This window comes from Microbacterium koreense (assembly GCF_042677105.1).
Taxonomy (GTDB): Bacteria; Actinomycetota; Actinomycetes; order Actinomycetales; family Microbacteriaceae; genus Microbacterium; species Microbacterium koreense.
Genome location: NZ_JBHTIM010000001.1, coordinates 1481803 through 1538964, shown reverse-complemented (window position 1 = coordinate 1538964; position 57162 = coordinate 1481803). Strand labels below are relative to the sequence as shown.

At 68.6% G+C, this 57162-nt stretch carries 53 protein-coding genes and 2 tRNA genes (2 of these 55 cut by a window edge); 14 read left to right on the top strand and 41 right to left on the bottom strand.

Annotation, left to right across the window (positions count from 1 at the left end; genetic code table 11):
- The 12 genes from ACFQZV_RS07070 to ACFQZV_RS07015 all read right to left on the bottom strand — a co-directional run.
- Window positions 1-666, bottom strand: partial view of a D-arabinono-1,4-lactone oxidase gene (locus ACFQZV_RS07070; protein ID WP_378750303.1) — the 5' portion only. Its footprint begins 645 nt before the window's first position; only the first 666 of its 1311 coding nucleotides appear in the window; the start codon lies at window positions 664-666; the stop codon falls past the left edge of the window.
- A complete protein-coding gene (locus ACFQZV_RS07065; RefSeq protein ID WP_378750305.1) occupies window positions 663-1892 on the bottom strand; it encodes an alanine racemase in 1230 nt (409 codons plus the stop codon). The genes ACFQZV_RS07070 and ACFQZV_RS07065 overlap by 4 nt, the downstream gene beginning before the upstream one ends.
- Before the next feature lie 267 nt (window positions 1893-2159).
- A tRNA-Leu gene (locus ACFQZV_RS07060) sits at window positions 2160-2233 on the bottom strand.
- A gap of 48 nt (window positions 2234-2281) precedes the next feature.
- Window positions 2282-3682 (bottom strand): NAD(P)/FAD-dependent oxidoreductase, encoded by a 1401-nt coding sequence (locus ACFQZV_RS07055; protein ID WP_378750426.1) that lies wholly within the window; start codon window positions 3680-3682, stop codon window positions 2282-2284.
- A gap of 34 nt (window positions 3683-3716) precedes the next feature.
- Complete coding sequence (locus ACFQZV_RS07050) at window positions 3717-5000, bottom strand: S8 family serine peptidase (RefSeq protein ID WP_378750307.1); 1284 nt, start codon at window positions 4998-5000, stop codon at window positions 3717-3719.
- Window positions 4997-5515, bottom strand: coding sequence for a DUF501 domain-containing protein (locus ACFQZV_RS07045; RefSeq protein WP_378750309.1), 519 nt, complete (start codon window positions 5513-5515; stop codon window positions 4997-4999). The genes ACFQZV_RS07050 and ACFQZV_RS07045 overlap by 4 nt, the downstream gene beginning before the upstream one ends.
- 59 nt (window positions 5516-5574) lie before the next feature.
- Window positions 5575-6096: an FtsB family cell division protein gene (locus ACFQZV_RS07040; RefSeq protein WP_378750311.1), complete on the bottom strand. Its 522-nt coding sequence runs from the start codon at window positions 6094-6096 to the stop codon at window positions 5575-5577.
- Window positions 6097-6128: 32 nt separating this feature from the next.
- Window positions 6129-7409 carry a phosphopyruvate hydratase gene (gene eno, locus ACFQZV_RS07035; protein ID WP_378750313.1) on the bottom strand — a complete coding sequence of 427 codons (1281 nt, stop codon included), beginning with the start codon at window positions 7407-7409 and terminating at the stop codon, window positions 6129-6131.
- A gap of 90 nt (window positions 7410-7499) precedes the next feature.
- Window positions 7500-8168: an O-methyltransferase gene (locus tag ACFQZV_RS07030; RefSeq protein WP_378750315.1), complete on the bottom strand. Its 669-nt coding sequence runs from the start codon at window positions 8166-8168 to the stop codon at window positions 7500-7502.
- A 31-nt stretch (window positions 8169-8199) separates the two neighbouring features.
- Window positions 8200-9213 carry a DUF1648 domain-containing protein gene (locus tag ACFQZV_RS07025; RefSeq protein WP_378750317.1) on the bottom strand — a complete coding sequence of 338 codons (1014 nt, stop codon included), beginning with the start codon at window positions 9211-9213 and terminating at the stop codon, window positions 8200-8202.
- Window positions 9210-9557, bottom strand: coding sequence for a GntR family transcriptional regulator (locus ACFQZV_RS07020; protein ID WP_378750319.1), 348 nt, complete (start codon window positions 9555-9557; stop codon window positions 9210-9212). Before ACFQZV_RS07020 ends, ACFQZV_RS07025 begins: the two co-directional genes overlap by 4 nt.
- 24 nt (window positions 9558-9581) lie before the next feature.
- Window positions 9582-10547 (bottom strand): CPBP family intramembrane glutamic endopeptidase, encoded by a 966-nt coding sequence (locus ACFQZV_RS07015; RefSeq protein WP_378750321.1) that lies wholly within the window; start codon window positions 10545-10547, stop codon window positions 9582-9584.
- A gap of 125 nt (window positions 10548-10672) precedes the next feature.
- On the opposite strand from ACFQZV_RS07015, the gene ACFQZV_RS07010 reads away from it, so the two are divergent.
- On the top strand, window positions 10673-11149 hold the full coding sequence (locus ACFQZV_RS07010) for a DUF4442 domain-containing protein (RefSeq protein WP_378750323.1): 477 nt from the start codon (window positions 10673-10675) through the stop codon (window positions 11147-11149).
- 6 nt (window positions 11150-11155) lie between these two features.
- On the opposite strand, the gene ACFQZV_RS07005 is transcribed toward ACFQZV_RS07010, so the two are convergent.
- From ACFQZV_RS07005 to hisS, 6 genes are read right to left on the bottom strand one after another with little or no spacing between them, the layout of a single operon-like run.
- A complete protein-coding gene (locus tag ACFQZV_RS07005; RefSeq protein ID WP_378750325.1) occupies window positions 11156-11323 on the bottom strand; it encodes a methionine/alanine import family NSS transporter small subunit in 168 nt (55 codons plus the stop codon).
- Window positions 11320-12915 carry a sodium-dependent transporter gene (locus ACFQZV_RS07000; protein ID WP_378750327.1) on the bottom strand — a complete coding sequence of 532 codons (1596 nt, stop codon included), beginning with the start codon at window positions 12913-12915 and terminating at the stop codon, window positions 11320-11322. Before ACFQZV_RS07000 ends, ACFQZV_RS07005 begins: the two co-directional genes overlap by 4 nt.
- Window positions 12916-12973: 58 nt before the next feature.
- A complete protein-coding gene (locus ACFQZV_RS06995) occupies window positions 12974-13786 on the bottom strand; it encodes an SGNH/GDSL hydrolase family protein (RefSeq protein WP_378750329.1) in 813 nt (270 codons plus the stop codon).
- A 29-nt stretch (window positions 13787-13815) separates the two neighbouring features.
- On the bottom strand, window positions 13816-14349 hold the full coding sequence (locus tag ACFQZV_RS06990; protein ID WP_378750331.1) for a hypothetical protein: 534 nt from the start codon (window positions 14347-14349) through the stop codon (window positions 13816-13818).
- A complete protein-coding gene (locus ACFQZV_RS06985; protein WP_378750333.1) occupies window positions 14346-14600 on the bottom strand; it encodes a hypothetical protein in 255 nt (84 codons plus the stop codon). The genes ACFQZV_RS06990 and ACFQZV_RS06985 overlap by 4 nt, the downstream gene beginning before the upstream one ends.
- Before the next feature lie 52 nt (window positions 14601-14652).
- The gene (gene hisS / locus ACFQZV_RS06980) at window positions 14653-15909 is read right to left on the bottom strand and encodes a histidine--tRNA ligase (RefSeq protein WP_378750428.1); all 1257 of its coding nucleotides are present in this window, start codon (window positions 15907-15909) and stop codon (window positions 14653-14655) included.
- Window positions 15910-16207: 298 nt separating this feature from the next.
- Between hisS and ACFQZV_RS06975 the strand changes: the two genes are divergently transcribed.
- Complete coding sequence (locus ACFQZV_RS06975) at window positions 16208-17719, top strand: MFS transporter (RefSeq protein ID WP_378750335.1); 1512 nt, start codon at window positions 16208-16210, stop codon at window positions 17717-17719.
- A gap of 154 nt (window positions 17720-17873) precedes the next feature.
- Here the strand turns inward: ACFQZV_RS06975 and ACFQZV_RS06970 are convergent, their stop codons facing one another.
- Together ACFQZV_RS06970 and ACFQZV_RS06965 are read right to left on the bottom strand one after the other, a co-directional pair.
- Window positions 17874-18467, bottom strand: coding sequence for a MazG nucleotide pyrophosphohydrolase domain-containing protein (locus ACFQZV_RS06970; protein ID WP_378750430.1), 594 nt, complete (start codon window positions 18465-18467; stop codon window positions 17874-17876).
- 62 nt (window positions 18468-18529) lie between these two features.
- Window positions 18530-19726 (bottom strand): Na+/H+ antiporter NhaA, encoded by a 1197-nt coding sequence (locus ACFQZV_RS06965; protein ID WP_378750337.1) that lies wholly within the window; start codon window positions 19724-19726, stop codon window positions 18530-18532.
- A 254-nt stretch (window positions 19727-19980) separates the two neighbouring features.
- On the opposite strand from ACFQZV_RS06965, the gene ACFQZV_RS06960 reads away from it, so the two are divergent.
- The gene (locus tag ACFQZV_RS06960) at window positions 19981-22641 is read left to right on the top strand and encodes a phosphoenolpyruvate carboxylase (RefSeq protein WP_378750339.1); all 2661 of its coding nucleotides are present in this window, start codon (window positions 19981-19983) and stop codon (window positions 22639-22641) included.
- Between the two features lie 65 nt (window positions 22642-22706).
- Window positions 22707-24065, top strand: a complete 1359-nt coding sequence (gene gdhA, locus ACFQZV_RS06955) for an NADP-specific glutamate dehydrogenase (RefSeq protein WP_378750341.1) — start codon at window positions 22707-22709, stop codon at window positions 24063-24065.
- A 21-nt stretch (window positions 24066-24086) separates the two neighbouring features.
- On the opposite strand, the gene ACFQZV_RS06950 is transcribed toward gdhA, so the two are convergent.
- Together ACFQZV_RS06950 and mfd are read right to left on the bottom strand one after the other, a co-directional pair.
- Window positions 24087-24689, bottom strand: coding sequence for a gamma carbonic anhydrase family protein (locus ACFQZV_RS06950; protein WP_378750343.1), 603 nt, complete (start codon window positions 24687-24689; stop codon window positions 24087-24089).
- 44 nt (window positions 24690-24733) lie between these two features.
- Window positions 24734-28387 (bottom strand): transcription-repair coupling factor, encoded by a 3654-nt coding sequence (mfd, locus tag ACFQZV_RS06945; protein WP_378750345.1) that lies wholly within the window; start codon window positions 28385-28387, stop codon window positions 24734-24736.
- Between the two features lie 66 nt (window positions 28388-28453).
- Here mfd and ACFQZV_RS06940 point away from each other — a divergent pair, with 66 nt between their 5' ends.
- Window positions 28454-29056, top strand: a complete 603-nt coding sequence (locus ACFQZV_RS06940; protein WP_378750347.1) for a hypothetical protein — start codon at window positions 28454-28456, stop codon at window positions 29054-29056.
- 72 nt (window positions 29057-29128) lie between these two features.
- On the opposite strand, the gene pth is transcribed toward ACFQZV_RS06940, so the two are convergent.
- A complete protein-coding gene (pth, locus tag ACFQZV_RS06935; RefSeq protein ID WP_378750349.1) occupies window positions 29129-29713 on the bottom strand; it encodes an aminoacyl-tRNA hydrolase in 585 nt (194 codons plus the stop codon).
- Window positions 29714-29803: 90 nt separating this feature from the next.
- Window positions 29804-30433: a 50S ribosomal protein L25/general stress protein Ctc gene (locus ACFQZV_RS06930; protein ID WP_378750351.1), complete on the bottom strand. Its 630-nt coding sequence runs from the start codon at window positions 30431-30433 to the stop codon at window positions 29804-29806.
- A gap of 195 nt (window positions 30434-30628) precedes the next feature.
- On the opposite strand from ACFQZV_RS06930, the gene ACFQZV_RS06925 reads away from it, so the two are divergent.
- Window positions 30629-30757 carry a hypothetical protein gene (locus tag ACFQZV_RS06925; RefSeq protein WP_378750353.1) on the top strand — a complete coding sequence of 43 codons (129 nt, stop codon included), beginning with the start codon at window positions 30629-30631 and terminating at the stop codon, window positions 30755-30757.
- A 215-nt stretch (window positions 30758-30972) separates the two neighbouring features.
- Complete coding sequence (gene gndA / locus ACFQZV_RS06920) at window positions 30973-32403, top strand: NADP-dependent phosphogluconate dehydrogenase (RefSeq protein ID WP_378750432.1); 1431 nt, start codon at window positions 30973-30975, stop codon at window positions 32401-32403.
- A gap of 13 nt (window positions 32404-32416) precedes the next feature.
- Here the strand turns inward: gndA and ACFQZV_RS06915 are convergent, their stop codons facing one another.
- The 3 genes from ACFQZV_RS06915 to ACFQZV_RS06905 all read right to left on the bottom strand — a co-directional run bounded on the left by ACFQZV_RS06915 (window position 32417) and on the right by ACFQZV_RS06905 (window position 35774).
- Window positions 32417-33142 (bottom strand): ABC transporter ATP-binding protein, encoded by a 726-nt coding sequence (locus tag ACFQZV_RS06915; RefSeq protein WP_378750355.1) that lies wholly within the window; start codon window positions 33140-33142, stop codon window positions 32417-32419.
- Window positions 33143-33178: 36 nt separating this feature from the next.
- A complete protein-coding gene (locus tag ACFQZV_RS06910) occupies window positions 33179-34648 on the bottom strand; it encodes an ABC transporter permease (RefSeq protein WP_378750357.1) in 1470 nt (489 codons plus the stop codon).
- 109 nt (window positions 34649-34757) lie between these two features.
- Window positions 34758-35774: a magnesium and cobalt transport protein CorA gene (locus tag ACFQZV_RS06905; protein WP_378750359.1), complete on the bottom strand. Its 1017-nt coding sequence runs from the start codon at window positions 35772-35774 to the stop codon at window positions 34758-34760.
- Window positions 35775-35849: 75 nt separating this feature from the next.
- Between ACFQZV_RS06905 and ACFQZV_RS06900 the strand changes: the two genes are divergently transcribed.
- Together ACFQZV_RS06900 and ACFQZV_RS06895 are read left to right on the top strand one after the other, a co-directional pair.
- The gene (locus ACFQZV_RS06900) at window positions 35850-36578 is read left to right on the top strand and encodes a response regulator transcription factor (protein ID WP_378750361.1); all 729 of its coding nucleotides are present in this window, start codon (window positions 35850-35852) and stop codon (window positions 36576-36578) included.
- The gene (locus ACFQZV_RS06895) at window positions 36575-38062 is read left to right on the top strand and encodes a sensor histidine kinase (RefSeq protein ID WP_378750363.1); all 1488 of its coding nucleotides are present in this window, start codon (window positions 36575-36577) and stop codon (window positions 38060-38062) included. Before ACFQZV_RS06900 ends, ACFQZV_RS06895 begins: the two co-directional genes overlap by 4 nt.
- On the opposite strand, the gene ACFQZV_RS06890 is transcribed toward ACFQZV_RS06895, so the two are convergent.
- The 6 genes from ACFQZV_RS06890 to ACFQZV_RS06865 all read right to left on the bottom strand — a co-directional run bounded on the left by ACFQZV_RS06890 (window position 38049) and on the right by ACFQZV_RS06865 (window position 43442).
- A complete protein-coding gene (locus ACFQZV_RS06890; protein WP_378750365.1) occupies window positions 38049-39617 on the bottom strand; it encodes an FAD-dependent oxidoreductase in 1569 nt (522 codons plus the stop codon). The genes ACFQZV_RS06895 and ACFQZV_RS06890 overlap by 14 nt on opposite strands.
- Window positions 39614-40492 carry an FAD:protein FMN transferase gene (locus tag ACFQZV_RS06885; protein WP_378750367.1) on the bottom strand — a complete coding sequence of 293 codons (879 nt, stop codon included), beginning with the start codon at window positions 40490-40492 and terminating at the stop codon, window positions 39614-39616. The genes ACFQZV_RS06890 and ACFQZV_RS06885 overlap by 4 nt, the downstream gene beginning before the upstream one ends.
- A 3-nt stretch (window positions 40493-40495) precedes the next feature.
- Window positions 40496-40894: an FMN-binding protein gene (locus tag ACFQZV_RS06880; protein WP_378750369.1), complete on the bottom strand. Its 399-nt coding sequence runs from the start codon at window positions 40892-40894 to the stop codon at window positions 40496-40498.
- A complete protein-coding gene (locus ACFQZV_RS06875) occupies window positions 40894-41928 on the bottom strand; it encodes a ribose-phosphate diphosphokinase (protein WP_378750371.1) in 1035 nt (344 codons plus the stop codon). The genes ACFQZV_RS06880 and ACFQZV_RS06875 overlap by 1 nt, the downstream gene beginning before the upstream one ends.
- Entirely contained in the window at window positions 41903-43369 is a 1467-nt protein-coding gene (gene glmU, locus ACFQZV_RS06870) for a bifunctional UDP-N-acetylglucosamine diphosphorylase/glucosamine-1-phosphate N-acetyltransferase GlmU (RefSeq protein WP_378750373.1), read from the bottom strand. Before glmU ends, ACFQZV_RS06875 begins: the two co-directional genes overlap by 26 nt.
- A gap of 1 nt (window position 43370) precedes the next feature.
- A tRNA-Gln gene (locus ACFQZV_RS06865) sits at window positions 43371-43442 on the bottom strand.
- Between the two features lie 61 nt (window positions 43443-43503).
- Here ACFQZV_RS06865 and ACFQZV_RS06860 point away from each other — a divergent pair.
- Both ACFQZV_RS06860 and ACFQZV_RS06855 read left to right on the top strand, forming a co-directional pair.
- Window positions 43504-44001 (top strand): MarR family winged helix-turn-helix transcriptional regulator, encoded by a 498-nt coding sequence (locus ACFQZV_RS06860; RefSeq protein ID WP_378750375.1) that lies wholly within the window; start codon window positions 43504-43506, stop codon window positions 43999-44001.
- 116 nt (window positions 44002-44117) lie between these two features.
- Window positions 44118-45545: an HNH endonuclease signature motif containing protein gene (locus ACFQZV_RS06855; RefSeq protein WP_378750377.1), complete on the top strand. Its 1428-nt coding sequence runs from the start codon at window positions 44118-44120 to the stop codon at window positions 45543-45545.
- A 128-nt stretch (window positions 45546-45673) separates the two neighbouring features.
- Here the strand turns inward: ACFQZV_RS06855 and ACFQZV_RS06850 are convergent, their stop codons facing one another.
- The 5 genes from ACFQZV_RS06850 to rsmA are packed head-to-tail and all read right to left on the bottom strand — an operon-like array spanning window position 45674 to window position 51205.
- Window positions 45674-46210: a GNAT family N-acetyltransferase gene (locus ACFQZV_RS06850; RefSeq protein ID WP_378750379.1), complete on the bottom strand. Its 537-nt coding sequence runs from the start codon at window positions 46208-46210 to the stop codon at window positions 45674-45676.
- A 59-nt stretch (window positions 46211-46269) separates the two neighbouring features.
- On the bottom strand, window positions 46270-48063 hold the full coding sequence (locus ACFQZV_RS06845; protein ID WP_378750381.1) for an ABC-F family ATP-binding cassette domain-containing protein: 1794 nt from the start codon (window positions 48061-48063) through the stop codon (window positions 46270-46272).
- 6 nt (window positions 48064-48069) lie between these two features.
- Window positions 48070-49395 (bottom strand): GNAT family N-acetyltransferase, encoded by a 1326-nt coding sequence (locus ACFQZV_RS06840; RefSeq protein WP_378750383.1) that lies wholly within the window; start codon window positions 49393-49395, stop codon window positions 48070-48072.
- 29 nt (window positions 49396-49424) lie between these two features.
- Entirely contained in the window at window positions 49425-50354 is a 930-nt protein-coding gene (locus ACFQZV_RS06835) for a 4-(cytidine 5'-diphospho)-2-C-methyl-D-erythritol kinase (protein WP_378750385.1), read from the bottom strand.
- Window positions 50351-51205: a 16S rRNA (adenine(1518)-N(6)/adenine(1519)-N(6))-dimethyltransferase RsmA gene (rsmA, locus tag ACFQZV_RS06830; protein WP_378750387.1), complete on the bottom strand. Its 855-nt coding sequence runs from the start codon at window positions 51203-51205 to the stop codon at window positions 50351-50353. The genes ACFQZV_RS06835 and rsmA overlap by 4 nt, the downstream gene beginning before the upstream one ends.
- A 127-nt stretch (window positions 51206-51332) precedes the next feature.
- Here rsmA and ACFQZV_RS06825 point away from each other — a divergent pair, with 127 nt between their 5' ends.
- Window positions 51333-52781 carry a sugar porter family MFS transporter gene (locus ACFQZV_RS06825; RefSeq protein WP_378750389.1) on the top strand — a complete coding sequence of 483 codons (1449 nt, stop codon included), beginning with the start codon at window positions 51333-51335 and terminating at the stop codon, window positions 52779-52781.
- Entirely contained in the window at window positions 52778-52900 is a 123-nt protein-coding gene (locus ACFQZV_RS06820) for a hypothetical protein (protein WP_378750391.1), read from the top strand. The genes ACFQZV_RS06825 and ACFQZV_RS06820 overlap by 4 nt, the downstream gene beginning before the upstream one ends.
- A 3-nt stretch (window positions 52901-52903) precedes the next feature.
- On the opposite strand, the gene ACFQZV_RS06815 is transcribed toward ACFQZV_RS06820, so the two are convergent.
- Genes ACFQZV_RS06815 through rsmI form a run of 3 tightly spaced genes read right to left on the bottom strand, consistent with a single transcriptional unit; the run spans window position 52904 to window position 56231 of the window.
- Window positions 52904-53791: a TatD family hydrolase gene (locus tag ACFQZV_RS06815; RefSeq protein WP_378750393.1), complete on the bottom strand. Its 888-nt coding sequence runs from the start codon at window positions 53789-53791 to the stop codon at window positions 52904-52906.
- Window position 53792: 1 nt separating this feature from the next.
- Complete coding sequence (gene metG / locus ACFQZV_RS06810; RefSeq protein WP_378750395.1) at window positions 53793-55358, bottom strand: methionine--tRNA ligase; 1566 nt, start codon at window positions 55356-55358, stop codon at window positions 53793-53795.
- Window positions 55359-55415: 57 nt separating this feature from the next.
- Window positions 55416-56231, bottom strand: a complete 816-nt coding sequence (gene rsmI / locus ACFQZV_RS06805) for a 16S rRNA (cytidine(1402)-2'-O)-methyltransferase (protein WP_378750397.1) — start codon at window positions 56229-56231, stop codon at window positions 55416-55418.
- Window positions 56232-56254: 23 nt separating this feature from the next.
- Here rsmI and ACFQZV_RS06800 point away from each other — a divergent pair, with 23 nt between their 5' ends.
- Window positions 56255-57162: the 5' portion of a dolichyl-phosphate-mannose--protein mannosyltransferase gene (locus tag ACFQZV_RS06800; protein WP_378750399.1), read on the top strand. 649 nt of this gene lie beyond the right edge of the window; 908 of the gene's 1557 nt are visible here — the first part of the coding sequence; it begins with the start codon at window positions 56255-56257; its stop codon lies off the right edge, out of view.

Genomic DNA, 57162 nt, shown 5'->3' with positions numbered 1-57162 from the left:
GTCGGTGTGCGGAAACCAGTAGAACTCGAAATGATCGGCCTCGACGCGCGCATCGAGTGTCGCGAGCACGTCGTCGAGGGGCTCGCGACGCTCATCGGCGTGCAGGAGGAAGGACGGAACGCATTGCAGAGTGACCTCGACGAGCACCCCGAGCGCGCCGAGACTCAACGCCACAGCCGGGAGCAGGTCGGCGTTCTGCTCGTCGTCGATGGTGAGCAGCTCGCCGTCTGCGGTCACCAGGCGCACGCCGACGACCTGGGTGGCCAACCCACCGAACTGCGCGCCCGTGCCGTGTGTTCCCGTCGAGAGGGCACCGGCGATCGTTTGCCGGTCGATGTCGCCCAGGTTCTGCATGGCGAGGCCGTAGGGTGCGAGAAGGCGCGGAACCTGATGCAGCCTGGTTCCGGCGGCGAAACTGACGCGGCCGCGGTCGCGTTCGACGCGGACGACGCCCGACAGATCAGAGAGGTCGAGCAGTGCGCCGGGCGCAGCGGCGATCGCCGTGAAGCTGTGCCCCGCACCCACGGCCTTGACGGGCAGGCCCACGCTCCGCGCCGCGTCGACGGCGCGCTGAACGGCGGCCACCGAGCGGGGATACTCGACACGGAGCGGCTTGATGGATTCCGAACGGCCCCAGTTCTGCCACGTTCCTCCGGGCCTTGTCATAGAAAGGTCTTCCCTTCGCCTCGATAGGTGCGCGCGACTCCGACGACCTCGGCGCCGTCGACCAGGTGGTATGCGTGCACCCTCTCGGCCAGCTCGCCGCTCTTGGAGTGCCGGAACCACACACGATCTCCCACCGCCAGGGAGCGCGCCGCGTCACCCATGAGGGGTGTCTGCACTTCACCCGCACCCTCTCTCGGCAGCATCGTCAGACCCTCCGGCCAGACGACGCGAGGCTGTCGTGACGCCACAGGCGGCCCCGAGGCGATCCACCCTCCGCCGAGCACCGTGGCGATGTCGGGTTGCGGCTTGCGCACGACCTCCAGCGCGAACGCCGCCGCCGGCGCCGGATCGAACGCCCGGTATCCGTCGAACAGATGGCCGGCGAGCAGGCCGCTGCCGGCGGTGAGCTCGGTCACGGCCTGGTCGGATGCGGTGAACTCGAGCGAACCGGTCCCGCCCCCGTTCACGAACTCGAGGGGCGCGATGTCGCGCAAGGCCGCGACGATGGCGGCGCGCCGATCGAGAAGTTCCGCCGAAGAACGCCGTTGCATCCAGCGGACGACCCCGTCGCCCGATCCGGTCGCGTCGCCCTGGCCCGCGATCTGGGCTTCGTACATCATGAGCCCCACGAGGTCGAAGCCCGCGCGCTCGGTGATTCTCCGCGCGAGCCGGGCCACCTCACCCGGAAGGTGGAGGGGCGACCGGTGCACACCGATGTGGCCGAGGCCCGGTGCACGCCACGAAGCATCGGCGTCGATGGCCACACGCAGACGGGTGCGGCTCGCGGGCGGGGCGACCTCATCGACGACATCGAGCTGGGCGATGTCGTCGACCATCAGCGTGACGCGCGCCGCGGCCCGCTCGTCGGCGGCGAGCATGGCGAGCGCGGCGCGGTCTACCGTCGGATAGCCCAGCACGATGTCGTCGTGCGTCTCGGCGAGCCACAGGGCTTCGCGGAGCGTGAAGGCCAGTATTCCCCGGTAGCCCGGCAGTGCGAGGGTCGCGTCGAGGATGTCGCGTACGCGCACGGATTTGCTCGCGACGCGAATGGGGACTCCCGCTGCCCGCACCAGCATGTCGAGGGCGTTGTGTCGGAGCGCACCCAGATGGATGGCGGCTACGGGCCCCGATTCGCCGGCCACTGCGTCCGTCAACGCCGGCCAGTACTCGGCGGGGTGGAGCCAGGGCTCCCCCGTCGTCCGCGCCGCCAACAGGTCGGGGGTCATCGCTGTCGCTCGCGGTGCGGGGGCATGCGTTCCACCCTATGGGCACGATAGGTCTTGCGCAGGGCGGCCGTCAGGAGTTCGCTGTCGACATGACGCATGTGGTGCACTACACGGCCGCCGGCACCACACGGCCGGCGTGCGGCACGGACCAAGCCGACACCTCGACGACCATCGTGGACGAGGTGACGTGTGGCGCGTGCCGCCACGTCATCATGACGGTGCGGCGTCCGACGCCCCACGGCCGCACGAATCGGTGAGCGCCAATCGTACCCCCGGAGGGACTCGAACCCTCACTGAAGCGATTTTAAGTCGCCTGCCTCTGCCGATTGGGCTACGGGGGCGCGCCGGTGCGCACCCTCGACGTTACCGCCCGGTCGATCCGCGCAGGTTCAGCGTGCCGCGTCGGCCTTCGCGGCGTCGGCCTTCGTCGCACCTCGCGGCTCTGCCGGGGGCGTCACCGCAGGCTGGGGCGGACGCGGACGAGCCGCGAACTCCTCGAACACATAGCGCGGGTTCTGTACAGTCTCGAGGTTGACGAGGTCGCGACCGAGCCAGAAGTTGTTCCACCAACCCCAAATCACGCGCCACTTGCGCTCCCATGACGGCATCGCCAGACCGTGGTATCCGCGGTGAGCGAGCCAGGCGAGCGGTCCGGTGAGAGCGAACTTGCCCGACTGGAAGACTCCGACCCACAGACCGAGACCGGCGACGGCTCCGAGGTTCTTGTGGAAGTACTCCTTGGGCACCTCACCGCGCAGAACCGCGACGAGGTTCTTGGCGAGGAGCTTGGCCTGACGCACCGCGTGCTGCGCGTTCGGGACGCAGTAGCCCCCGACTCCACCGCCGGAGAGATCCGGCACAGCCGACACGTCGCCGGCAGCCCAGGCGCCCTCGACGATCTCGTCTTCAGTGCCGACGCGCAGATCGGCGCGCGTGCGGATCCGGCCGCGCTCTTCGACCGGGAGGTCGCCACCGCGCACAACCGTCGGGTTCGCCATGACACCCGCGGTCCAGATGATGAGATCGCTGGGAATCGTCTCGCCGGTCGACAGCTCGATGTTGCCGTCGACGGCACCAGTCACCTGGGTGTCGAGGTGCACCGCCGCGCCGCGCTTGGCAAGGTTTCGCAACACCCACTCGCTCGTCTTCAGCGAAACCTCGGGCATGATGCGCCCCATCGCCTCGACGAGGTGAAAATGCGTGTCCTCGAACGTGATCTGCGGGTACCGCTCGACCAGCGACGATGCAAGGGAGCGCAGTTCGGCGAAGACCTCGATGCCGGCGAATCCACCGCCGACGACGACGACGGTCAGGAGACGGTCGCGCTCCGGACCGGGAGGAAGCGTCGACGCCTTGTCGAAGTTCGACATGAGGCGGTCGCGGATCGCCACGGCTTCTTCAATGGTCTTCAGGCCGATCGCGTTGTCGGCGATACCCGGGATCGGGAACGTACGCGAGACGGCACCGGCGGTGACGACGATCTGGTCGTACTCCATCTCGTAGGGTTCACCGGCGATCGGGGTGATCGTGGCGACCTTGTTCGCGTGGTTGATGCCGGTGACCTTCGCGGCGACGATCGAGGTCTTGTCGAGGTGCCGCCGAAGAGCGACGACCGAGTGGCGGGCTTCGATCGACCCGGCTGCGACCTCGGGGAGGAACGGCTGGTAGGTCATGTAGGGAAGCGGATCGACGATCGTCACATCGGCTTCACCCTTGCGCAGGTGCTTCTCAAGCTTCCATGCGGTGTAGAAACCCGCGTATCCGCCACCGACGATGAGGATTCTGGGCACGGTGTTTGTCACGGCGGGGAGTACTCCTCCTGTGTCAGCGGCTCGGCGTACGGGACGCCAATCGGATGCGTCGGACAGCTGCGGTGACGCCGAGCGCCCCCAGTATAGCGGTGCCGGTCAGCACGACCAGCGGTACGGTTCCGTAGAGCAGCGTCTCTTCCGACGGTAGCAAGGGGGAAGCCTCGGGTGGCAACTCCGCCGCCGGAGGGAGCGGATCGACCACGACGGGCGCCGCGGTGACCGACGGCGCCGGTGCCGCATCGGCGCGGCGGAAGAGGCGGATCCACTCCTCCAGGTCGCCCATGGGGTTCGCGGTCACCGTGGGAACGGACTCACTGACCGCGGCTGCGGCATCCACCAATCCGTACCCGTAGAGCGGGTCGGGCGACGCCGTCGCCTGTGGCGCCGGGCGTGTCGTGCGGATGATGCGGTTGATCACGTTGTTCGCGTCGAGATCGGGATGCGCGGACCGCACGAGAGCGGCGATCCCGGCGACGATCGGGGCCGCGCCGCTGGTGCCGTCCCAGGTGACGAGCCGGCCGTCGGCGGAGACGCCGAGAAGGTCCTCGCTCGGAGCGGACACTCCGATCGTGATGCCTTGCGTCGACGCACCGAGGCTTGCACGTCCCGAGGGGTCGACGCCGCCGACGGTCAGCACGCCCGGGATCGTGGCGGGAGCGCCCACGCGCGTCGTGCCGTTGCCGCGGTTTCCGGCGGCGACCACGACGACCACGTCATTGTCGAAGGCATACGAGAACGCGGAGTCCCAGCTCGGGTCCCAGTCGGGAACGTTGGTCGTCAGCGAGAGGTTGATGACGTCGGCGCCGTTGTCGACGGCCCAGACGACGGCGTCGGCGATCTGATCCGTGAACGGCACCGACGCGGCCGATCCGAATCCGACGGACACCGACAGCAACTCCGCCTCGGGCGCGACCCCGATCATGCCCGTGTCGGCGCCCGTACCGCGGGCACCGGCGAGCGATCCGACCCAGCTGCCGTGGTTCGAATCCAGTGCTCCCACCGGCGCACGCCCATCGGGTGCGCCCATTCCCGAGACGTCCGTCCCCCCGACGACCGCTCCGGTGAACTCGGCGGGACCGCGCCCGATACCCGTGTCGATGATCGCGATCCGCACACCGGCGCCGCGGGTAGTCTCCCACGCCTCGGTGATGCCGTAGTCGTCGAGCCAGTACTGCGCCTCGCGCACCGGATCGGGCTCGGGTGTTGCCGAGGTCGGTGCCGTGGCGCCCAGCGCGGGGGTCCATGCCATCGCCGACGCGAGAGCGAGCGAGGCAGCGACCGCGAGCGGACGTCTCATCCGGTCTCTCCGGGCGGTGCGCACACGCACCGCTGCGGGTGCCACGAGGACATCTCCAGCGCGCGGTCGCCGAAGGGATTCACCCCGGGTCCTGCGGCGAGGGTGTGGGCGAGGACGGCGTGCAGGCACTTGACGCGGGTGGGCATGCCCCCGGCCGAGATGCCGTCGATCTCGGCCACCTCGCCGAAAGCGGCGCGGTCGGCCAGGTACGCCTCGTGCGCGCGCGCGTACTCGGCCTGCAAGTCGGCATCTTCGGCGAGGTCGGCGTTGAACTCCCGCATGACCTGATCTGCTTCCAGCGCCGACATCGCCGCCGTCGCTCCCGGGTGTGTCAGGTAGTAGAACGTCGGAAAGGGGGTGCCATCGGGCAACCGCGGTGCGGTGGCGACGACAGTCGGGTTGCCGCAGGCGCAGCGCGCCGCGATTCCCACCGCGCCGCGAACGGGGCGCCCGAGCTGCTGACGGAGAACCTCAAGATCGGCATCCGTCACAGGCGAGAGGGCAGGGGTCGACACGTCGTCCAGGCTAGCGGGCGGCGGCTGTGTCACCGCTGGGCGCGGCCGTGTCGCGCGTGTCAGGGCGTCGGGGTCGGCGTGGGCTCAGGATCCGGCACCCCGATGGTGGGTGGGGCGACCGTCTGCGCGGCGCCCGCCTCGGTCAGGGATCGCACGAACTGGCCCATCCAATCCGTCGTCGTCTCCTCGACGTCGGTGCTCACGGGCTGCTGTTCGCGCGGGTGCTCATCTTCGGGCAGATCGTCGTCGACGAGGTAGACGACCTCGCCGGGACGCACGTAATAGAGCCGTTCGCGGGCCTGCGAGGTGACGTACGCGGGATCACGCCAGCGATCTCGCTCGGCCTCGAGTTCGGCGACCTCTTCTTCGGTCGCCGCCACCGCGCGTTCGAGCGCTGCGATCTGCTGACGCTGCCCGATGTAGGTGCCGAGCGTGGGCACGAGCACGAACGCGGCAAGCACGACGAGGCCGAGCATGATGACCATGAACCCCGACAGGCGGATGCCGCCGAGCCACTGGCGCACGTCGACGCGGCGCCGCGTGCGCCGGCGAGAAGTCGAAAGGGGAGCCTTCGTGTTCACGCGGCCCCCCTTCCGGTTCGCTTCAGCGGGCGTCAGCCCTTGTAGCGCGGGAAGGCCGCGCGCCCGGCGAAGACCGCCGCGTCGCCCAGCTCTTCTTCGATGCGCAGAAGCTGATTGTACTTCGCGACGCGCTCGCTCCGAGCGGGCGCGCCGGTCTTGATCTGCCCGCAGTTGACCGCGACGGCGAGGTCGGCGATCGTGGTGTCCTCGGTTTCGCCGGAGCGGTGCGAGAGCATCGAACGGTAGCCGTTCTGGGTCGCCAGCGAGACCGCGTCGAGGGTCTCCGACAGCGTGCCGATCTGGTTGACCTTGACCAGCAGCGCGTTTCCGACGCCGAGGTCGATCCCGCGTTGCAGTCGTTCGGGGTTGGTGACGAACAGGTCGTCCCCGACGAGCTGCACCTTCGTGCCGAGCTTCTCGGTGAGCGACTTCCAGGCATCCCAGTCGTCTTCGGCGAGCGCGTCTTCGATCGTGACGATCGGGTAGTTCGCGACGAGATCGGCGAAGTAGTCGGTGAGCTGGTCGGCCGACCACGGCTTGCCCTCGACGGTGTAGACGCCCTCGGAGAAGAACTCGGTGGCAGCGACATCGAGGCCGACCGCGATATCGGTGCCGGGCGTGAAGCCGGCCTTCTCGATCGCCTTCATGAGGAAGTCGAGGCCCTCGCGGTTGCTGGGGAGGTCGGGCGCGAATCCGCCCTCGTCACCGAGGCCCGTGGCGAACCCGGCCGCCTTCAGCTCGCCCTTCAGGACGTGATAGGTCTCCGTGCCCCACCGCAGCGACTCGGCGTAGGTCTCGGCACCGATAGGTGCGAGGAAGAACTCCTGGAAGTCGATGCCGTTGTCGGCGTGTTCTCCACCGTTGATGACGTTGAACAGCGGCACGGGAAGAACGTGCGCGTTCGGACCGCCGATGTAGCGGAAGAGCGGAAGATCGGCCGAATCCGCGGCGGCCTTGGCGACGGCGAGCGAGACACCGAGGATGGCGTTCGCGCCGGCGCGGGACTTGTTGTCGGTGCCGTCGGTCTCGATGAGGATCTCGTCGACGATGCGCTGCTCGCTGGCGTCGATTCCTTCGATCGCCGGGCCGAGCTCCTCGATCACCGCGGCGACGGCCTTCTGTACACCCTTTCCGCCGTAGCGGCCCTTGTCGCCGTCGCGGAGTTCATACGCCTCGAACGCGCCGGTCGATGCGCCCGACGGAACGGCGGCACGCTGGACGATCCCGTCGTCCAGCAGCACCTCCACCTCAACGGTCGGGTTGCCACGCGAATCCAGGATCTCGCGTGCGCCTACTGCCTCGATCTGTGCCACTTCAGGGTCTCCTTCAGTCGTGGAGGTGGATCTTCGGAACGTCGTCGGCCCGGTGTCCACCTTAGCGATCGTGAGGCTCCCCCACAGGCGTCAGACGACGAGGGCGATCGCGACACCGTCCCACCCCTTGGCATCGAGCGTCTGCAACGCCGTCGCATCGAAGCGCGGATCACGGGCGAGCATCTCAAGCCCCCGTTGCACACCGATGATCTGCGGGTCTTCGGTGGCGGGATTGGCGACCGCACCCGATCTGCCGATGTTGTCGACCACGACCACGGTGCCGGGGCGCCCGAGCCGTGCCGCCCAGTCGAGGTAGATCGTGTTCGACTCCTTGTCCGCATCGATGAAGACGAGATCGAACGGCTCGGAGCCCTCGAGGTCGGGGAGCACCTCGGCTCCGCGCCCGACGCGGATCTCCACGCGGTCACCCACACCGGCGCGATCGACGTTGACCCGCGCGACATGCGCGTTGCGCGGTTCGGCTTCGATCGTGACCACGTGACCGTCCGCCGGAAGCGCCCGCGCCAGCCAGATCGTGGAGTAGGCGCCGAGCGTGCCGATCTCGAGCACACGCCGCGCCCCGCAGATGCGCACGAGGAGGTTGAGGAGCTTTCCGTTGAGCGGCGCGACCTCGATCGAGGGCAGCCCTGCCGCATCTTGATCTGCGACGGCGCGCCGCAGCGCGGCATCCTCTTCGACGAGGGTCGACGCGAGGTAGGCGTCCACGCGACGCCATCCGTCCGGCGTGGGGGTGTTCATGCCCCCAGTCGACCGCGCCGATCTCCCCGCGTCAAGCGGTCCTTTCGGCACGTTCTGCGAGAGCGTCCAACAGGCCCGCGCCGGTCTCGGCGTCATCGACGGTCACCACGAAGGTCCGCCCCCGGTGACGGGTGACTTCGATCGCCTCACCACGGTGCATGACCACGCCGAAGCGTCCGTCCAACGAGAGGCGGATGCCCCATCCCCCGAACTGCGACATCGGACTGACCTCGATCACCGAAACGCTCGCGATATCTGCCAGGGGAACACGGAAACGCGGGATGCCGAGAAGCGAGGCGACGCGGAGCCCGCCGGCGTCGACACGGACGCGGAACACGCACATGGTCACGGTGAGGACCAGGAGCAGGACGGCGAGGAGGACGATCACCCACGCCACCGCACTGTCTGACAGCACGAACACGACCGCGAGACCGGCCATGAGGAGTGTGGCAAGGACGATGAAGACCAGTCCCGGCGTCGACATGGTCGTCGTGCGCAACCACACGGCCTGCTCGCCCTGACCGAGCGTGATGTCGGCCGGCGAATGCCCCGCGGGCGACCCCCCGCTGAGGGTTACCGCCGGTTGCGCGAACCACGCGATGACGCCCACGACGGCACCGGTGAGCGCTCCGACGGCGAAGGGCAACAGGATGGACGGTGCCGCGGTGGGGTCGGTGAGTCCGCGCTGTGTACCGAACGACCACGTGATGCCGACGGTGAGGAACACCACGATCGCCGGTCCGAGCGCACCGACGAACCGCTGCGTCGGACCCCACTCCCCCGCGCGCCAACCGGGCAGCGCGCATGCCGCCAGCAACACCACGATCAGCGCGACCGTGGCGGCCAGGATGACCGGGGTCGACCACGCCGGACCGAACCCGTCAGCGCCGGAGGCATCCCAGTGGATCGCAATCGTCTCCGGCATCTCCGGCAGCCACAGGAGCATGAGCCCGACGCCGACCAGGCCGACCAGGAGCGGCAACACGATGCCGAACGTGACATACGCGCGGTGCGCGCGACGGACGGCGAGGTTGGACGTGGTCATTCGTGCTCCTTCATCAGTGAGGCCAGGGTTTCCGTGGATATTCCGAGCGCGCGAGCGCGTGCCGCGAGGTCGGTGATCTCGTCGTGCAGCTGCGCCAGCGCCGTGGCCCGTTCGGTGACGGTGGCACCACGCCCGCGGCGCATGTCGACCAGACCTTCGTCGCGCAGGTCTTGGTACGCGCGCAACACGGTGTGGAGGTTGACACCGACAGCTGTCGCGACCTCGCGCGCGGGCGGGAGCCGATCTCCCGCACGGATCCGGCCGGCGCCGATGTCGGCGCGGACGGAGGCTGCGATCTGCGCGAAGATCGCAGTGTCACTCGCCGGGTCGATTCGGATCAGCATGGCCCTAGCGCAGAACCACGCGGATCATCGAGGCGCCTCCGATGTCGCCGGGGCAACGACACCCGAGCGGAATTGCCGCGCCGCGACGATGACGACCACCATGACGGCGATGATCGCCCAGGCGACGAGCCCCAAGGGGCCGACCACGGCGAGGTCCGGCGTCTCTCCGACGGCGACGAACACGAGGATCAACCCGCCCACGGCGTTCAGCGAGCCGTGTGCGAGCACCGCGGGCCACAGCGACGCGCTCCGAAGCCGCAGCCACCCGAGCAGCACTCCCCACGCCACGCAGCCCCCGACCATGAAGGCCAGTCCCGTGCCATCGGGACGGGCGAAGTTGTACCCGAGCAGGATGACCGGGGCGTGCCACAGCCCCCACACCGCGCCCGTGATCAGCACCGTCGGCCACGCGCCGAGCGGCAGGAGCGCGCCGTGGAGCCAACCGCGCCACCCCAGCTCCTCCCCGAAGGCGAGGACGCTGTTCACAAGCGCACCGACGGGGATCGCGACGATCTGAACGATGACGAGGACGATGATCGGCGGAAGCGGCGCCCCTGCCGACGCCGAACTGATCTGGGCGGCGAACCCCGAGAACTCCACGAGGTCGAGCTCCACGAGTCCGAAGGCCGCAGACACCGCGATCGTCGCGACGACGACGACGATCGGTGCGATGAGTCCGATGCCGAGGAAAAGGAAGAACCTGCCGAGCGGGCGCAGAGGCGCCATGCCCAACGCACGGGCGCGAGGTGCCCCGGGAGTGCGGAACACCCCCATGACGATCACCGTCGCCAGCGCAGGCGTGACCATCATGAGGGTGATGAAGACGGTCGCCAGCGGCGAGGCGAGCCCCTCGCCCAGCCACAGCGGCAGGACCGCGAGCCAGGCAAGACCACAGGCCAGAACGACGAACGTGACCACGGCCACCCACGGCACGCCGGCGCGCCCGGCGGGTGTCAGCGCGGGCGTCGTCTCACGTCGATCGGTGGTCACGGCATCCTCCTCCAGAAACGCACAGCCATTATTCTATGACAAGTAGAATACTTTGTGCGGGGTTCGTTTGTCGAGCCACCACAAGGGATTCCTTCCCTCACCTGCCCCACCGCCACACTGACCGCATGCGCGTCACACCTCGCCGTCTGGCCCTCGCAATGAGCCTGTGGGCTCCCAATCTCTGGAGCGGCATCCGCGTCCGCCGCTTCGCGGACGACTGGACGAGCGCCACCGTCGAACTGCACGTGAACCTGATCACCCGCAACTACGTCAAGACCGCGTTCGGGGGATCGATGTCGGCGATGACCGACCCGTATTTCTTCATGCTCGTCATGCATCAACTCGGGCGGGACTACGTCGTCTGGGACACCCGCGGCGAGATCGAGTACGTCAAGCCCGGGCGCGGCGTTCTCACCGCCCACTTCGAGGTCTCCCCCGAGACCGTCGCCGATCTGCGCGAACGTGCGCGCGGGGGCGCGAAGGTGCTCGAATGGTTCGAGACCGAGATCACCGACCGCGATGGCGATGTCGTCGCGCGCGTGCGGCGCGAGGTGTACATCCGCGAGAAGCGACGCGTCACCGAATCAGGTCGCGCCGCCTGAAGCGACTCACGTGTCGTGCTCGATGATGCCCGCATCCTGCCGATGGTCGTCGACGTCGTCGGCCGGGTAGCTTGCGACCTCGGGTCGCGCCCGCAAGAACAGCGCGCTGACGGCGAGTCCGCCCCACACAACGAGAATCGACAGCGTCAGGAACACCACGGCGATCGTGGTCATGACCGCACCTCCTTCGAGCCGGCCCCGGACTTCTCGGTCGCCGAGGGCGGGTAGGCCGGCCAAGCGACGAAGTCATCGGGCGAGCGACGCCACGGCAGCACCGTGAAGACCACGGCGCCGACGACGAGCACCGCCACAGCACCCCATCCGAAGACGACGAGGTACCACGGCGGCATCCCCTCATACCCCTCGGTGATCAGCGAGATGATCCGCGAGACGAGCATGTACCCGAGGATCACAGGCCCGATCACACCGACGAGCACGATCCAGATCGACCCCACGCGGAAGGTCGACAGCGCGTTGAGGTGGTATCGCAACTCGCCCCCCTTGCGCGCCACCCAGATGACGAGCACCGAGGTGAGGATCGCCGACGCGACGATGCCGATGTTGTTCGTCCACTGGTCGACGACGTCGAGAGCGAGCAGGCCCGTCGTCGTCGAGAAGATGAGCACCGACAGCACCGCCGAAACCCCGCCGACCGCGAACGCCGCGGCGCGACGGGTGATCGAGAACTTCTCTTGGATCGCTGCCGAGACGACCTGCAGAACCGAGACCAGCGACGTGAAGCCGGCGAGGGCGAGCGTGCCGAAGAACAGACAGCCGAACAACGGCCCGCCCGGCATCTGCGACACGATGGCCGGGAAGGTCATGAACGACAGTCCCACCCCGGTGAGGCTCTCGAGCTCATCGACGGCCACGCCCTGCTGGAAGGCGAAGAAGCCGAGGGTGGCGAACACGCCGATGCCGGCGAGGATCTCGAACGACGAGTTCGAGAAGGCCACGACGAGTCCGGGCGAGGTCAGGTTCGACCGCCGACGGCGATAGGACGCGTACGTGATCATGATGCCGAAGGCGATCGACAGCGAGAAGAAGATCTGACTGTATGCCGCGATCCACACGTTGGGATCGGCCAACGCGCCCCACTCTGGAGTGAACAGTGCGTTCAGCCCGTCCGCGGCGCCGTCGAGGAAGAGAGCCCGGACGACGAGGATGATGAAGGCGACGATCAGGATCGGCAGCACGATGACGTTCGTGCGCTGCACCCCCTTGGCGATACCGGCAGCCAGCACCACGATCGTGAGAACCCAGACGATCACGAGGGGAATGAGCACGCCCGGCACGAAGTCGAAGCTGAACCCGGGGTCACCGACCTGCAGATACTCGCCGACGAAGAAGGCGACCGGATCGTCGCCCCAGCGCAGGTCGAACGAGAACACGAAGAAGCTCAGCGCCCACGCGATGACGACCGTGTAATAGAGGCCGATCACGAACGCGATCGTCGCCTGGAACCAGCCCAGAGACTCCATCCATCTACCGAGGCGGCCGCCGAGGCGACGGAACGCGGTGGGCGCGGCGCCGCGGAAGCGATGGCCGATCGCGTAGTCGAGGAACAGGATCGGGATGCCTGCGGTGAGAAGGGCAACGAGGTACGGGATGAGGAAGGCTCCCCCGCCGTTTTCGTACGCGACGCCGGGGAAGCGCCAGATGTTTCCGAGACCGACGGCTGACCCGATCGCCGAGAGGATGAAGCCGACTTGGCCGGTCCATTCCTCGCGGGGCGCGGGTGCCGCCGCCTGGGGTGCTCGATCCATGCGGGCCACAGTGCCTCCTCGTCAGTACTGCGCGACGATCGTCCGCGGTATCGGAACGTTAGCAGTCCGACGGCCGTTGCGGGTGTCGGCTCGACGAGGCACGGATGCGGTCGGTGACGACCGGCGCGAGGGCTTCGGCAGTGCGCCGGTAGCCGAGCGCGCTCGGATGAAACCGGTCGAGGCTGAACATGTCGTCGGGCTGCGCCGAGAACACGGCACCGACGGCGGCGCGGAGCGACACCGGTACCGCACCCTCGTCGACCGCGACGGCCTCCTGCGCACGGGCGAGTTGGCGGGATTGCTGAGCGGCGAGCGCACGGAGTGGCTGCGGGACGGCGCGCAACGCGCCGAGGTCGGGACAGGTTCCGACGACCACGGCGGCACCCCGAGCGCGCAGCTGCCGAATGGCGTGTCGGAGGTGCTCCGCCGAGGTCGCCGTCGGCACGCGGTGGGTGACGTCGTTTCCGCCCACGATGATCACTGCGACATCGGGGCGATACCCATCGTCCAGCCCGGCGATCTGCGCCTCGAGTGCGGACGACTCCGACCCGACGACCGCCGCCGACCGCAGGCGCACCGGGCGTCCGAGCTCTCGCGCGACATCCTTCGCGAGTCGCGCCCCCAGGGTTTCTTTGGGTCGGTCTGCGCCCAGGCCGGCGGCGATCGAATCGCCGAGCACGAGCAGATCGGCCGGGTCGCCGGCGAGCCGTTTGCGCCACACCCGATCGGCATCGAGGGCCTGTTCACCGAGCGGCTTGCCGATCCGACGGCGTGCGATCGCCGCCTGACGCGCGAGCATCCAGCGTGTCGCGGCGAGCGCCGCGACGACTCCGACCACGGCGCCCACGAGCACCGAACTGATGCGACCCACACCAGCATTCGAACCCGCGCGGGTGAACGTCAGGTGTCGTGAGGTCGCGACACGGGGATCCCCGTATCGCGAACCAGGTAGATCCAGGGGAACGACCGGCAGCCGACGATCCATCCGTCGGACAGTTCGTGCGCCAGCGACGCGCGCCAGAGGATGCGGCGGTTCTCCCACCGGGTGTCGGTTCGCACCATCCGGTGGGAGAGCATGCCGGCTTCGACGGTATGCCAGCCTTCGCGCCCGGCGGCGTCGAGTTCGGTGAGCTCATCGAACGCCGTCACCGGGCCGAGCCACCGCTCGGCGTCGGCGGCGTCCCCCGTCGGGATGCCGAATCGCTGTTGCGCGGCCTGGCGTGACATGCCGAGTTCGTCACCGATACGTGCCCAGCTCGCCCCGGCAGCGCGCGCCGAGGCAATGGATCGCTGCAGGATTCGCTCTGTCTCGCTCGCAGCCTCCGCGCTCGCCGAGACCAGGGCGAGGTGACCCTCCAGACCGGGTGCCGCAGCGTCGTCGAGTCCGGCTTCGTCCCACACAGCGCGTCCGAGAGCGCCGGCGAGGTCGCTCACGCCCCCGCGTCCTGGCTCGGGAGCCACGCCCGCCGCGAGACCGGGTTGCGGACCCCGTGGGCGTACCCCATGAAATAGGCGCCGACGACGACGAGACCGATCCCCCCGCCGAGCGCCAGGCCGCCGAGGAACCCACCCCAGTCGAGTCCGATGCCCACGAAGACGATCACGCCGCCGACGAGAATTGCCGCGAGTGCGGCGATCGCGATGCGTCGCGAGAAGCGGTCGGTGCGCTGCGTGTAGGTGTTCATCTGTCAATCATCAGTTGACAGACCGGGATGTCAACCGATTCTTGACATCCCGTCAGCCGAGCGGCTTGATCTCGAGAGACTCGGGCGCCGCGCCCGAGGAAACGGTGGCGAACGCGGTGTATCCATCGGATGCGGCGCGTTCCAGGAGCGCCTTGAGGTTCTTCGTCCGCTGCTCGAGGCGCACGCGCGAGCCACCCGCGACGAGGGTCGCCTTGTGCGCCAGCAATTCGGCCACGGGAACGTCGCGGTCGTGCACGAGGACGACCGCCGGGGCATCCGTATCCGCGTCGCCGGAGACGAGATCGACGATCCGCTCGAACCCGATGGAGAAACCGACCGCGGGCACGTCCTGCCCGAGGAACCGCCCGATCATGCCGTCGTAGCGGCCGCCGCCGCCGAGCGAGTATTCGACCGAGGGGTGGGCGAGTTCGAAGATCGTGCCGGTGTAGTAGCCCATCCCCCGCACGAGGAACGGATCGAACACGAGCGGGATGTCGGACTCACCCCGCGCCGCCGCGACGGCGGCGCCGATCCCGACGAGATGGTCCACGATCTCGTCCGGTGCGTTGTCCGGCAACGCCCGGCGGATCTGCTCCGCACCGAACGGTAGGTACTCGCGCGTCTGCGGGCGCAGAAGGAAGGCTGCGAAGGCTTCGACCGCGCTCGCCGTCGCGGCACGTTCGCGCAATTCGGCGATCACCCCGTCAGGCCCGAGCTTGTCGAGCTTGTCGATCGTGATCAGGACCCCCGGACGCTCGTCAGGACCGAACCCGAACGAGTCCAGCATCCAATCGAGAACGCGCCGGTCGTTGATGCGGATGCTTCCGCCGTCGAGCCCGAGGGCGTCGAGGGTGTCGAGCGTCGCGACCGCGAGCTCTGCCTCGGCCCGCGGCGAAGAGTCGCCGATGATGTCGATGTCGCACTGGACGAACTGCCGGTAGCGCCCCTTCTGGGGTCGCTCCGCGCGCCACACCGGGGCGATCTGAATCGACCGGAAGACCGTGGGAAGGTGCCCGCGGTTGCTGGCGTAGAAACGCGCGAGGGGAACAGTGAGGTCGTACCGCAGACCGAGATCGGCGAGCGCCGCAGGATCATCGGCACCCGCGCGCACGGCGTCGGCATCGAGCCCGCGGCGAAGGACGTTGTAGGCGAGCTTTTCGTTGTCGCCGCCGATGCCCGCATGCAATCGGGCGTACTCCTCGAGCACCGGAGTCTCGATCTCATCGAACCCATGGGCCCGGTACCGATCCCGGATGATTGTGAGCACCCGCTCGCGACGGGCCTTGTCGGCGGGGAGGAAGTCGCGCATCCCGCGCGGCGGATTCACTGCTGCCACGCGTCTATCCAACCAGCTTCGCGGTCCTTACCGAGAACAGCCACCCGGGCTCGGCGAACCACTGGTCCTCGCGCCGTAGTTGATCATGGTGATGCGGGGAACCGCGAACGCGTGCACAATGACTCGTGCGGGTGGTGATGCTCGCACGAGTTCGACTCACGCGGCGTGAGGCACGATCCGATCCCTGCGCCCCGACCGGCTATGCGAAGGGACCGCTCGATGGATACCGACTCGCGGGGCTCGTCGCGAACGCACCGTCGGGACGAGGGCGATGACTGACGCGTCCGCGACGACCGCCCGCGCCGGCGCCGTTCTCGCGGCGACCTGCCTGTCGACGCTCATCGTCAACGCGAACACGTCGGCGGTGTCGATTCTGTTGCCGGCCATCAGTGACGACACCGGCACGTCCGTCGACCTCCTCCAGTGGGCGGTCACCGGGTATTCACTGGTGGGGGCCGCGGTGATCGTCACCTCGGGAGCACTGGGTGACGTGTTCGGGCGTAAACGCGTGTTTCAGCTCGGGCTCGCACTCTTCGTCGTGTCGTGCGTGCTCATCGCCCTGTCGACCTCCGGTGCCGGCGTGATCGTCGGCCGGTTCATCCAGGGTGCCGCCGGTGCAACGATCCTCGCCTGCGGCCTGAGCCTTCTCACCGTGGCCAACAAGGGAGCGGCTCAGCTGAAGGCGGTGTCCCTCTGGGGCGCGGCAGCCGCCGTGGGCGCGGCCATCGGACCGCTCCTGGGCGGTTTGCTGGTCGGAATCACCGGATGGCAAGGGCTGTTCTGGATCGACGCCGCCGTCGGCGTCGTGTGCATGGTGATCACGTACATCGGCGTCAGCGAATCGCGCGATCCCGCGCGCTCGAAGTCGATCGACTATGCCGGGAGCGCGCTGGTGGCGATGATCCTCGCGCCGCTCATCCTCGCCCTCAGCAACGGCAGCGTGTGGGGGTGGGGCTCGATTGCCACCCTCGGTAGCTTCGCGGTTGCGGTAGCTGCGGGTGTGGCGTTCGTGGTCGTCGAGAAGCGTGTCGCGGTGCCGCTCATCAATATCGACATCCTGCGCAACCGCGTGCTCGTCGGCTCCACGATCGCGATTCTCATCGGCGCCGGCACCATCAACGCGCTCATGTACGTCGTGAGTCTGTACTTTCAGGACCCTGCTTCGCTGGCATTCACCCCACTGCAGGCCGGTCTTGCCACGTTGCCGGCAACCGTCGGCCTCGTGCTCATCGCGCCCCTGGTCCCCAGGTTGGCGGCGAAGCTCGGCGGACGTCAGTTGGTGGGCGTCGGCTTTCTCATCAGCGCCATCGGGTTCGCGGTGATGGGTGTCGCGAAAGCGGACTGGACCTATGCCGCGTTCGTGCTCCCCCTCATTGCCGTCGCCGTCGGCATGGGCCTGTCCAACGGACCCGCCTCCGCCGCCTCGACGGCGTGCGTGCCGGCGAACGAGGTCGGCGCCGCGTCTGGCGTGTCCAACATGGCTCGATACGTGGGCGCAGCGGTGGCGACGGCGATCGCGGCCGGGTTGTACAGCTCGGTGACGGCCTCGAAAGTCGAGGAAGGACTCGCGCGGGCCGACGCCCTCGTCTCCGGGATCGGCACGGTCTCATGGGTGATGGCGATCTTCTCCCTGTGCGGAGTAGCGATGGCCGTCGTCATGGGCAGGCGCGCCCGCGCCGGGATCGGGGGCGGGGAGGACGTCGTGGCGGCGGTGTCAGCGCACTCCCTGACGCTGCCGACTTCGGCGACGCCGCACGATCCCGCCGATCCAATGCGAGATTGACAGCTACTGACCGGTGGGCTGCCTTCTGCGCGTCGAGCGGTGTGGAACGCGCTCGCGGGCGGCCTCGGTATCGCCCTCACCGTTCTCGTCGCAAGCCCCGCACTGAAGGCGGCGTCATCCCGGCGGTCACGGACGTGGAGGGCTACGGCGCTCTTTAGGCCTCGGCGGCAACGACCTCGTCACCGAGCCGGCGGAGCCGCTGACGCAGGGCGCGCTCGGCATCCCACCCCTGTTCGCGGGCGGCCGCGACCAGGGCGAGCAGCGCGTCGCCGAGTTCGGATTCGCTCGTCGGCGGACCCGTTGGATCGTCCGCGCGCACACCGACGTCTCCGGCACGCCCCAGCATCTTCTGCGCGAGCGCGAGCGACGGCATCCGCTCACTCACCCCGTCGAGCACGCTCGAGCGCGCACGTTTCTCGGCGGCCTTGGCGGCGTTCCAGTGCACGAGCACCGCCTCAGGCGTCTCGGCGACCGCATCGGAGAACACGTGCGGGTGCCGTCGCACCATCTTGTCGGTGAGCCCGCGCGCGACGTCGTCGATGTCGAAGGGCGCGTCAGCGTCGCGTGAAGCGATCTCGGCGTGGAAGAGCACCTGCCACAGGAGGTCGCCGAGTTCCTCGCGGAGGTCATCACGAGTGCCTGCTTCGACGGCGTCGACGAGCTCCGCGCTCTCCTCGATCAGGTAGGGAACGAGCGCGTCGTGGTCGATCTGCTGCGTCCACACGCAGTGGTCACGCACCGCGCGCATCGTCCCGGCGGCGGCGCGCAACGCATCGCCGGTGCCCTCGCGGGGATCCGGCGCTGCCGGACTCACGCGATCTGTCCCTCGTGCGAATCCGTCTCGGGCAACGCGTCGTCACGGGTCGCCGGGCGCGTGCGGCGGTAGTGGCGCGCACGCTGGGCCACGAAGATCGCCGCCAACACGATCGAGATCGCCGACCCGCCGAGCACGCCGAGGGTGGCCTCGTCGCGGATGAGCTTGTCGCCGGCGAACGCGAGCTCCGACAGCAGCAGAGAAACCGTGAACCCGATGCCGCCCAGTGCCCCGGCAGCGATGAGGTCCATGAGGCTCAGATGCGGGGTCGCGCCCCGGTTTCCGATGCGCAACGACACCCACCCGGCGACGGAGATGCCGATGATCTTGCCGACGGGGAGAGCGACGAGGATGCCCCAGAACGCCGGCGACAGCTGTGCGGGCGAGACCATCGGGATCGCGACGAGGGCGGCCGAGAAGGCGAACAGCGGCAGGACGATTCCGTTGACCCACGGCTCGAGCGCGTGGCGCGTGCGAAGCGCCGGTTGCTGCGCCATCGCGAGCCCGAGGGCGACACCGGCGATCGTGGCGTGAACGCCCGAGAGGTAAACGAGCACCCACGTGGCGATCCCGACGACGACGAGCAGGATCGAGACGGGAACGCGCCCACGGCCGTCCAGCTGGCGGCTCAGGAATCCGAACACGACGACGGCCACGGCGGCCAGCGCGAGCAGCCCGACGTTGACGTCGTTCGTGAAGAGCACGGCGATGAAGACGATGCCCACGATGTCGTCGAGGATCGCGAGGGCGAGCAGGAAGATCCGGATACCCGAGGGCAACCCCTTGCCGAAGACGGCGAGCACGCCGAGGGCGAAGGCGATGTCGGTCGCGGTCGGGATGGGCCATCCGTTCGCGGCGTCGGACCCGGCCGCGAAGAGCAGGAAGACGCCGATCGGGACGATGACGCCACCGGCGGCGGCGATGGCGGGCTGGAGCGCCTTGCGGGCCGAGTTCAGCTCACCGTTGGTCAATTCGTACTGCAGCTCGACGGCGACGATGAAGAAGAAGATCGCAAGCAGACCGTCTTGCACCCAGTGCCCGACCGACATCTCGAAGACACCCGGGATGCCGATGTAGGAATCCTTGATCCCCTCGACTGCGGGGCCGAGCGGAGAGTTCGCGACGATGAGGGCGAGCACCGCTGCCGACAGCAGGATGATCGCGGGAAAGCGGGCGGAACGGAGGAGGGCCACACGGGTCCTTTCGACGGGGAAACGGAGCGGGTCGTTTTCGAGTCGCCGACCAGACTTCCCGGCACACCAGGGGCCCAGTCTACCGATGTGCCCACCGCCGGGGGCGGGAAGGGCCGGTCGCGGGGGTCTTCCGTTTCACGCGAGACTCGATCCTCACCGCGAGAATCAGCGGCCACGGCTGATTCTCGCGCGCAGAACCGATTCCCGGGCGGGGCCGTGACATCGGCGAAACACGACCTCGCTAGCGTGGAGGGATGCGCGAACCCACCCCCACCGAGGCCATCGACCTCGTCGGACGATACGAAGCCGAGCAGGAGATCCCCGAGCGGATGCGCGCCGACGTGCGCCTGCTGGGCGAACTGCTCGGGCAGGTGCTGCGCGAGAGCGGGTCGCCGGGTCTCTTCGACGACGTCGAACGCCTGCGGATCGCGACGATCCAGGCCTACACCGACGAGTCCGACGAAGCCTTCGCCCGCGCGGCGGCGATCGCGGACGGATTCACCGTCGAGCGGGCAGACGAAGTCGCGCGCGCTTTCACCGCGTACTTCCATCTGGTGAACCTCTGCGAAGAGCACCAACGCGTGCGTGTCCTGCGCGAGCGCGACGGCCGCCCCGACAAAGAGCAGGCGGGGGACTCGGTCGCTGCCGCATTCGTCCGACTCGCCGCCGAGGTCGGCGACGACACCGCCCTGCGGCGGTTGCAGGGGCTGCGCTTCCACCCGGTGTTCACCGCGCATCCGACCGAAGCCCGCCGCCGCGCCGTGTCCACGAGCATCCGGCGCCTGGCGTCGCTTCTCGGCGAGCGCGACATGGCCGAGCGCAACGGTGCCGACGAGCGGCGGGCCGAGCGCCGGATGCTCGAAGAGATCGACACACTGTGGCGCACGGCACCGTTGCGTCCCGAAAAGCCCGCGCCCACCGACGAGGTGCGCGCTGTCATGGCGGTGTTCGACGACACGCTCTACACCAGCGTCCCCCGCGTGTATCGCCGCGTCGACGACGCCCTGCAGGGCCCGGGAGCGGGCAGCCGCGCTCCCGTCGTGCGCCCCTTCGTGCGCATCGGCTCGTGGGTGGGCGGAGACCGCGACGGCAACCCGTTCGTGACGGCTTCGGTGACCCGCAAGGCGGCTGCGATCGCGAGCGAGCACGTGCTGCTGGGCCTCGAGCGCACCGCCGCGCGCATCGGACGGACGTTGACCCTGGATGCCGCGACGACCCCGCCGAGCGCGGCGCTCGACGCGCTGTGGCACCGCCTGAAGGGCGCCGACGAAGAGGCGGCACAAGAGATCGCCAAGCGCTCGCCGGGCGAGCCGCACCGGCGCATCCTCCTGCTCATTGCGCGCAAGATCGCCGCAACCGGTGCGCGCGACGCCGATCTCGCGTATCGCGACCCCGAGCATCTGCTGGCCGATCTACGGATCGTGCAGGAGTCGCTCGTCGCCGCAGGGGCCCCACGTCAGGCGTACGGACACCTTCAGCAACTCATGTGGCAGGTGGAGACCTTCGGCTTCCACCTCGCCGAACTCGAGGTCCGTCAGCACTCCGCGGTGCACGCGAAAGTGCTCGCCGAGCTCGAGGCCGGTGGCGAGCGCAGCGAGCTCACCGAAGAGGTGCTCGATGTCTTCCGCGCAATCGCGTACCTGCAGGAAAGATTCGGTCCGCGTGCGGCCGGTCGCTACATCGTGTCGTTCACGCAGTCGGCGAGCGACCTCACCACGGTGCACGAACTCGCTCGGTGGGCAGTCGGGCCGGGCGGGACTCCCCCGGTGCTCGACGTCATCCCGCTCTTCGAGACGTTCGCCGATCTGCAGGCGGCTCCGGGGATCCTCGCCGAAGTCGTCGAGCACCCGGCGTTCGCCGCACGGTTGGAGGCGACCGACCGCCGAATGGAGGTCATGCTCGGGTACTCGGACTCGTCGAAGGACGTCGGGCCGGTCGCAGCGAACCTCGCGCTCTATGAGGCGCAGGCGCTGATCGCTGCGTGGGCACGCGAGAACGGCATCGAGCTGACCCTGTTCCACGGGCGCGGCGGTGCGCTCGGCCGCGGTGGCGGGCCCGCCAACTCGGCGATCCTCGCGCAGCCCCCTCACTCGGTGGACGGCCGATTCAAGCTCACCGAACAGGGTGAGGTGATCTTCGCCCGTTACGGCGATCCGGCGATCGCCATGCGCCACATCGATCAGGTCGCCGCTGCGGTGCTCCTTGCATCCGCCCCCTCGATCGAAGACCGCAACCGTGCCGCCGCCGAGCGCTACGCAGATGTGGCCGCCACCATGGACGCCGCCTCGCGCGAACGGTTCTTCTCGCTCGTGAAGGCCGACGGTTTCGCACCGTGGTTCGCGCAGGTGACTCCGATGGAGGAGCTCGGCTCCCTCGCCCTCGGGTCGCGCCCGGCGCGCCGCGGCCTGTCTGTGGAGTCCCTCGACGACCTTCGGGCGATCCCGTGGGTGTTCGCGTGGAGCCAGGCTCGCATCAACCTCGCCGGGTGGTTCGGACTCGGCTCGGCACTCGAAGCCGTCGGCGACGTCGACCTACTGACCGAGGCCTACGAGCAATGGCCACTGTTTCGCACGATGATCGACAACGTGGCGATGAGCCTCGCCAAGGCCGACGACCGCATCTCACGCGAATACCTGGCACTCGGTGACCGCGACGACCTCGCCGCGCTCGTGAGCGAAGAGATGGCGCTGACCCGGTCGTGGGTGGAGCGGGTTTCAGGCGGCGTCGGGCTCCTCGGCAACCGCCCGGTGCTGCAACGAGCGGTGAAGATGCGTAGCCCCTACGTCGACGCTCTATCGCTCCTGCAGCTGCGCGCTTTGCGTGCCTTGCGTTCCGGGTCACAGGACGACGCGCAGCGCCGCCTCCTGCTCCTGTCGGTGTCCGGCGTATCCGCCGGCCTGCAGAACACGGGGTAAGCCGCTACTAGGGTGGCAGGGGGCGATCCCCCTCCGACCCCTGCTCCCGGCCCGAAAGCTCCACCGTGACCGAGACCCTCTCTGCCCTGCCCGAGCCCGTCCGCGACGTGTACGCCACCGTCCGGCGACGCAACCCCCATGAGCCGGAGTTCCTCCAGGCCGTCCATGAAGTCCTCGAGTCGATCGTGCCGGTCCTCGAGCAGCATCCTCGGTTCGTCGACGGCGGGATTCTCGAGAGGCTCGTCGAGCCCGAACGCCAGATCATGTTCCGGGTGCCGTGGGTCGACGACGATGGACGTCTGCAGGTCAACCGCGGGTTCCGCGTGCAGTTCTCGTCGGTCCTGGGGCCGTACAAGGGCGGGCTGCGCTTTCACCCCTCTGTGGATCTGTCGATCGTGAAGTTCCTGGGATTCGAGCAGATCTTCAAGAACGCCCTCACCGGCCAAGGCATCGGTGGCGCCAAGGGCGGTAGCGACTTCGATCCCCACGGCCGCTCCGATGCCGAAGTCATGCGGTTCTGCCAGTCGTTCATGAATGAGCTGTACCGCCATCTCGGCGAGCACACCGACGTCCCCGCCGGCGACATCGGTGTCGGTTCCCGCGAGATCGGCTACCTGTTCGGCCAATACCGCAAGATCACGAACCGACACGAGTCGGGCATGTTCACCGGCAAGGGCGTGCAGTGGGGTGGAGCCGAGGTTCGCACCGAGGCGACGGGATACGGCGCCGTGTTCTTCGCCGAAGAGATGCTCGCCGTGCGCGGATCATCTCTGGCAGGCCTGCGTGTCGGCGTCTCGGGGTCGGGCAACGTCGCGACCTACGCGATCACGAAAGCCTGGCAGCTGGGCGCGACCCCGGTGACGGCGTCGGACTCGTCGGGTTACGTCGTCGACGACGATGGCATCGACGTCGAGCTGCTGCGCCAGGTCAAGGAGGTCGAGCGTCGACGGATTTCGGAGTACGCCGAACGTCGACCCTCGGCACGTTTCGTCGCCGATGCCCGCCCGTGGGAGGTCGCGATCGACATCGCGGTGCCCTCCGCCACTCAGAACGAACTCGATCTCGACGATGCGCGCGCCCTCATCGCGGGCGGTGTGCGGGCGGTGTCCGAGGGCGCGAACATGCCGTGCACCCCGGGTGCGGTCAGCGCGTTCCAGCAGGCGGACGTGCTGTTCGGTCCCGGAAAAGCCGCCAACGCGGGCGGTGTGGCGACCTCCGCACTCGAGATGAGCCAGAACGCCGCCCGTCAACGCTGGACGTTCGACGACTCCGAAGCGAAGCTGCGCCAGATCATGAGGGACGTCCACGACGCCGCGTACGCGGCGGCCGAGCGCTACGGCCACCCCGGTGACTACGTGGTCGGGGCGAACTCGGCGGGGTTCGAGCGCGTCGCGCACGCGATGCTCGCCCAGGGGGTCATCTGACGCGCGCGCCGCGTCACCGACTCAGTCGTCGATCCGCCGGTCGTCCGCGTGCCGCGCGAGACTACGCCCATATCGCTCGGTGAGTTGCGCCATGAGGTCGGGGGTGTCTCGATCGAGCCCGAAGACGTAGCCGGGAAAGTCGAGTTCGCGCTGGGCTCTCTCGATCTCTTCGTGCCGCTCCGGTGACAGAATCTGCACCGGCTCGCCGACGGCGACCCATCCGATCGGCACGATCGAGTCCGCCGGCAGCGTCGTGCGCAGGTGCACGACGGCGTTGATGCGCACTTCACTGCGTGCCCCGATGCGAGCGCCGTTGAAGACCCGCGTGCCGGTGGCGAGGAACACCTCCTCGTCGATGGCGGCACCCGAGATGCTCGCCATCGGGCCGACGAGCACGTGGTCGCCGAGGTGCACGGAATTGGTCGCGGTCGCACGCACGAGCGCGTTCTCCATGACGATGGCGTGGGCGCTGAGTGTGACGGCCCCACCCTCAGCGGTGATCACGGCGCCGTGCAGCACGTGGCAATCGGGACCGATCTCGACGTCTCCGCTGATCACGGCGGTCGGCGCCACGACTGCATCGGGATGGATGCGGGGGCTCACCCCGAGGTGTTCGAACAGCACTGTTGCTCCTCGCTCCCCGTCAGCCTATGCCCAGCCCTGCGAGCTCACACCGTGGGCGCGGCCTGTTTGATCGGCCACAGCTGGTCGATGAGCTGCGCGACCCACGCGATGAGCTCACCCTCGCCCACCGGCTCGCCGCCCGCCGACGGCAGCGGCACGAGCAGGGCGTCGCCCCCCTGCACGAGCTTCGCCTTCGGGTAAAGCCGCTGCAGGCGCACCTTCATCGAATCCGGCAGGTTAGCCGGGGCGATCCGCAGATTGCTGCCCATCGCCACGACGTCGGCGAGTCCGGCCGCAGCGGCCCGACGACGCAGCCTGGCCACAGCCACGAGACCACCGACCTCGCCCGGTGGCTCGCCGTACCGGTCGGTGAGTTCGTCGATGACGAGGTCGATCGCGTCCTCGGCCGCCGTCACCGAGGCGGCCGCCGACAGCTTCTGGTACGCCTCGAGCCGCAGACGCTCGCTGTCGATGTACCCCTCCGGAATGCGCGCTTCGACAGGCAGTTCCAGTCGCAGTTCGGTGGGCCCCTCGACCTCGTCACCGCGGAAGGCCGAGACGGCTTCTCCGATCATGCGCAGGTACAGGTCGAAGCCGACCCCGGCGATGTGTCCGGCCTGCTCGGCGCCCAGGAGGTTTCCCGCGCCGCGGATCTCCAGGTCTTTCAGCGCCACTTGCATGCCCGATCCGAGGTCGTTGTTGACGGCGATCGTCTCGAGCCTGTCCGCGGCGGTTTCTGACAGCGGCTTCATCTCGTCGTAGAGGAAGTACGCATAGGCCCGCTCTCTGCCGCGCCCCACGCGCCCACGCAACTGGTGCAGCTGCGACAGCCCGTACTTGTCGGCGCGGTCGATGATGATCGTGTTCGCGTTCGCGATGTCGAGTCCGGTCTCGATGATCGTCGTCGAGACGAGCACGTCCGATTTTCGTTCCCAGAAGTCGTCGACGACCTGTTCGAGCTGGTGCTCGCCCATCTTTCCGTGGGCGACGGCGATCCGCGCCTCGGGGACGAGTTCGGCAAGATCGGCCGCGACCCGGTTGATCGATTGCACCCGGTTGTGGACGTAGAACACCTGACCCTCGCGCAGCAGCTCGCGGCGGATGGCAGCGGCGATCTGCTTGTCGTTGCGGGGGCCGACGAACGAGAGGATCGGATGCCGGTCCTCGGGCGGCGTCTGCAACGTCGACATCTCGCGAATGCCGGTGACCGCCATCTCGAGCGTGCGCGGGATGGGTGTTGCGCTCATTGCCAGGATGTCGACGTTGGTCTTGAGCTTCTTCAGCGCGTCCTTGTGCTCGACGCCGAACCGCTGCTCTTCATCGATGATCATGAGCCCGAGATCCTTGAAGATCACTTTTTCGGTGAGGATGCGGTGGGTGCCGATCACCATGTCGATCGTGCCGTCCGTCAGGCCCGCGATCGTGTCGCGCGCCTGCTTGTCGGTTTGGAAACGGGACAGCGCCTTGATCTTCACGGGAAAGCCCGCGAAGCGCTCCTGGAACGTCTCGAAGTGCTGCTTGACCAGAAGGGTGGTCGGGACGAGCATCGCCACCTGCTTGCCATCCTGGATCGCCTTGAAGGCCGCACGCACCGCCACTTCGGTCTTGCCGAACCCGACGTCGCCCGAGAGCAGCCGGTCCATCGGGATCGACTTCTCCATGTCTGCCTTGATCTCATCGATCGTCTGCAGCTGGTCGAGTGTTTCGGCGAACGGGAAGGCCTCTTCGAGTTCGCGCTGCCACGGTGTGTCGGGGCCGAACGCATATCCCTTCGCGGCCATGCGTGCCGAGTACAGCTTGACCAGTTCGACGGCGATGTCACGCACCGCCTTGCGCGCTTTGCCTTTGGCCTGGGCCCAGTCGCTTCCGCCCATCTTCGACAGGTTCGGGGCCTCGCCGCCGACGTAGCGCGAGAGCAGATCGAGCTGATCGGTCGGCACGAACAGCTTGTCACCCGGGTAGCCCCGCTTGGCGGGCGCATACTCGAGGACGAGGTACTCCCTGGTGCTTTTGACCGCGTTGCGGCCACCGCTGGAGACTTCCCGCTGCATCAGTTCGACGAACTTCCCGATGCCATGCGTGGCGTGGACGACGTAATCCCCCGCCTTCAGCTGAAGAGGGTCGACGACGTTCTTGCGGCGCGACGCGAGTTTCTTCACGACCCGCTGGTCGCCGCCGATGGTGCGCCCGTAGAACTCGGACTCCGTGATGACCGCGAGGCGGGCATCCGGAGCCTGGAATCCCCGCTCGAGGGGCGCGACGACGACGTGCGCGACGGCAGGCTCGGGCGCCTGGGAAAGGTCGTCGCTCTTTCGCGCGGCGATGCCGCGTTCAGCGAGCACATCGCGCGCCCGCTCGACCAGGCCGACACCGGAGGCGGCGACCACGACGCGCCAGCCGTCGGCGAGCAACTGGCCGACGTGTGCGGTGGCTCCGTCGACGTTGCCCTGGAACGATGGGACGACGGTGGCCGGGACTCGGATCGAGGACGCCGCCTCCAGCGCGGCGTCGATGTCGAACTGCGCACCGCCCTCCTGCGCCTCGCGGAGCGCCTCGGCGGTGTCGGCGGCGCCCGAATCGAACGAGCTGAGCGTCCACCAGACGTCTTCGCGTTCGTGCGCGGCGTCGCGCAGCGCGGGAAGAGTGACGAAGTCTCCCGCTCCGAGGTCGATGGGCGTCTCAGCGCCGGCGGTCGCCGCGCTCCACGCCGCGTCGAGGAACTCGCGGTTGGTCTCTCCGAGTGTCAGAGCGCGGGCGATCGCACGCTCGGGATCGACGAGCGCGACCGCTGCGCCACGGGGCAGGTAGTCGACCAGGGTGACCAAGCGGTCCGAGACGGCGGGGAGGAGAGACTCCATGCCCTCGACCGGGATGCCCTCCGCCATCCTCTCCAGCATCCCCCGCAGGCCGGGGAACGACGTCATCAGCTCACGCGATCGCTCACGCACCGTTTCGGTCAGCAGGAGCTCGCGGCTGGCGACCAGCTCCACCTGCGGCACATCCCCCGGGAGCGAGCGCTGGTCGGCGACCGAGAACTCGCGGATCTGATCCACTTCGTCGCCGAAGAACTCCACACGCAGAGGGTGGGCCGCCGTCGGCGGAAAGACGTCGAGGATGCCGCCGCGCATCGCGAACTCGCCACGGCGCGACACCATGTCCACCCGGTGATACGCGAGCTCCACGAGCCGCTGCGCGACAGCAGAGAGGTCGTGGCCACGTCCGCCGACCGAGAGCCGGACCGGCGGGATGTCGGTGAGTCCCGCCGCCAGCGGTTGGATCGCCCCCCGCACAGAAGCGGTGATGACCAGCGGGGTCATCGCATCCGCAGACGTCTGCGCGCATCGTTCGCCCCAGCTCGCGATGCGTCCGAGCACGTCGATGCGGTTTCCGACGATCTCGGCCGACGGGCTCAGCCTCTCATGCGGCAGGGTCTCCCACGCAGGGAAGTGCATCACGTCGGCGCCGGGTAGCAGCGCCCCGAGCGCAGGGCCGAGGGCATCAGCGCGACGCCCCGTCGGCGTGACGACGAGCATCACCGGAGGTGCACCGGAAGCCCGTCGGCGCTCGAGCAGGGCCGCGAGCATCGGAGCATCGAGCCCCTCGACCATCGAGAAGTCTGCGTCAACGGATGCCGCGGTGAGGGCATCCGCGAAGGGTTGCGCCTGTTCGAGGGCGCGCACGATCCCGGGAACTGTCACCGCTGAAGTCTACGTCGCCCCTCCGACACGCGTCGTCGGGGAACGCCTGCGCCGTAGGATGAGCGCGTGACAGATCCCGCCGTGCCGCCGCCCTCTGTTCCGCCGCAGGGTGGCGGGCCCGCGCCATCGTCACCCCCACCGATCGCCCCCGGCTATGCCGCGCCGGTGCCGCCACGATACGCCGCACCCTACGCCGGCGCCCACCCGCAGCATCCGCCCTATGCCGCGCCGTACGCGCCGGCCACCGCGGCCCCGCGTGCGCTGGGCGCCGTGCCGCCGCGCTCGACGCGGACGCTGGGGCTCATCGCCCTCGTGGCGTCGATCGTCGCCACGTTCACCGCCCCCGTCGTCGCCTCCCTCGCCGCGTTCACCGTCGGTCACACGGCCGCACTCGGCCTTTCGTCCGCCTCGGTCGACCCCTCCCTCGATTGGAGCATCCTCGCGCCGGTGCGCGAGTATGTCCTCCTCGGCGAAGTCGCGTTCTGGCTTGGCACTGCGATCGGTGTCTGGGCATTGACGCAGGGCATCGTCGCGACCGTGAAGAACGCCGGGCGCACCCTGGGCATCGTTGCCATCGTGTTCGCCGCGCTCGGCCCGCTCTTCTTCGCGTTCGCGGTGCAGATCTCGCTCACCGCCGGAATCGCATCGGGAACGACGTCACTGGGCTGACCGGCGGATGTGGGCTGACGGGCGGATGTGGGCTGACCGCGAACCTCGCTGCGGCAAGCCTCGCCGACGTCGTCACACGCGCGGCGCGTGATGCCGCTGCTGCGCGGCGAGCAACCCCTCATCGACGACCTGCTCGGCCGCATCGGCCGCGTCGGCGATCAGCACCGGTAGGTTCTCGCGCTCGGCACCACCGAAGGCGTCGAGCACCCAATCGGCGGCGTCCTGCCGGCCCGGGGGCCGTCCGATCCCCACCCGGACCCGAACGAATTCGGGAGTGGAGAGCGCCTTCGCCACGTCCCGCACGCCGTTGTGACCGCCGTGGCCACCGCCTGCCTTGAGCTTGAGGGTATCGAACGGGATGTCGAGCTCGTCGTGGATGACGATGACCCGCTCCGGCGCGATCCCGTAGAAGGCGGCAACGCCGGCGACCGGCCCGCCCGAGACGTTCATGAAGGAATTGGGTTTGGCCAAGACGAGCTTCGGGCCTCCGGGGCGCAGCCACGTCTCGGCGACGCGGGCGTTCGCCTTGTGCGTCTTGAAGGTCGCGTTGCGGCGAGCGGCGAGCTCGTCGACGACCATCTGCCCGACGTTGTGGCGGGTCCGCTCGTACCGCGGTCCCGGGTTGCCGAGACCCACCACCAACCATGCCTCTGCCATGCGCTCCATCCTGCCCGACGACGAAGGGGTGCACCCGCCGCGCAGCGGATGCACCCCTCACCACGCGTCACCCGTGGGTGACCGCGGAAATCACTCGGCGTCTTCGGACGCCTCCGACTGCTCCGCCGCCACTTCGGCGTCGGCCTCGGCGATCTCGTCCTCGGCGGCGAGCGTCGCCGCCGGAACCGAAACGGCGACGATCAGCGTGTCGGGCTCGGCGATGAGCGCCGCGCCCTTCGGGAGCGTGAGGTCTGCAGCGGTGATGTGCGCGCCCTCCTCCAAGCCCTCGACGTCGACCTCGATGTGCTCGGGAATGTGCGTCGCCTCGACCTCGAGCGCGATCGACACCGCGTCGAGGTTCGCGATCGTGCCGGGGAACGTCTCACCGACGACCGTGATCGGCACGTCGACGTGGATCTTCTCGCCCTTGCGCACGACGAGCAGGTCGATGTGCTCGATGATCTGCTGCACGGGATCGCGCTGCACGTCCTTCACGAGGGTCAGGTGGTCCTTGCCGTCGATGACGACCTCGAGCAGCGCGTTGGCGCGGCGTACGAGCAGCGACACCTGGTGGCCCGGCAGGGCGACGTGGATCGGGTCGGTGCCGTGACCGTAGATGACGGCGGGGATCTGACCGGCGGCGCGCAGACGGCGGGCGAAGCCCTTGCCGAAGTTCTCGCGCAGCTCGGCCTGGACCTTGTGATCGGGCTCGGTGGACATGACTCTCCTCGATAGATTGTGGGGCGCTTCGACTCGAACGCGAGCGCGTGAGGAGGCCCCCACACCCTCGTCGATAACGGATGCCGCGGGTGCGCCTGACTGCGCGTGCGATGTCCCTCGCCGAAGTACGGCCAGAAGTCTATCAGCGTCACCGCTACCATGAGGACGCACACCTTCATCGACCACGGAGGACCCATGACGATCGACAGCCAGCTCGCCTCCGACCTCCTGCTCGGACTCATCGCACTGATGGGCGTGGTCGGACTCGTCGCCACCGTGGGAGCGATGTTCTCGATGGGCCGCCAGGCCTACCGCAAGGATTGACAGGCACCGACGCTCTAGGCTGGGTCCGTCCCGTCACCGACCACAGGAGCATGCCCGTGTCGCACAGCGATCGCTCGAACACGACCGACGTCTCGACGGATCGAGAGGACGAGCCGGGGTCGGCGCCCGCCCACGAGGGCGCGCCACAACCGCAGCACGTCGACCGCACCGCACCACAACCGCAGGGAACCGACCGCGGTGAAGCCCACGCCAACATCGGCGTCGTCGGTCTGGCGGTCATGGGCTCGAACCTCGCCCGCAACCTCGCATCGCGTGAGGGCAACACCGTCGCCGTCTACAACCGCACGACGGCGAAGACCGATGAGCTCGTCGCTGAGCACCCCGAAGCCGGGTTCGTCGCGACCGACTCCTACGTGACCTTCGCCCAGGCGCTCACCCGACCCCGCACGGCGATCATCATGGTCAAGGCCGGGCGCGCCACCGACGCGGTGATCGACGAACTGGTCCACGTGTTCGAGCCGGGCGACATCATCGTCGACGGCGGCAACAGCCTCTTCACCGACACGATCCGCCGCGAGAAGGCCGTGCGCGAGACCGGCATCAACTTCGTCGGCATGGGTGTCTCCGGTGGAGAAGAAGGCGCCCTGCTCGGGCCGTCCCTCATGCCGGGCGGATCCGATGAGTCGTGGGTGACGTTGGGCCCCATCCTGCGTTCTATCGCCGCCGTCGCCGAAGGCGAACCGTGTGTGACGCATATCGGCCATGACGGCGCCGGTCACTTCGTGAAGATGGTGCACAACGGCATCGAGTACGCCGACATGCAGCTGATCGCCGAGGCCTACGATCTGATCCGTCGCGGAACCGGGAAGACCCCGGCCGAGATCGCGGACGTCTTCGCCGAGTGGAACCGCGGCGAGCTCGAGTCGTATCTGATCGAGATCACCGCCGAGGTGCTGCGACAGGTCGATGCCGAGACGGGTCGGCCTCTGGTCGACGTGATCCTCGACCAGGCCGGTGCCAAGGGTACCGGCGCGTGGACGGTGCAGACCGCGCTGTCGCTCGGAGTACCCGTCTCGGGGATCGCCGAGGCGACGTTCGCGCGATCGCTGTCGAGCCACCCGGAGCAGCGTTCCGTATCGCGCGAACTCCCCGGCCCGGACGCGGCGACGGCGTTCGCCGACGACCCCGATGCCTTCATCGAAGAGGTTCGACTCGCCCTGTACGCCTCGAAGATCGTCGCCTACAGCCAGGGATTCGACGAGATCCGCGCGGGCGCCGCAGAGTACGACTGGTCGATCGACCTCGGCGAAGTCGCGAAGATCTGGCGCGGCGGGTGCATCATCCGTGCGCAGTTCCTCAACCGCATCACCGATGCCTACCGCGCCGAGCCCGATCTTCCGGTCCTGCTGACCGCGCCGTACTTCGTCGACGCACTCACCCGCGCACAAGAAGCCTGGCGGCGGGTCGTGACGATCTCGGCACAGACCGGCATCCCCGCCCCGGCCTTCTCGTCGTCGCTGGCCTACTACGACGGTTTGCGCGCCGAGCGGCTTCCGGCGGCGCTCATCCAGGGTCAGCGCGACTTCTTCGGTGCGCACACGTACAAGCGCATCGACAAGGACGGCACCTTCCACACGTTGTGGTCAGGCGATCGCACCGAGATCGAGGCCGAAGACACGCACTGACACCCGACGGTCCTCAGCGTGTGATGTCCTGCACGTGACCGGCCTTCAGTCGGAGTCGCCGGTGCGCGCGTCGCGCGACCGCCGAGTCGTGCGTGACGACGACCAGCGTGATCCCGTCGTCGAGCAACGCTTCGAGGACGGCGAGGATCTCGTCGCGCATCTGCTCGTCGAGGTTTCCCGTCGGCTCATCCGCGAGGAGCACGCGAGGTCGCTTCACGATCGCTCGCGCGATCGCCACGCGCTGCTGTTGCCCGCCGGACAGTTCACTCGGCCGATGGTCCGCTCTGTCGGCGAGCCCCACCCTCGCGAGCGCCTCGGCCACGCGGGCACGTCGCTCGTCGCGCGAGAGACGCAGCGGCTCGAGCGCCATGTCGACGTTCTCGGCGGCCGTCAGCACCGGGATCAGGTTGAACGCCTGGAAGACGAAGCCGATCTCGTGGGCACGCACGGCGGCCAATCGGCCGGCGCCCACACGGGCGAGATCCTCGCCGTCGAGACTGAGCGTTCCTGCCGTCGGGCGCTCGAGAGTGCCGAGCATCTGCAAGAGCGTCGACTTTCCTCCGCCCGTCGGCCCTTGGATGGTCACGAACTCGCCCGCCTCGATGTCGAGGTCGACGCCGTCGAGCGCCCGCACGAGGGCATCGCGGCGCCGATACGTGCGCGTGAGGTTCTGCAACCGATACAGCGGTGCAGTCGACGGGGATTCGAGCGCGGAGGTGGTGTCGTGCGTCAACGTCATCGGGTCTTCTCCTGTGTTGTGGTCGATCGGTTCGGGTCAGGCGACGGTGCGCAGGGCCTCGGCAGGGCTCAGCCGCGCGGCACGCCATCCACCGAAGGCGCCCGCGATCAGGCCACCGACGACGGCGAGTCCCACGGCTGTACCGAGCACCCAGGGGGTGACCGGGGCCTGCAGCACGATCTCGGTGGCGCTGCTCGTCGCGTTCGCGAAGAACCCACCGCCACCGCCCGCGCCACCCGGGCCGCCCTCGGGCCGACCTGCGCTGGACTCGGCGGCAGCTGAGATCGTCGGTGCCGCGAGATTCACCGCCGCGATCGCGATGAGGCCGAGCGCAAGGCCGGCAGCTCCACCGATCAGCCCTTGCACGAGAGACTCGCCGCTGACCTGTGCGACGATCCGGCGGTTGGACCATCCGATCGCCTTGAGTGTGCCGATCTCGCGGGTGCGCCGGGCAACTCCGGAGGTCGTGAAGAGGATCGCAAGACCCAGCGCGACGGCGAGCACGATGATCGACAGCCATGTGCCGAGGTTGGTGATGAGCGACGTCGCGGTTCCGAGCGACGAGGACACGCCGGCTGCGAGATCCGACTGCGAACTGACCACGGCATCGGGTACCGCTTCTTCGATCGCGGCCTGGATCGTGGTGATCGCTTCCGCCGACGCGGCGCGAACGTACACCGTCGACACCACGTCGCCGACGCCCGAGAGGGCCTGCGCGACATCGAGCGGAATGAACACGTCGGCCGCGGTGTCGGCCTCGCTCGACGTCGATGACACGATCCCGACGATCTCGAACTGCTCTCCACCGAGATCGACCGCGTCGCCGAGGCTGAGTTCGTTGGCGGCTGCGTAGGTCGCATCCACGACTGCCACGTTCGAACCGGCGTCGGTGGCCGCGAGCGCCCGCCCGTCGTCCACGGCGACCGCCGTCATCGGTCCGACTTCGGTCGAGGCCGGGTCGACACCCAGCACCGACATCGATGCGATGTCGAACGAGCCCCCGCCGAAGCCTCCCCCGGCACCGCCCCCGCCGGGCTGTCCCTGCGCGGGCTGCTCGGTCGAGCCGTCGGCCGGAGCCTCGGGCAGTTCACCCGAGAAGCTCGTGTTCGTCAGCGCGAGGGTTCCTGCAGCATCCGCGACATCGGTGACCGCGCGCACGCTCTCGACGGTGGAGGCGTCCAGTGTGGCGCGCCCCGGCTCGGACATGAGCCGCGATTGGGCGAGGGCAGCGGTGCCGTCCTCGGAGATGTCGGCTCCGCTCTCGTCGAACTCGAAGCGGGGACCTCCCCCGCCGCCGTCACCGGGTTGAGTCTGGGCGCCGGTGACGGTCAGGTCGGTTCCGACGCCGTACACGGACTCGAGCGCTTGCGCCTGCGCATCGCGCACACCGGCGGTCAAAGCGGTAACGACCATCACGAGCGCGATGGCGATCGCCAAACCCGCGGCCACGATGATCGTCTGCTTCTTGCGGCCGGCCAGTTCGCGCCGCAGATATGTGCCGTACATGCATACCCTTCCGCGACTCCGGGCGGGTCGCTGCACGACAGACGCTAGGGACCGCGCTGATGAGAGGGTGATGCGCCGTTTATGGATTCCGCATGAACGGCAACACGGGCTAGAGCCACCCGACCTTGCGGAACACGAGGTACAGGGTGGTGCTCGCGGCGACCATGAGTCCGAGCGCGAACAGGTAGCCCCACCCCCAGGCCAGTTCGGGCATGACGGCGAAGTTCATGCCGTAGATGCCGGCGATGATCGTCGGCGCGAATCCGACCGCCGCCCAGGACGAGATCTTCTTCACCTGATCGTTCTGTTCGAGGCTCGTCTGCGTCATGCGACGCATCTCCTCGTTGCGCGCCTGGTCTGAGAGTGTGGCGTCGACGGTGAGCGCGCTGTCGAGCGTCTGCCGGAACCCGGCCACGCGCGCACCCAAGTGGCGGGCATCGTCATCGAGGTCGCGGAAGGCGGGTGCCTCGCCGGTGCCGGATTCCACAGCGACGACACGCTGCAGGCGATCGAGCATGTCGACGAGCGGAACCGTCGCGTGCTGCAGCTCGACGACCTCACGCTGGAGTTTGAAGATGCGCTCCGAGACGTCGGGATCGCGCTCGAAGAGCTCGACTTCGATCTCGTCGATGTCGTTCTCGACGCCGTCGGCGACGGGACCGTAGAGGCTCACGAGATTGCGGAGCATCGCCCAGAGGGCGGCGTACGCGCCGAGTCTCACGACTTCGGGGTGCGCTTCGACCCGCTCGCGGACGGCCGGGATGTCGACGACACCGTCGTCTGCGTGGACGGTCACGAGGAAGTCACCGCCCACGAAGACACCGACCTCCGAGAACTCGACCGTTTCGGTCTCGTCCACATAGCGCGCCGGTTGGAGGGCGAGGAACGTGTGGTCGTCGAAGTGCTCGAGCTTGGCGCGCTGGTGCCCCCGCAGGCACTCGTTCACCCCGAGCGGATGGAGCCCGAGGGCGGTGCCGATCCGATGCACCTCATCATGATCGGCCGCGCGCACTCCGATCCACGCGAAGCCCCGTTGCTCACGCGCGCGGGCGATGGTCTCGAGCGGTTCGAGGCCTTCGGCTGCACGCACGCCGTCGACATAGACGGCGGTTTCGACGCGGCTCATGGCCCCTACGATACTCACAGCGCGCGCATAGCCCGCTCCATAGGTATCTCATAGGTTGACCGCCATCATGGTGTCATGTCTTCGCCTGCGCCCACCCTCACCCGCCCCGACGGCTCCGCTCTGCGGGTACTCGTCGTCGACGACGAGCAGATGCTGACCGACCTGCTCTCCATGGCACTGCGCATGGAAGGGTGGGATGTCCGCACGGCGGCGTCCGGATTCGAAGCCCTCCAGTCGGTGCGCGACTTCGAACCCGACGCCCTGGTGCTCGACATCATGATGCCCGACCTCGACGGGATGGCAGTCCTCCAACGCCTGCGTCACTCGGGCGACGACGTGCCTGTGCTGTTTCTCACGGCGAAGGATGCGGTGAGCGACCGGGTCGCCGGGCTCACCGCCGGCGGCGACGACTATGTGACCAAGCCCTTCAGCCTCGAGGAGGTCGTGGCGCGTCTGCGCGGACTCATGCGCCGCGCGGGTACCGCTCACACCAGCGGAGCCGAACCCATCCTCCGCGTCGGCGACCTGACACTGAACGAAGACAGCCACGAAGTGGTGCGGGCAGGCGAAGAGATCGAGCTCACCGCGACGGAGTTCGAGCTTCTGCGCTACCTGATGCGCAACCAGCGTCGGGTCGTCTCCAAACCTCAGATCCTCGACCGGGTGTGGAGCTACGACTTCGGCGGGCGCTCGTCGGTCGTCGAACTCTACATCTCGTACCTGCGCAAGAAGATCGATGCCGGGCGCGACCCCCTCATCCACACGGTGCGCGGCGTCGGCTACATGATCAAGGCGCCGCAGTGACCTCACCGCGTCCGGCCCGCCGCCCGTGGACCCTGCAGAGGCGCCTCATCGTCACGGTCGTCTCGATCGTCTCGCTGATCATGGTCGTCGTCGCCGTCGCCACGTCGGCGCTCCTCGGCCAGGCGCTCGAAGCCCGGCTGAACAGCCAGGTCGACTCTCTCGTGCAACGCACGCAGAGCTGGGTCCGCCCCATGCTGCAGTCCGGCATGACGGCCGCCGAGATCCTCGAGCAGCAGCCGCCCTATCCCGGCTTCTTGCTCGCAATCGAGGCCGTGGCCGGTGAACCGACCGGTGCAGTCACCGACGCCGATCGTGGCGTGATCGCCCTCACCGACGCGCAGATCGCCGAGCTTGCCGACGGCCTGGGAGCACCCTCGGCGCGGTCCGTCGCCCTCGACGGCCTCGGTTCGTTCCGGGTGACGGGGTTCCAAGTCGGCGAGGCCGTCATCGTGGTCGGGGTCTCACGCGCCGACGTCAACGCCACGATCGCGCAGATGTTCACGACCATCGGGCTGCTCACGGCGGGCGGGCTGCTGTTGCTGGCTGCCGCCACCGCATGGACGATCCGCGCCGGCCTCGCGCCGCTGCGGGATATCGCCGCGACCGCCGACAGGGTGTCACGCCAGCCGCTGGCCGAGGGCGACGTGACGATCGCGGCGCGCGTGCCCGAGGCACAGTCGGACCCCCGCACGGAGGTCGGTCAGGTCGGCGCTGCGCTCAACACCCTGCTCGACCACGTCTCGACGTCCCTGGATGCACGGCAGCGCAACGAAGAGCGGATGCGGGCATTCGTCGCCGACGCCAGCCACGAGTTGCGCACGCCGTTGGCCTCCATCCGCGGATACTCCGAACTGTCGCTGCGCGACCGCGAGCTGAGCGAGACCACACAGGCGTCCCTCGAACGGATTCAGGCGCAGTCGTTGCGGATGACCGCACTCGTCGAAGACCTGCTGTTGCTCGCGCGGCTCGACGAGGGCCAAGAGCTGGTCTACGGCGCCGTCGACCTGTCCCGGCTCGCCATCGACGCCATCGGTGATGCGCAGGTGGCTGGGGGCGACCACACGTGGCTGCTCGAACTCGATGACGAACCCGTCGTCGTCGCCGGAGACACCGGCAGACTGCACCAGGTCGTCGCCAATCTCCTCGCGAACGCACGTGTCCACACGCCGCCGGGCACCACCGTCACACTGTCAGTGAGACGCGATGACGACGAGGCGGTCGTCCGCGTCCATGATGACGGCCCCGGAATCGCACCGAGCGTGACCGATGAGCTCTTCGAACGATTTTCGCGGGCCGACCGATCCCGTGCCCGCCAGACGGGGGGAACCGGCCTCGGCCTGTCGATCGCTCGGGCGATCGCAGACGCCCACGAGGGCCGACTCGTCGTGCGCAGCGAACCGGGCGATACGACGTTCGAGCTGCGCGTTCCGGCCGCGCGACCGGCCGATCCGCCCGCCGACGAATCCGACCTCAATACCCGCTGAACGCGTCGGTCGTGAGGGAACGGGCCCTCTCGAGCGCGGGGGCGAGGTCGGCGATCAGTCCCGGCGGGCCCGAGATGTACGCGTGACGCGCCATGATGTCGGGCACCGTCTCGACCAGACCTCCGGCGTCGAGGCGCACTCCCCTCGCCCAGTGCCAATGCGCGGGGAGGTCGGCGGGGCGATCTCGTGTGAAGACGACCACCGGAACACCGGTCTGCTCGAGCTCTGCGCGGTAGGCGAGCTCGGACGCATCGGATGCGACATAGACCAGCACGACGTCGCGTTGCTCACCCGACAGATGAAGGTGCCGCAGCTGTGACACGAACGGAGTCACCCCGATGCCGGCCGCGACCATCAGGATCGGTGCCGCCGCACGAGCGGGCAACACGAAATCGCCCCACACGCCCGTCACCGGGAGCGGTGCGCCGGGTTCGACCGCGGCGAGAGCCTTCTTGTAGGAACTCTGCGGCGGTGCGTGTGGCCCGTCGACCTCGCGGAAGGCCACCGTGACGCTCGGAAGGTCCTCGGGCGCCGACGAGATGCTGAATTCGCGCCGCGTACCGCGCGCGTCCGGGTGGCGGTGCGGCACCTCGAGTTCGAGGTACTGCCCGGGAACGAACCGCAGGGGCCGCCGGGCACGGAACGTCAGCTCGCGCACCGTCGGAGTGATCTGCGCGCGTGACTCCAGGACGAGACGCACCGCCGACCGTGCGGCGAAGGCGAACGCGACGACGTTGCCGACCAGCAGCGCCCGCTCCTGCCCCAGGGTGACCGACCCCAGATCGATGGGCCATCCGGCGAGCACTCCGACGACTCCGGCGACGGTGAACTGCTGCCACCGCCGCGGCGGCATCGTCAACGGCTCCGAGAGCATGAACGCCCCGAGGAAGAGAAACGGCGACGACACGAGGATCGGAAGGAGGATGTCCCACACCTCGATGTCGACACCCGCGGCCTCGTACTGCGCGCCGGTGCGCATCACGGCGGCGCCGACGGCGACGACGACGAACACCGTGATGACCCGGATCTTCTCGGTACGCCACAGCACCGCGAGTCCGAGGAGAGCAACCGGTCCCGCCATCGCCGGCGTCCCCACCCACCACGAAGGTGATCCGAGGGCGGGTGCCGCGAGGCTCGTGAACGTCAGGACGGCAGCGCCGACGGCCGCGGGGTTCAGGATGTGGCGACCCTGCCACGCGATCACGTACTTCGACAGCGCGGCTGCGGCGGCGGCGAGCGCGATGCCGCCGAGACCTGCGGGATCGAGCGTCGGTCGCAGGATGAACAGCAAGATGAGGGCGGTGATGGCAGAGGACTCCCACCGCCACGACAGGCGAAGGACGCGATGCGCTCCGACGTCGACACCGACCGACACCACCGCCAGCACGACGGAAGTCACAAGGAGTTCGACCGGCCCCGGGCCCACTTGGCCGAACAGCGACAGCACGAGGGCGATCACGGCGAGTGCCGCGAGAGCCAGCAAGACGAGCCGATACATCGACACGCGTCCGAGCACGGCGAAGACGCGGTTCCACAGCGCGGTCAGAGCAGTCACTCCTCCACGGTAGTGCCCGCGGTGAACAGCTCGGCTCCGCACCCCGGAGACCATTCGACGCGCCCGCCTGTCGACATCCGCACCCATTCCACGCCCTGCTCGAAGGCGAATCGTGCGCCGCCCTCGAAGAACAGCGCCGTCGCGACGGCATCGGCGAGCATCGCGGTGGACGCGACCGCCCACGTGGCCGCGATCGCCCGCACCGGCTCGCCCGTGCGCGCATCCAGAACGTGGTGCAACCCGTCGCCCCATGCGCGGCGGTTGGTAGCGGACGCACACAATGCGGCATCCGTCACCTGCCAGGTGCCGATCGCCCGTGTGCTGTCGAAGGGATGCTCGAGCCCGATCCGCTCCGTGCGTCCGCGAACGGCGAGGTCACCTCCGGCATCGACGATGACGCGCGCGACGCGCGACGCGACGAGGTCGGCAACCCGGTCGACGAGCCGTCCCTTGCCCACCGCACCGACGTCGATGATCGCGGGTCGCTCGAGGGCGAGGGTTTCAGCATCCCACGTCAGCGTGTCGTGCCAATGTGCGGGGGCAGGCGCCGCGCCGATGTCCCGAAGGCTCGACGCTGCGTCATAGCCGCGGGCCGCGAGCGCCCCACCGACGAGCGGCTGGACAGCACCCCTCGTCGCGGTAGAGAGCGCGGAGTACAGGTCCAGCATCGCGACCGTGTCGACGGGAGCGGCGGCGCGGCCGCCCTCGGCGATCCGAGAGATGACCGAATCCACCCGGAACCGTGACCATTCGGCGTCGAACGTCCCGATGAGGGATGCGACGGCCCGCCGAAGGTCATCGTCGAGAGGCTCGTCGGTCTCGATCTCCCAGACGGTTCCGATCGCCTCGAACCGCCAGCAGGGTTCGGTGGTCACCGGTCAGCCCGCGGCATCCGCCTTGATCGCTTCGATCGCCTCGTTGAATCCACCACTGGTCAGTGAGGAGCCGGCCACGCGGCTCACCGAAAGTTCGTCGATGGGGGCGCCGACGACCTCGTCGGAGATCCCCCCGATGAAAGCGCTCTGGAAGCTCTCGGACTCCGGTAACTGCGGGTCGCCCTCGACCGCGACCTCGGTCACGACACCGTCGGCGAGGGTGAGGGTCACCGAGATCGTCTCCACCGACTCCGGCGTCGCGTATGAGCCGTCGGCGGTGTAGGTGCCATCGGCATACGACTCCGCGGCGTCGCCGTCGTTCGCGGGCGCGGAACATCCCGCGAAGACCGCGGCACCGGCGAGACCGACCAGCGCACCGGCGCGATGCAGCGTCGCGACCACTAGGCGGCGCCGTCGAACATGCTCGTCACCGATCCGTCCTCGAAGACCTCACGGATGGCGCGTGCCAGCAGCGGGGCGATCGGCAGAACCGTGAGGGTCGGGAAGTGCTTCTCTTCGGGAAGCGGGATGGTGTCGGTGACGACGACCTCGTCGATCGCGTCGCCGCTGAGTCTCTCGGTGGCCGGGTGGCTGAAGACGGGGTGCGTGGCGGCGACGATGACCCGCTCGGCGCCGTTCTTCTTGAGCGCCTCGGCGGCCTTGAGGATCGTGCCGCCCGTGTCGATCATGTCGTCGACGAGCAGGCAGACGCGGCCTTCGACGTCACCGACGATCTCGTTCACCGTCACCTGGTTGGCGACGTTCGGGTCGCGGCGCTTGTGGATGATCGCCAGCGGTGCACCCAGGCTGTCCGACCAGGTGTCGGCGACGCGAACGCGGCCGGTGTCGGGCGAGACGACCGTGAGCTTCTCACGATCCTCGGGCGAGAGCGTCTGCTGGAAGTACTCCAGCAACACCGGCTTGGCGAAGAGGTGGTCGACCGGGCCATCGAAGAAGCCCTGAATCTGCGCGGCGTGCAGGTCGACGCTCATCACGCGGTCGGCGCCGGCGGTCTTGAGCAGATCGGCGACCAGCCGCGCGCTGATCGGCTCGCGACCGCGCCCCTTCTTGTCCTGGCGCGAGTAGGGGTAGTACGGCATCACGACCGTGATCCGCTTGGCCGACGCGCGTTTGGCCGCGTCGAGCATGATGAGGGTTTCCATCAGCCACTCGTTGACGGGCGGGCCGAACGACTGCATGAGGAAGAAGTCGCATCCGCGAATCGACACCTCGAAACGGGTGAGGATCTCGCCCGAGGCGAACGTGCGGTACTCGGTGGGTACCAACTCGGTGCCCAGTGCGGCGGCGACCTCGGCGGCAAGACCCGCATGCGAGCGGCCGGAGGCCACGACGAGGCGCTTCTTCGTCTTGGCGATCAGGCCGGGAGCGATGTCCTGGCTCCGGTCGAGATCAACCTTCTTCTGCTTGCGACCCATCGTCCGCCTTCTGTGCGGACCGGGCCCGAGCAGCGGCGGCCGCCGCGCGGGTACCCGGTCGGTTCTTCTCGACCCAGCCGTCCATGTTGCGCTGGGGTGCGACGCTCAGGGCCAGAGCCCCCGCGGGCACGTCCTTTCGGATGACGGCCCCCGCCCCGGTCTTCGCTCCGTCTTCGATCCTAACGGGCGCGATGAACACGTTGTGAGACCCGGTGTGCACGTCGTCACCGATCACGGTGCGGTGCTTGGCGAGGTCGTCGTAGTTGGCCGAGATGGCGCCGGCGCCGAGGTTGGCGCGCTCACCGATCGTCGCGTCTCCGATGTACGACAGGTGCGGCACCTTGCTGTCCGCGCCGATCGTGGAGTTCTTCGTCTCGACGAACGTTCCGATCTTGCCTCCGTCACCGAGGACGGTGCCCGGACGCAGGTACGCGAACGGGCCGACGCTCGCGCGCGCCCCGATGACGGCGAGGGTCGCGTCGGTGCGCTTGATCGTGGCATCCTCACCCACCTCGCAGTCGACGAGCGTCGTGTCGGGACCGATCACGGCGCCGGATGCGACCGTGGTGGCTCCCAGCAGGTATGAGTCGGGAAGAACGGTGACATCAGGGGCGAGCGTCACGTCGACGTCGATCCAGGTCGTCGCCGGATCGAGGATGCTCGCACCGGCCAGCTGCCAGCGGCGCACCGTGCGGGCGTTGAGAAGTCGGGCGGCCTCCGAGAGCTGCACCCTGTCGTTCACGCCCAAAGCGGCGGCCGCATCCGGCGCGGCTTCGGCGGCGACGTCTTCGGCCGCCTCGCGCAGAAGGCCCACGACGTCGGTGAGGTATTTTTCGCCCTGGGCGTTCGCGGTCGTCACCCGTGCGAGTTGCGCCCGCAGCGACGCTGCCCGGAAGACGTACACACCCGCGTTGATCTCGGTGACCGCCGCCTCGGCGGGCGTGGCGTCCTTCTGCTCGACGATGCGGGTCACTGTGCCGTCGCCGTCGCGGATGACGCGCCCATAGCCGGTCGCATCGTCGAGGACGGCGCTCAGCAGGGTCGCCGCGGCCGAGCGCGCGCGGTGGGTCGCGAGCAGGCGATCGAGGGTCTCGGCATCCAGCAAGGGCACGTCGCCGCTCAGAACGAGGATGTCGCCCTCGAAATCGGGGATCGCGGCCAAGGCGACCTCGACGGCGCGACCCGTTCCCGGCACGTCATCCTGGTCGACCACGAGCGCAGCCTCGTCGATGCGCGCGACGGCCTCGGCGACGCGGTCCCGTTCGTGTCGTACGACGACGAGCACCGACTCGGGCGCCAGAGCCCGTGCGTGGTGCAGCACGTGGCCGACGAGCGGGAGCCCACCGATGGGGTGGAGCACCTTCGGGAGGGTCGACTTCATCCGTGTGCCCTGACCTGCGGCCAGGACCACCACCGCCAAGGGCGCAGGGGTTGCTGTCATGCTCCGCCGCCAGGATTCGAACCTGAACCTCACAGCTCCAAAGGCTGTCGTGCTGCCGTTACACTACGGCGGACCGGACGCGTGAGCGCCCCCCTCAAGTCTGCCATGACCCGAGGTGGTGGAATGATGGACGCGTGCCACAGGGGTCTGACGAAGTCGATCGGATCGTCGAGGCGTGGGTCGCACAGCGCCCTGATCTCGACTTCTCTCCGCTCGAGGTGCTCTCGCGCGTCGACCGTCTGTCGCGCCACCTCGACCGCGCCCGTCGCGACGCGTTCCGGCGCAGCGACCTCGAGCCATGGGAATGGGACGTGCTGTCCGCCCTCCGCCGCGCGGGTGAGCCTTTCCAGCTGAGCCCGAAGAACCTCCTGCAGCAGACGCTCGTCTCCAGCGGCACCATGACGAATCGCATCGACCGTCTGGTCGCGCGCCGGCTCGTGCGACGCGAGTCCGATCCGGCCGACGGTCGGAGCGTGCTGGTCACCCTCACCGATGACGGGCGCCTGCGGGTGGATGCCGCGATCACACGCCTGGTGGATGCCGAGGCCGAACTACTGGGCGCACTCTCGCGGGCGGACCGCGAGCGTCTCGCCGGGCTGCTGCGCAAACTCAGCCTCGGCTTCGACTCCTGATGTTCAGCGAGGGTCTGCAGCGCGAAGAACAGCCTGGCTCAGATAGATGAATTATCTCGCTTGATCTGGCTTTTCTCTGGCCCGAGAATGTCGGAGGCCCTCGGCAGAATAGAGGTATGGACGCACTGCTCGATCACCTCGAAGAGTCCATCGAGCACGCACGCGGGCACGTCGCTGACGCCCTGGGCGAAGGGCGGATCATCGATGCGACCGACGCACAGGTCACGCGAGCTCTGACGTTGGCCGCCGAACTCCAGCGACTGACCGACGCGGTGCTCGTCGCGGCGACAGGCGAGGTCTCGCGCCGATCGAACCAGACCGATCGCGAGATGCGCCTCACCTCCCGGATGGGGTGCCACTACGTCTCCGAGCTCGTCCAGCGACTCACCCTGTGCTCGGCATCGACAGCGGCGCGCCTCCAGCGGGCCGCGAAGCCAACGATGGCGCGCGTGTCGCTGGCGGGCACCGCTCTCCCAGGCACACTGCCCGCCCTTCACACCGCGATGCTCGAAGGTGTCGTCGGCATCGACGGAGCGCTCGCCGTGGCGGGCCCGCTCGGCCAAGTGACGCAGCGAGTGCCTCACGAGAGCGTGCTCGCCGCCGACGACGTGCTCGCGTCCGTCGCGCGGGGCGAGGGCCCGGACGGTGCGCCGGCGCCACCGGCCGACCTCCTGAAGATCCAGGCGCAGACATGGGCGATCTACCTCGACCAGGACGGCGCCGAACCGCGCGAAGAGAAAGCCCTCAGGGTTCGAGGCGTGACGCTCGGGCGGGAGCGCGACGGCGTCGTGCCGATCAGCGGCAACCTCATGGTCGACGTGGCGAAGCAGTTCGAGGCGATCTGCGACGCGGTCACTTCACCTCGCGTCGGCCACGAGCGCGGTGTGACCTTCCGCCCGCGCGATGAGGTCAGCGACGAGACCGACGCCGACGGCTCCGAGTTCCGCGCCGACACCCGCACCCCGGCCCAGAAGCGCCACGACGCGCTCGCGACCGCGCTCAGCGTCGCCGCATCCTCCGCGCTGCTGCCGACGATCGGCGGCGCCGCGCCGACGTTAGTCGTCACCGTGCGGCAGGAGGACCTCACCGAAGGGCGCGGATGGGCGCATATCGGCACCGAGCCGGTGTCGCTACAGGCTGCGATGCACGCCGGGTGCGCGGACGTCATCCAACGGGTCGCCACCGATCCCGGCGGACGCATCGTGAGGCTCGGCACCGAAGAGCGTGTGTTCAACCGCCGCCAGCGCCGGGCGATCGCGGTGCGCGACGGCGGGTGTGTGATTCCCGGATGCGGCGTCCCCGCCGCGTGGTGCGAGATCCACCATGTGATCGAGCACGCGCACGGCGGCCCGACCCACACGGACAACGGCGTGCTCCTCTGCTGGTATCACCACCGCCACCTGGCGAATCACGGATGGCAGATCCGCATGCGAAACGGCATCCCCGAAGTCAAGCCGCCACCCTGGGCCGAGCGCGTTCCCCGATTCCGACCGACCACGACGTCGCCGACGCGCCTCCTCGCTGCGCTTCCCCGGCGGACATGACGGGCGTTGGCTGCGACCGCTTCCCGTGGGCGCGGCATCGCGGTGCGCTCAGAACAGCGCGGAGCTACGTGCTACGCCGGCTCCCGCCTTGCCGCGACGCTCCCTCGGCGCATCAGCGGTGTTGTCATTCATTCCGCAACCACAAGGGCGACATTCGTTACCGGAGCGGGGTCGGTCGCCAGTCGCGCGTGCGTCTCGACGTCGTAGCGAACGTCGCCATACCGGAGCTTCTCCCGCTCGACCCCTTCGGCGAGAAAACCCGCCGCGGTCGCCACTCGACACGACGCGGGATTGTTCACCCGGTGCCCGAGCTCGAGACGATACAACCCGTTCTCGAAGGCCCAATCACTCGCTGCGATGAGCGCGGCCGTCGCGTATCCCCTGCCGCGTGCTCCGGCTGCGAGCCAGTAGTGCATCCACGCGGTCTCGTGTCGAAACTCGATCACGGATACTCCGACGTTACCGATCGCAACATCATCCTCGACGACCGCCCAGTTCTTCACGGACTCGTCGAATCGCAAGGATCGGTCGATGAACGCCTCCGCCATGGCAGGCGTCGACAGGTCGGTGCCGCCGAACTGGGTCGCCAGATCGGCGGCACTCCGAAACGCCGCACTCAGCGCCGAAGCGTCGCCACTGGTCCACGGACGAAGCACGACACTCACGCCACCGATCCTTCCCCAGCGAACGACTCGCGAGCGAACTCCGCCTGTGGCACCGCGCCCTAGCCGATCTGCTCGGTGAGGGCGAACCAGCGTTCTTCGACCTCGTCGCGTTCGGTCTCGAGAGACCCGATGCGTGCCATCTCTTCGGCAAGGCCCACGTAGTCCGATTGGTCATGGTCGGCCAATGCCACGCGGGCTGCCGCGATCTGAGCCTCGAGCTTTTCCAGGCGCCGCTCCAGCGACGCCGTCTCCTTCTGCGCGGCGCGCAGGCCTGCTCCGGTGAGTCCTGTACTCGCGGGCGACGCGGGGGCCGCCGCATCCGTCGTCGGAATCTCTCGCTCGCGTGCACGCAACCGCAGGTACTCGTCGATGCCGCCGGGCAGATGCCGCAGGTGGCCGCCCAGAATCGCGTACTGCTGATCGGTGACCCGTTCGAGGAAGTACCGATCGTGCGAGACGACCAGGAGCGTCCCCGGCCACGTGTCGAGCAGGTCCTCCATCGCCGCGAGCATGTCGGTGTCGAGATCGTTCGTGGGCTCGTCGAGGATCAACACATTGGGCTGCTCGAGCAGGATCAGAAGCAGCTGGAGCCGGCGCTTCTGTCCCCCCGACAGGTCTTTCACCGGGGTCGACAACTGTGCGCTCGAAAAGCCCATCCGTTCGAGCAGCTGACCCGGCGTCAGCTCCTGCGATGACGAACCGGCACCGAACGTGTACGTCGTCCGCAACCGTGCGATCACCACTCGCACGGGGTCATCGAGATGCTCTTCGAGCTCATCGAGACGTTGCGTCAAAGTGGCGACGTTGACCGTCTTTCCTCGCTTTACCCGGCCGACCGTGGGTTCGACGTCTCCCGACACCAGGCCGAGAAGCGTTGATTTTCCGGCGCCGTTCACCCCGAGGATGCCGGTGCGCTCCCCCGGTGCGATGCGCCACTCGAACGGCTCGAGAACCGCGCGTCCGTCGTAGGACACCCCGGTATCGAGGAGGTCGACGACATCCTTGCCCAGTCGCGAAACCGCGAGCGACTGCAACTCGGTCTTGTCGCGGACATCGGGCACATCCGAGATGAGCGCATTCGCCGCGTCGATGCGGAATTTCGGCTTCGATGTACGCGCCGGCGCACCGCGCCGCAACCACGCCAACTCCTTGCGGGCGAGGTTCTGTCGACGGGCTTCGATCGCCGCGGCCTGTCGGTCGCGCTCGACGCGTTGCAGGATGTACGCCGCGTAGCCGCCTTCGAACGGCTCGACGATGCGGTCGTGCACCTCCCACGTCGTCGTGCACACCTCATCGAGGAACCACCGGTCGTGGGTCACGACCAGCAGGCCGCCTTGGTTCGCGGGCCAGCGTCGCTTCAGATGCTCGGCGAGCCACGCGATCGCCTCGACGTCGAGATGGTTGGTCGGCTCGTCGAGGAAGAGCACATCGTGATCGCCGATGAGCAGGTGCGCGAGAGCGACGCGGCGACGCTGACCGCCCGACAGGCCGCGCAGCGGCGCATCCCACGCGATATCGCCGAGAAGCCCTGAGATCACCTCTCGCACCCGCGCAGAGCCCGCCCACTCGTGTTCGGGCATGTCGCCGACGACGGCATCGCGCACCGTTCCGTCGTCACCGATCGTGTCCGCCTGGTCGAGCACCCCGACGCGCACACCACGGCGCACCGTCACCCGTCCGGCATCCGGCTCGAGTCGCCCGGCCAGCATCGCGAGCAGACTCGACTTGCCGTCGCCATTGCGGCCCACGACACCGATGCGATCGCCCTCGTCGATGCCGAGCGACACCCCGTCGAAGACGACGCGAGTGGGGAATTCCAGATGAAGGGCCTCAGCCCCGAGAAGGTGCGCCATCGGCGATCAGTACTCGAGGCTCAGACGCGGTGCGCGGTACCAGGAGAAGATCCGCGAGGCCAGGGCAGGATCGCTCACGTCCGCGCGCCCCGCCGAGGCGAGCGTCGCGATGGACACGCCACCGAGGTAGGCAGCCGAGAGCTCTTCGATGCCGAGCGCCACGACGGCGGCGCCCTCCACGGTCGCCTCGTCGTCCAGCGCGGTGACGGTCGCCTCACCCGACCCGTCGACGTCGAGCAGCCAGCGCCCCGTCGAGAGTCCGACCGGATCGGTGACGTCCACCACCAGGCGACCGGATGCACTGTAGCGGCGTCCCTCGAGCGCCTGGGGCACGTCGATCACCCGCACGTACTGGTGGTCGGTCACTGTGATCGTCGCGGCGCGCTGATCGGAGATCATCCACAGCAGCGGCTCCTCGACCGACAGCTGATCCGCCCGCACCTCGACGACGAGGTCGAGCTCGAGCATGAAACGCCACAGTGCCGCGTACGCATCGTCGGTCTCGGCGCACAGGTACGACACGGTCACCGACGACAGCGCCCAGTCTTCGTTGTTCTCGCGAGTCCAGTACACGACGACGCCGCGCACTTCACCCTCGGTGTCGGTGTATTGGACGGCCCGGTACTTCGCGGGGTTCTTCGTGTCGGCCCGCGTGCCCGCATACTCATCCCACACGCCGCCGGCGACTCCGATCTCGCCGGGCACCCGCGGGTGGATGCGTTCGTGCAGCACGGGCAACAGCTCCCGCGCTCGCGCGGGCGTGATGAAATCCAGCCGCCCGTCGGGGCGCGGTCCCGTCCACGACGCGCGCATCGTGTCGATCACCCAGTGGGTGCTGGATGCGGCGACCCCGAAACCGTAGCGCCCGTACAAGGTCGACTCGCTCACGGTCAGCATCGCCAGCGGCACACCGATCGACTGCGCGGCGCGCAGTTCGCCCTCGAGCATCGCCCGGGCGATGCCGCGGCGCCGGTGGGTCGGAGAAACTCCGACCCCCGAGATGGCACAGGAAGGCAACGCGCGGTCTCCCGGAACGGCGAGGTCGGTGATCCAGGAGTCGATCGTCGCGACCGGCTGGTCGGGGATCGGCGTCGTCGGGTCGTAGACGCCCGATATGCGCCGGTAGGCCTGCGCCGCCCGGATGGCCTCGACCTTGGTGTCGCTGGCTTCGTCTTCGAGGAATCCGCGCCGCACGACCCGCACCCACGCGGGGAAACCCTCGTCGTCGACGCTGAGGCGTCGGTAATCGAGGTCACGTCTCTCCAGCTTCGTGCGGGATGTCTCGTCGACGGGTCCGTGCAGATGACGGTCGGCAAGGGAGGAACTCGACATCCTTCGAGCCTATCGAGCCTGACGCAGGGTCACGGCGTGATGATGCGCGCCCCCGGCACGGGGCCGTGCACGTGGAATGCCTCATATCCCGCGGCGGTCAGGGTCACCTGCAGGTCGAGCGCCGACTCGGGGTCGTCGGCGAGGAAGGCGACCGTCGGCCCGGAGCCCGAGACCATGCCGGCCAGTGCACTCGGACTTGCATCTCCCGTCTCGAGGAGCTCGCGCAGGTCGGGACGCAGCGACAGCGTCGCGGCCTGAAGATCGTTCTGCACCACCGCCGCCAACCGCACGGGGTCGCCGGCACGCAGCGCTTCGAGGACGCCGCGATCGACGTCCGGGGTTCCACTCGGGGTGATGTCCGTGCGGGCACGCATTTCGTCGAGGTGCCGGTAGACATCCGGAGTCGACAGCCCCCGATCCGAGGTGACGATGATCCAGTCGAACCGCCCCTTCGCGAGGGCGGGACTGAGCTGGTCCCCCCGCCCGGTGCCGATCGCCGTGCCGCCGAGGAGAGCGAACGGCACATCGGCGCCGAGACGTGCGGCCAGGCGGTGCAGTCGCGCGCTGCCGAGATGGGTACCCCACAGGGCGTCGCACGCGACGAGGGCGGCGGCGGCATCCGCCGATCCTCCCCCCATGCCGCCGGCCACCGGAACATGCTTGACGACATCGAGGTGCACACCACCCGGATGGCCCGTCGTCGATGCGAGCAGCCGTGCCGCACGCAACGCGAGGTTGCGGTCGTCGGCGGGGACGCCCGACACGTCCACCGTGCCGGAGATCTCGATGGTGAAGTCATCCGACGGCGTCGCCCAGACGTCCTCGAACAGCGATACCGCCTGATAGGCCGAGGCGACGTCGTGGTACCCGTCGTCCTGCACGGCACCGACCTCGAAGAAGACATTGAGCTTGCCCGGGGCCCGCACGTGCACGCGAGGGAGGAGTGCGGCCTCGCTCACGGCGCATGCTCCATCTGATGCGCGATCGCGACGAAATCGTCGATCGACAGCTCTTCACCGCGGGCGGTGGGCGCGACACCGGCGCTCTCGAGCAGAGCGGATGCGGCGGCCGCCGTTCCGCCGAGTGCCGCCGCCAGCGCCTGCCGGAGCATCTTGCGCCGCTGTTGGAACGCGGCATCGACGATCCGGAAGACGCGACGACGCTCGTCCTCTGTCCCCCGAGGCACGTCGTCGCGGTCGAACGCGACGAGCACACTGTCGACGTTGGGCACCGGCCAGAACACCTGGCGCGAGACCGTGCCGGCCAGACGCCAGCGGCCGTACCACGCCGCCTTCACGCTCGGGGCGCCGTAGATCTTCGACCCGGGCGGCGCGGCGAGGCGCTCCCCCACTTCGGACTGCACCATGACGACGCCTCGCTCGAGGCCCGCGAACGTTTCGAGCAGGTGGAGCAGAACGGGCACGCTGACGTTGTACGGCAGATTCGCCACGAGCACGGTCGGGTCGCCCGGCAGTTCGGTGACCCGCAACGCGTCGGCGTCGACGACGGTCAGCGCCCCGGAGGGCACACCGTGCTCGGTCGCGGTCTGCGCGAGACGGGCTGCGAGGCGATGGTCGATCTCGACAGCGGTGACCGAGGCGCCCGTCTCGAGGATCGCGAGTGTCAGCGATCCGAGACCCGGCCCGACTTCGACGACCCGCTCACCGGCGTGCACACGAGCGGTGTGGACGATCTTGCGCACCGTGTTGGCGTCGACGACGAAGTTCTGCCCGAGCTTCTTGGTGGGTGTCACGTCGAGTTCGGCGGCGAGAGCGCGGATCTCCGTCGCGCCGAGCAAGGTCACGGGCATGTGACAACAGTACTCAGCGACGAGGCAACCGACTCACCGGACGCGGACCCTTGACAGCCGGATATTCGGCGGGCCACTGTGAACCCCACGGGCGGCGTCAGCCGGGCCGGTTCGAGGAGGATCCCCCATGACATCGTCGTCACCGCCGACCGGCGACATCTCCGTCCCTATCACGCGCGTCGTGCTCGTCGCCGCCACCGCGGCGCTCGGCGGATTCCTCTTCGGCTTCGACACCGCCGTCATCAACGGTGCGGTCAGTGCCATCGGCGAGCAGTTCTCGACCGGTCCGCTGCTCCTCGGGTTCTCTGTGGCATCCGCGCTCATCGGATGTGCCATCGGCGCGTGGTTCGCCGGTCGCATCGCCGACCGGTTCGGCCGCATCCGCGTCATGCTGCTGGCCGCCGCGCTGTTCGTCCTGAGTTCGCTCGGCTGCGGGCTGGCCTTCGGGATCTGGGACCTGTCGTTCTGGCGTGTGATCGGCGGTCTCGGGGTGGGTGCGGCATCCGTCATCGCCCCGGCGTACATCGCCGAAGTGTCGCCGCCGCCGTATCGCGGCCGGCTCGGATCACTGCAGCAGATGGCGATCGTCACCGGCATCTTCGTCGCCCTGTTGACGGATGCGGCGATCGTCGCGGCGGCCGGAAGCTCCACCGAGCCGTGGCTGTTCGGACTCGAGGCCTGGCGGTGGATGTTCCTCTCAGAGCTCGTGCCCGCGGTGATCTACGGACTCCTGGCCCTGACGATCCCCGAATCCCCGCGCTACCTGATCGCGCGCGGCGAACTCGTCAAAGCCAAGTCGGTGCTCTCGCGCTACGTCGGCGGCGACGTCGAGAAGACGACGACCGACATCCTGCAGACGGTGAAGGGCGCCTCGGACCGACCGCGATTCTCGATCCTGCGTGGCAAGGCGTTCGGGCTGCTGCCGATCGTGTGGGTCGGAATCGGGTTGTCGGTCCTACAGCAGTTCACCGGCATCAACGTCATCTTCTACTACTCAACGACGCTCTGGCAGGCAGTCGGGTTCACCGAACAGGACTCGCTCACGATCACGGTGATCACCTCTGTCACCAACATCGTCACGACCATCGTGGCGATCTTGCTCATCGACAGGATCGGGCGAAAGCCGCTGCTGCTCGTCGGTGCGATCGGGCAGTTCGCGTGCCTCGCCGTCCTCGCGGTCATGTTCGCCACGGCGCCGATCGTCGACGGCGAACCGGTCCTGGACGGCGCCGCCGGCCCCATCGCCCTGATCGCCGCGAACCTCTATGTCGTCTTCTTCGGCGCGTCGTGGGGGCCGGTGGTGTGGGTGCTTCTCGGCGAGATGTTCAGCAACCGCATCCGTGCCGTCGCTCTGTCGGTCGCCGCGGCCGCACAGTGGGCGGCGAACTTCGTGATCTCGACGACCTTCCCCGCACTGGCCGCCGTGGGTCTGGGTCTTGCGTACGGCATCTACACGTTCTTCGCGTTTGCGGCGATCTTCTTCGTCATCCGATTCGTCCGCGAGACGAAGGGACGCACGCTCGAATCGATGGACGACGGCGACCGCCCTATCCCGACCGTAGGATCGGGAGCATGACGAACAACTCCGCATCCCACGAACAGATCCGCGAAGAGCGCGAAGCCGCACAGAAGGAGAAGGACCGCCTCGAGGCGAAAGAAGAGCGTCGCCTCGACGACGAGAACCGCGCCCAGTAAGCCTCAGAACGCGCCGTACACCTCACGTGTCGTCGCGGCGATCCGCGCGCACAGATCGTCGACGTCGATCCCCAGCTCCTGGGCGATGAATCGCACGGTGACGGGAATGAGGTACGGCGCGTTCGGGCGTCCGCGGTGGGGTGTCGGGGTCAGGAACGGCGCATCCGTTTCGACCAAGATGCGCTCCAGCGGCGTGACGTGCAGCGCATCGCGCAGGTTCTGCGCATTCTTGAACGTGACGTTGCCGGCGAAGGACAGGTAGTAGCCCTTCTCGGCGGCGATCCTCGCCATCGCGGCATCCCCCGAGAAGCAGTGGAAGACGGTCCTGTCGGGGGCACCGACCCGCTGCAATGTCTCGAGGACCGCATCGTGGGCGTCCCGATCGTGGATCTGCATCGCCACGTCGTGCTTCTTCGCCAGCGCGATGTGCGCCTCGAAGCTCTCGAACTGCGCGGGGAATCCGTCTTCCTCGGTGCGGAAGAAGTCGAGTCCCGTCTCGCCGATCGCCCGGACGCGCGGCTGCGCGGCCAGCTCGTCGATGACCCCGATGGCCTCCTCCAAGCGTCCCGCCCGCTGATAAGCGGGAGCCTCGTTGGGATGGATCGCGACGGCCGCGAGCACGCGAGGATGGGATGCCGCGGCCCACGCCGACCAGCGGCTCGATTCGATATCGCCGCCGGCCTGAACGACACCGAGCACGCCGACGTCAACGGCGCGTTCGAGCTGCTCGTCGAGACCTCGCGGCTCGTCGCCGTCCTCGATCTCGAGGTGGGCGTGGTTGTCGTAGACAGGAACGGCGAGCGGCTCGGGCGCGGCGGGCCATCGCACGTCGCGCGCAGCCTGGGTGCGCTGTCGCACGTAGCCGGAGGGATCGGCGCGGTCGTCCGTCACGTCAGGCCTGCTCGACCCGCGGAAAGAGCGGCGCGAGGCCGTTGACCGAGGTTCCCGGAGCCAGCTGCCCCCACTCGCCCGCCCGGCGGATGGGCTGGTCGACGAGGCGCGCGGGCACACCGAGCGCCTCCCAGAGCTTCTGTGTCGCCACGGGCATCACCGGCGAGAGCAGAACGGCGAGCGCGCGCAGCCCTTCGGCGGCGGTGTACAACACGGTGCCCAGCCGCACACGCTGCGCATCGTCCTTCGCGAGCGCCCACGGCTCGTTCTCGGTGATGTACTGGTTGAGGTCGTCCACCAGCTTCCACACCGCGTCGATCGCCTCGTCGATGCGGAAACGCTCGATCGCGGCATCGGCGGTGGTCGCCGCATCCGCCGTGATCTTCTGAACCCGCACGTCACGCTCGGTGTACTCCCCCGGCGGGGGCACGATCCCCTCGAAGTACCGTCCGATCATCGCGACGGTGCGCGATGCCAGATTGCCGAAGCCGTTGGCGAGCTCGGCCTGGTACCGCGCCGAGAGGTCTTCCCACGAGAACGAGCCGTCCTGACCGAACGCGATCGCCGACAGGAAGTAGTAGCGGTACGCATCCGACCCGAACACGTCGGTGATCTCGTTCGGCGCGATACCGGTGAGCTTGGACTTCGACATCTTCTCGCCGCCGACCAGCAACCACCCGTGGGCGAAGACACCCTTGGGCACATCGACGCCCGCCGCCATCAGCATGGCCGGCCAGATGACGGCGTGGAAGCGAAGGATGTCCTTGCCCACGACATGGTAGGCGGGCCAGTGGCGCGCGAACTGCTCGGGATCGGTGCCGTAGCCGATCGCCGTGGCGTAGTTCAGCAAGGCATCGACCCACACGTAGATGACGTGCGACTCGTCCCACGGCACCGTGATGCCCCAGTCGAAGGTCGACCGCGAGATCGACAGGTCCTTCAGCCCGCTCTTGACGAACGAGACGACCTCGTTGCGTGCGGAGTCGGGACGGATGAAGTCCGGCTGCTCCGCGTACAGCTCGAGCAGACGGTCCTGGAACTCACTGAGCTTGAAGAAGTAGTTCTTCTCCTGCAGCAACTCCAGCGGCTTGGAGTGGATGACGCAGACCTTGAGCCCCTCGAACGGGCCCTCGCCGTCGACGATCTCGGATTCGGTCTTGAACTCTTCACAGCCGACGCAATACAGCGCCTCGAACTCCCCCGCGTAGATGTAGCCGCGGTCGTAGATGGCCTGCACGAACTCTTTGACGCGCTCTTCGTGACGCGGCTGGGTCGTGCGGATGAAGTCGTCGTTGGCGACGTCGAGCGTCTCCAAGAGCGGGAACCACGATTCACTCACGAGCCGGTCCACCCACTCCTGCGGGGTCGCTCCGTTGGCCGCGGCCGCGCGCATCATCTTCTGGCCGTGCTCATCGGTGCCGGTGAGCATCCACGTGTCGTCGCCTGCCTGTCGGTGCCAGCGCGCGAGCGCATCCACCGCGACGGTCGTGTACCCGTGTCCGATGTGAGGCACATCGCTCGGGTAGTAGATCGGCGTGGTGATGTAGAAGCTGCGGCCGGAAGTCACCCGACGATTCTAGTTCGCACGGATGCCGACGCTCCGCGTGTGACAGGGCCCGTCGCGTCAGCGTCGGGCGAGAGCGGCCTGGTACAACTCGCGGGACGAATGACCGGTGTGCGCGGATACGTCACCGGCGGCATCCTTCAACCGCACGCCATCGGCCACCTGCTGCAGCACCTGCGCGACCGCGTCGTCGAAGTCGACCACGCGCGGGGCGGCGCCGGCCACGACGATCACGACCTCACCGCGGACACCGCCCGATGCCCACTCCGCGAGCTCGGCGAGGGTGCCGCGCGCCACTTCCTCGTGGAGTTTCGTCAACTCGCGGCACACCGCCGCGCGACGATCATCGCCGAACGCGGTCGCCATGTCGGCGACGGATGCGACGACCCGACCGGGCGCCTCGAAGAACACCATCGTGCGCTGCTCGGCCGCGAGCGCAGCGAAGGCCGTCGCCCGCTCTCCCGCTTTGCGGGGAACGAATCCCTCGAACGTGAAGCGATCGGTGGCCAGCCCCGACACCGCGAGCGCCGTCAATACCGCACTGGGGCCGGGAATCGCGGTGACCGTCACCCCGGCGTCGGCGGCGGCCGCGACGAGTCCGTACCCGGGGTCGGAGATCGTCGGCATCCCCGCATCAGAGAGCACGAGCACGTCCTCGCCACGAGCGCGCTCGACGAGGGAAGGCGCGATGTCCTTCTCGTTGTGGTCGTGCAGTGCGATCAACCGGGGCCTGTGGGTGATTCCGAGACCCGCCAGCAGACGCTGCGTGGTGCGGGTGTCCTCGGCGGCGACCGTCGGCACCGTCGACAGCACCTCGATGAGCCGGGCCGAGGCGTCGCCGAGATTGCCGATCGGGGTAGCCGCGAGGATGATCACGGGCCCAGCATAGGCTGGAGGCCGTGACCACGACCGAGGCGGAGCCCCTGTTGCCGAGGCCCCGCGCCACGGTGCTGGACCGCTGGACGGCGCGACTGGCGAGCGACCCGCGCATCGCGCGGCTGTGGCGGTGGCTCGCGCCGACTCTGATCACGCTCCTGGCGGGCGTCTTGCGCCTGGCGAACCTCGGGAATCCGGAGTCGCTCGTCTTCGATGAGACGTACTACGTCAAAGATGCCTGGTCGCAATGGAACCTCGGCTACGCCGCGACGTGGCCCGATGAGGCCGATGCGCGGTTCTCGTCCGGCGAGACGGACATCTTCGACACCGAGGGCAGCTTCGTCGTCCACCCGCCGCTGGGCAAGTTCTTCATCGGACTGGGCATGTGGATCTTCGGGGCCGATTCGGCTTTCGGTTGGCGCGTCGCCGTTGCGCTGTTCGGCACGGCGACGGTCCTGGTGCTCTATCTCGTCGCCCGCTCGTTGTCGGGGTCGCTCGTCTTCGCGTCGGTGGCCTCGGGCCTGTTGGCCGTCGACGGGCTCAGCATCGCGATGAGTCGGGTGGCGCTGCTCGACGGGATCTTCACGTTCTTCACTCTGCTGACGGTGTGGTTCCTTCTCCTGGATCGCCGAAAGACGCTGCCGAGGCTCACCCGCGAGCTCGCACTCCGCACCATCAACGGCGAGGGTCCCGGGTGGGGTCCCGTGCTGTGGCGTCGCCCCTGGCTTCTCGCCGCCGGCGCCGCGGTCGGTGCCGCCACCGCGGTGAAATGGTCGGGACTGTACGTCGCCGCAGCGTTCGGGATCTGGCTCGTCGTGACCGATGCGCTGACCCGCAGGCGGGGCCGGGTCATCTTCTGGCCGACGGACGCCGCGTTCCGTCAAGGACCGGTGACCTTTCTGCTGTTCATCCCGATCGCGGCGGTGATCTA

Excerpts from the sequence above, each read along its gene's own strand:
- ACFQZV_RS07065 (WP_378750305.1), bottom strand. The coding sequence starts at position 1,892 with ATGACCCCCGACCTGTTGGCGGCGCGGACGACGGGGGAGCCCTGGCTC.
- ACFQZV_RS07050 (WP_378750307.1), bottom strand. The coding sequence starts at position 5,000 with ATGAGACGTCCGCTCGCGGTCGCTGCCTCGCTCGCTCTCGCGTCGGCG.
- ACFQZV_RS07030 (WP_378750315.1), bottom strand. The coding sequence starts at position 8,168 with ATGAACACCCCCACGCCGGACGGATGGCGTCGCGTGGACGCCTACCTC.
- ACFQZV_RS07025 (WP_378750317.1), bottom strand. The coding sequence starts at position 9,213 with ATGACCACGTCCAACCTCGCCGTCCGTCGCGCGCACCGCGCGTATGTC.
- ACFQZV_RS07020 (WP_378750319.1), bottom strand. The coding sequence starts at position 9,557 with ATGCTGATCCGAATCGACCCGGCGAGTGACACTGCGATCTTCGCGCAG.
- ACFQZV_RS07010 (WP_378750323.1), top strand. The coding sequence starts at position 10,673 with ATGCGCGTCACACCTCGCCGTCTGGCCCTCGCAATGAGCCTGTGGGCT.
- ACFQZV_RS07005 (WP_378750325.1), bottom strand. The coding sequence starts at position 11,323 with ATGACCACGATCGCCGTGGTGTTCCTGACGCTGTCGATTCTCGTTGTG.
- ACFQZV_RS07000 (WP_378750327.1), bottom strand. The coding sequence starts at position 12,915 with ATGGATCGAGCACCCCAGGCGGCGGCACCCGCGCCCCGCGAGGAATGG.
- ACFQZV_RS06985 (WP_378750333.1), bottom strand. The coding sequence starts at position 14,600 with ATGAACACCTACACGCAGCGCACCGACCGCTTCTCGCGACGCATCGCG.
- hisS (WP_378750428.1), bottom strand. The coding sequence starts at position 15,909 with ATGCGCGACTTCCTCCCCGCCGACAAGGCCCGTCGCGAGCGGGTGCTC.
- ACFQZV_RS06975 (WP_378750335.1), top strand. The coding sequence starts at position 16,208 with ATGACTGACGCGTCCGCGACGACCGCCCGCGCCGGCGCCGTTCTCGCG.
- ACFQZV_RS06970 (WP_378750430.1), bottom strand. The coding sequence starts at position 18,467 with ATGCGCGCGGTGCGTGACCACTGCGTGTGGACGCAGCAGATCGACCAC.
- ACFQZV_RS06960 (WP_378750339.1), top strand. The coding sequence starts at position 19,981 with ATGCGCGAACCCACCCCCACCGAGGCCATCGACCTCGTCGGACGATAC.
- pth (WP_378750349.1), bottom strand. The coding sequence starts at position 29,713 with ATGGCAGAGGCATGGTTGGTGGTGGGTCTCGGCAACCCGGGACCGCGG.
- ACFQZV_RS06930 (WP_378750351.1), bottom strand. The coding sequence starts at position 30,433 with ATGTCCACCGAGCCCGATCACAAGGTCCAGGCCGAGCTGCGCGAGAAC.
- ACFQZV_RS06925 (WP_378750353.1), top strand. The coding sequence starts at position 30,629 with ATGACGATCGACAGCCAGCTCGCCTCCGACCTCCTGCTCGGACTCATC.
- ACFQZV_RS06915 (WP_378750355.1), bottom strand. The coding sequence starts at position 33,142 with ATGACGTTGACGCACGACACCACCTCCGCGCTCGAATCCCCGTCGACT.
- ACFQZV_RS06910 (WP_378750357.1), bottom strand. The coding sequence starts at position 34,648 with ATGTACGGCACATATCTGCGGCGCGAACTGGCCGGCCGCAAGAAGCAG.
- ACFQZV_RS06905 (WP_378750359.1), bottom strand. The coding sequence starts at position 35,774 with ATGAGCCGCGTCGAAACCGCCGTCTATGTCGACGGCGTGCGTGCAGCC.
- ACFQZV_RS06900 (WP_378750361.1), top strand. The coding sequence starts at position 35,850 with ATGTCTTCGCCTGCGCCCACCCTCACCCGCCCCGACGGCTCCGCTCTG.
- ACFQZV_RS06875 (WP_378750371.1), bottom strand. The coding sequence starts at position 41,928 with ATGGGTCGCAAGCAGAAGAAGGTTGATCTCGACCGGAGCCAGGACATC.
- glmU (WP_378750373.1), bottom strand. The coding sequence starts at position 43,369 with ATGACAGCAACCCCTGCGCCCTTGGCGGTGGTGGTCCTGGCCGCAGGT.
- ACFQZV_RS06855 (WP_378750377.1), top strand. The coding sequence starts at position 44,118 with ATGGACGCACTGCTCGATCACCTCGAAGAGTCCATCGAGCACGCACGC.
- ACFQZV_RS06845 (WP_378750381.1), bottom strand. The coding sequence starts at position 48,063 with ATGGCGCACCTTCTCGGGGCTGAGGCCCTTCATCTGGAATTCCCCACT.
- ACFQZV_RS06840 (WP_378750383.1), bottom strand. The coding sequence starts at position 49,395 with ATGTCGAGTTCCTCCCTTGCCGACCGTCATCTGCACGGACCCGTCGAC.
- rsmA (WP_378750387.1), bottom strand. The coding sequence starts at position 51,205 with ATGCCCGTGACCTTGCTCGGCGCGACGGAGATCCGCGCTCTCGCCGCC.
- ACFQZV_RS06825 (WP_378750389.1), top strand. The coding sequence starts at position 51,333 with ATGACATCGTCGTCACCGCCGACCGGCGACATCTCCGTCCCTATCACG.
- ACFQZV_RS06820 (WP_378750391.1), top strand. The coding sequence starts at position 52,778 with ATGACGAACAACTCCGCATCCCACGAACAGATCCGCGAAGAGCGCGAA.